Origin of the sequence: Neisseria sp. P0004.S004, assembly GCF_051963335.1 — a bacterium.
In the GTDB taxonomy this organism is placed as follows: domain Bacteria; phylum Pseudomonadota; class Gammaproteobacteria; order Burkholderiales; family Neisseriaceae; genus Neisseria.
On the sequence record NZ_JBQCUK010000008.1, the window covers coordinates 1 to 55294 of the forward strand.

General features: G+C 46.8%; 65 protein-coding genes, 4 tRNA genes and 1 pseudogene (1 of these 70 cut by a window edge). 66 read left to right on the plus strand and 4 right to left on the minus strand.

What is annotated here, in order from left to right; translation table 11 throughout:
- Positions 1-507: 507 nt before the first annotated feature.
- Positions 508-658, plus strand: a pseudogene (locus ACTHRY_RS07940) (IS5/IS1182 family transposase); the annotation flags it as partial.
- 90 nt (positions 659-748) lie between these two features.
- On the opposite strand, the gene ACTHRY_RS07945 reads toward ACTHRY_RS07940, so the two are convergent.
- Complete coding sequence (locus ACTHRY_RS07945) at positions 749-1045, minus strand: hypothetical protein (protein ID WP_049322219.1); 297 nt, start codon at positions 1043-1045, stop codon at positions 749-751.
- Here ACTHRY_RS07945 and pyrB point away from each other — a divergent pair.
- The 5 genes from pyrB to ACTHRY_RS07970 all read left to right on the plus strand — a co-directional run bounded on the left by pyrB (position 1044) and on the right by ACTHRY_RS07970 (position 4601).
- Entirely contained in the window at positions 1044-1964 is a 921-nt protein-coding gene (pyrB, locus tag ACTHRY_RS07950; protein WP_049322220.1) for an aspartate carbamoyltransferase, read from the plus strand. The two genes, ACTHRY_RS07945 and pyrB, sit on opposite strands and share 2 nt — an antisense overlap.
- Before the next feature lie 10 nt (positions 1965-1974).
- Complete coding sequence (gene pyrI / locus ACTHRY_RS07955) at positions 1975-2433, plus strand: aspartate carbamoyltransferase regulatory subunit (RefSeq protein ID WP_003749219.1); 459 nt, start codon at positions 1975-1977, stop codon at positions 2431-2433.
- A gap of 193 nt (positions 2434-2626) precedes the next feature.
- Positions 2627-3292: a hypothetical protein gene (locus ACTHRY_RS07960; RefSeq protein ID WP_049322221.1), complete on the plus strand. Its 666-nt coding sequence runs from the start codon at positions 2627-2629 to the stop codon at positions 3290-3292.
- A 276-nt stretch (positions 3293-3568) separates the two neighbouring features.
- The gene (locus ACTHRY_RS07965; RefSeq protein ID WP_049322222.1) at positions 3569-4432 is read left to right on the plus strand and encodes a GNAT family N-acetyltransferase; all 864 of its coding nucleotides are present in this window, start codon (positions 3569-3571) and stop codon (positions 4430-4432) included.
- A 40-nt stretch (positions 4433-4472) separates the two neighbouring features.
- Positions 4473-4601, plus strand: a complete 129-nt coding sequence (locus tag ACTHRY_RS07970; protein WP_269208304.1) for a hypothetical protein — start codon at positions 4473-4475, stop codon at positions 4599-4601.
- 65 nt (positions 4602-4666) lie between these two features.
- Here ACTHRY_RS07970 and ACTHRY_RS07975 read toward each other — a convergent pair whose 3' ends face one another.
- Entirely contained in the window at positions 4667-5170 is a 504-nt protein-coding gene (locus ACTHRY_RS07975; RefSeq protein ID WP_049322223.1) for a hypothetical protein, read from the minus strand.
- 221 nt (positions 5171-5391) lie between these two features.
- On the opposite strand from ACTHRY_RS07975, the gene pyk reads away from it, so the two are divergent.
- Both pyk and ACTHRY_RS07985 read left to right on the plus strand, forming a co-directional pair.
- Entirely contained in the window at positions 5392-6864 is a 1473-nt protein-coding gene (gene pyk, locus ACTHRY_RS07980) for a pyruvate kinase (protein ID WP_049322224.1), read from the plus strand.
- A 176-nt stretch (positions 6865-7040) separates the two neighbouring features.
- A complete protein-coding gene (locus ACTHRY_RS07985) occupies positions 7041-8435 on the plus strand; it encodes an OmpP1/FadL family transporter (protein ID WP_049322225.1) in 1395 nt (464 codons plus the stop codon).
- A 308-nt stretch (positions 8436-8743) separates the two neighbouring features.
- Here the strand turns inward: ACTHRY_RS07985 and ACTHRY_RS07990 are convergent, their stop codons facing one another.
- A complete protein-coding gene (locus ACTHRY_RS07990; protein WP_049322226.1) occupies positions 8744-10009 on the minus strand; it encodes a LysM peptidoglycan-binding domain-containing protein in 1266 nt (421 codons plus the stop codon).
- A 232-nt stretch (positions 10010-10241) separates the two neighbouring features.
- On the opposite strand from ACTHRY_RS07990, the gene def reads away from it, so the two are divergent.
- From def to topA, 10 genes are all read left to right on the plus strand, one after another.
- Positions 10242-10745 (plus strand): peptide deformylase, encoded by a 504-nt coding sequence (gene def, locus ACTHRY_RS07995; RefSeq protein WP_003678675.1) that lies wholly within the window; start codon positions 10242-10244, stop codon positions 10743-10745.
- Between the two features lie 135 nt (positions 10746-10880).
- Complete coding sequence (gene fmt / locus ACTHRY_RS08000) at positions 10881-11807, plus strand: methionyl-tRNA formyltransferase (RefSeq protein WP_049322227.1); 927 nt, start codon at positions 10881-10883, stop codon at positions 11805-11807.
- A 33-nt stretch (positions 11808-11840) separates the two neighbouring features.
- Positions 11841-12359 carry an O-acetyl-ADP-ribose deacetylase gene (locus ACTHRY_RS08005; protein ID WP_049322228.1) on the plus strand — a complete coding sequence of 173 codons (519 nt, stop codon included), beginning with the start codon at positions 11841-11843 and terminating at the stop codon, positions 12357-12359.
- Positions 12360-12405: 46 nt separating this feature from the next.
- Positions 12406-13665 (plus strand): 16S rRNA (cytosine(967)-C(5))-methyltransferase RsmB, encoded by a 1260-nt coding sequence (gene rsmB / locus ACTHRY_RS08010; protein ID WP_440374182.1) that lies wholly within the window; start codon positions 12406-12408, stop codon positions 13663-13665.
- Complete coding sequence (locus tag ACTHRY_RS08015; RefSeq protein ID WP_049322230.1) at positions 13631-14224, plus strand: DUF4390 domain-containing protein; 594 nt, start codon at positions 13631-13633, stop codon at positions 14222-14224. Before rsmB ends, ACTHRY_RS08015 begins: the two co-directional genes overlap by 35 nt.
- A 3-nt stretch (positions 14225-14227) precedes the next feature.
- Complete coding sequence (locus tag ACTHRY_RS08020; protein WP_440374183.1) at positions 14228-16354, plus strand: ATP-binding protein; 2127 nt, start codon at positions 14228-14230, stop codon at positions 16352-16354.
- Complete coding sequence (locus ACTHRY_RS08025) at positions 16341-17615, plus strand: sigma-54-dependent transcriptional regulator (RefSeq protein ID WP_440374184.1); 1275 nt, start codon at positions 16341-16343, stop codon at positions 17613-17615. Before ACTHRY_RS08020 ends, ACTHRY_RS08025 begins: the two co-directional genes overlap by 14 nt.
- Before the next feature lie 235 nt (positions 17616-17850).
- Positions 17851-19041 carry a DNA-processing protein DprA gene (dprA, locus tag ACTHRY_RS08030; RefSeq protein ID WP_004520183.1) on the plus strand — a complete coding sequence of 397 codons (1191 nt, stop codon included), beginning with the start codon at positions 17851-17853 and terminating at the stop codon, positions 19039-19041.
- 24 nt (positions 19042-19065) lie between these two features.
- Positions 19066-19521: a DUF494 family protein gene (locus ACTHRY_RS08035; RefSeq protein ID WP_004520184.1), complete on the plus strand. Its 456-nt coding sequence runs from the start codon at positions 19066-19068 to the stop codon at positions 19519-19521.
- Positions 19522-19594: 73 nt separating this feature from the next.
- Positions 19595-21901 carry a type I DNA topoisomerase gene (topA, locus tag ACTHRY_RS08040; protein WP_440374185.1) on the plus strand — a complete coding sequence of 769 codons (2307 nt, stop codon included), beginning with the start codon at positions 19595-19597 and terminating at the stop codon, positions 21899-21901.
- Between the two features lie 234 nt (positions 21902-22135).
- Here topA and ACTHRY_RS08045 read toward each other — a convergent pair whose 3' ends face one another.
- Positions 22136-22507 (minus strand): hypothetical protein, encoded by a 372-nt coding sequence (locus ACTHRY_RS08045; RefSeq protein WP_070711750.1) that lies wholly within the window; start codon positions 22505-22507, stop codon positions 22136-22138.
- Between the two features lie 123 nt (positions 22508-22630).
- On the opposite strand from ACTHRY_RS08045, the gene ACTHRY_RS08050 reads away from it, so the two are divergent.
- From ACTHRY_RS08050 to ACTHRY_RS08285, 48 genes are all read left to right on the plus strand, one after another.
- Positions 22631-23014 (plus strand): helix-turn-helix domain-containing protein, encoded by a 384-nt coding sequence (locus ACTHRY_RS08050; protein WP_107867953.1) that lies wholly within the window; start codon positions 22631-22633, stop codon positions 23012-23014.
- Positions 23015-23142: 128 nt separating this feature from the next.
- Positions 23143-23715 carry a 16S rRNA (guanine(966)-N(2))-methyltransferase RsmD gene (gene rsmD, locus ACTHRY_RS08055; protein ID WP_107867952.1) on the plus strand — a complete coding sequence of 191 codons (573 nt, stop codon included), beginning with the start codon at positions 23143-23145 and terminating at the stop codon, positions 23713-23715.
- A 122-nt stretch (positions 23716-23837) separates the two neighbouring features.
- Positions 23838-24089 carry a YfhL family 4Fe-4S dicluster ferredoxin gene (locus ACTHRY_RS08060; protein ID WP_003679513.1) on the plus strand — a complete coding sequence of 84 codons (252 nt, stop codon included), beginning with the start codon at positions 23838-23840 and terminating at the stop codon, positions 24087-24089.
- Positions 24090-24187: 98 nt separating this feature from the next.
- Positions 24188-24271: transfer RNA gene (locus ACTHRY_RS08065), tRNA-Tyr, on the plus strand.
- A gap of 32 nt (positions 24272-24303) precedes the next feature.
- Positions 24304-24377, plus strand: a tRNA-Gly gene (locus ACTHRY_RS08070).
- Positions 24378-24386: 9 nt separating this feature from the next.
- Positions 24387-24461, plus strand: a tRNA-Thr gene (locus ACTHRY_RS08075).
- Positions 24462-24511: 50 nt separating this feature from the next.
- Positions 24512-25696, plus strand: coding sequence for an elongation factor Tu (tuf, locus tag ACTHRY_RS08080; RefSeq protein WP_004520187.1), 1185 nt, complete (start codon positions 24512-24514; stop codon positions 25694-25696).
- A 6-nt stretch (positions 25697-25702) separates the two neighbouring features.
- A tRNA-Trp gene (locus ACTHRY_RS08085) sits at positions 25703-25778 on the plus strand.
- Between the two features lie 131 nt (positions 25779-25909).
- Positions 25910-26185, plus strand: a complete 276-nt coding sequence (secE, locus tag ACTHRY_RS08090) for a preprotein translocase subunit SecE (RefSeq protein WP_004521090.1) — start codon at positions 25910-25912, stop codon at positions 26183-26185.
- Positions 26186-26187: 2 nt separating this feature from the next.
- A complete protein-coding gene (gene nusG, locus ACTHRY_RS08095; protein WP_003680697.1) occupies positions 26188-26721 on the plus strand; it encodes a transcription termination/antitermination protein NusG in 534 nt (177 codons plus the stop codon).
- A 104-nt stretch (positions 26722-26825) separates the two neighbouring features.
- Positions 26826-27260 carry a 50S ribosomal protein L11 gene (rplK, locus tag ACTHRY_RS08100; RefSeq protein WP_002220151.1) on the plus strand — a complete coding sequence of 145 codons (435 nt, stop codon included), beginning with the start codon at positions 26826-26828 and terminating at the stop codon, positions 27258-27260.
- Positions 27260-27955 (plus strand): 50S ribosomal protein L1, encoded by a 696-nt coding sequence (rplA, locus tag ACTHRY_RS08105; RefSeq protein ID WP_003677918.1) that lies wholly within the window; start codon positions 27260-27262, stop codon positions 27953-27955. The genes rplK and rplA overlap by 1 nt, the downstream gene beginning before the upstream one ends.
- Positions 27956-28178: 223 nt before the next feature.
- The gene (rplJ, locus tag ACTHRY_RS08110) at positions 28179-28679 is read left to right on the plus strand and encodes a 50S ribosomal protein L10 (protein ID WP_003680699.1); all 501 of its coding nucleotides are present in this window, start codon (positions 28179-28181) and stop codon (positions 28677-28679) included.
- A gap of 57 nt (positions 28680-28736) precedes the next feature.
- Entirely contained in the window at positions 28737-29108 is a 372-nt protein-coding gene (gene rplL, locus ACTHRY_RS08115; RefSeq protein WP_003677916.1) for a 50S ribosomal protein L7/L12, read from the plus strand.
- Positions 29109-29297: 189 nt separating this feature from the next.
- Complete coding sequence (rpoB, locus tag ACTHRY_RS08120; protein WP_049323747.1) at positions 29298-33476, plus strand: DNA-directed RNA polymerase subunit beta; 4179 nt, start codon at positions 29298-29300, stop codon at positions 33474-33476.
- A 155-nt stretch (positions 33477-33631) separates the two neighbouring features.
- Positions 33632-37807 (plus strand): DNA-directed RNA polymerase subunit beta', encoded by a 4176-nt coding sequence (gene rpoC, locus ACTHRY_RS08125; RefSeq protein WP_049323746.1) that lies wholly within the window; start codon positions 33632-33634, stop codon positions 37805-37807.
- 252 nt (positions 37808-38059) lie between these two features.
- Complete coding sequence (gene rpsL / locus ACTHRY_RS08130; RefSeq protein WP_002218431.1) at positions 38060-38431, plus strand: 30S ribosomal protein S12; 372 nt, start codon at positions 38060-38062, stop codon at positions 38429-38431.
- A gap of 117 nt (positions 38432-38548) precedes the next feature.
- Positions 38549-39019 carry a 30S ribosomal protein S7 gene (gene rpsG, locus ACTHRY_RS08135; RefSeq protein ID WP_002240962.1) on the plus strand — a complete coding sequence of 157 codons (471 nt, stop codon included), beginning with the start codon at positions 38549-38551 and terminating at the stop codon, positions 39017-39019.
- Between the two features lie 18 nt (positions 39020-39037).
- A complete protein-coding gene (gene fusA, locus ACTHRY_RS08140) occupies positions 39038-41143 on the plus strand; it encodes an elongation factor G (protein WP_036491326.1) in 2106 nt (701 codons plus the stop codon).
- 83 nt (positions 41144-41226) lie between these two features.
- Entirely contained in the window at positions 41227-42411 is a 1185-nt protein-coding gene (tuf, locus tag ACTHRY_RS08145) for an elongation factor Tu (RefSeq protein WP_003684779.1), read from the plus strand.
- Between the two features lie 17 nt (positions 42412-42428).
- Positions 42429-42740 carry a 30S ribosomal protein S10 gene (gene rpsJ, locus ACTHRY_RS08150; RefSeq protein ID WP_002642322.1) on the plus strand — a complete coding sequence of 104 codons (312 nt, stop codon included), beginning with the start codon at positions 42429-42431 and terminating at the stop codon, positions 42738-42740.
- A 249-nt stretch (positions 42741-42989) separates the two neighbouring features.
- Complete coding sequence (gene rplC, locus ACTHRY_RS08155; protein WP_003749272.1) at positions 42990-43634, plus strand: 50S ribosomal protein L3; 645 nt, start codon at positions 42990-42992, stop codon at positions 43632-43634.
- Complete coding sequence (gene rplD, locus ACTHRY_RS08160) at positions 43634-44254, plus strand: 50S ribosomal protein L4 (protein WP_003684798.1); 621 nt, start codon at positions 43634-43636, stop codon at positions 44252-44254. Before rplC ends, rplD begins: the two co-directional genes overlap by 1 nt.
- Positions 44251-44565, plus strand: coding sequence for a 50S ribosomal protein L23 (gene rplW, locus ACTHRY_RS08165; protein ID WP_003749274.1), 315 nt, complete (start codon positions 44251-44253; stop codon positions 44563-44565). Before rplD ends, rplW begins: the two co-directional genes overlap by 4 nt.
- A 5-nt stretch (positions 44566-44570) precedes the next feature.
- Positions 44571-45404, plus strand: coding sequence for a 50S ribosomal protein L2 (gene rplB / locus ACTHRY_RS08170; RefSeq protein WP_003684813.1), 834 nt, complete (start codon positions 44571-44573; stop codon positions 45402-45404).
- A gap of 5 nt (positions 45405-45409) precedes the next feature.
- Positions 45410-45688, plus strand: coding sequence for a 30S ribosomal protein S19 (gene rpsS / locus ACTHRY_RS08175; RefSeq protein WP_002215422.1), 279 nt, complete (start codon positions 45410-45412; stop codon positions 45686-45688).
- A gap of 8 nt (positions 45689-45696) precedes the next feature.
- Positions 45697-46026, plus strand: coding sequence for a 50S ribosomal protein L22 (gene rplV, locus ACTHRY_RS08180; protein WP_003749277.1), 330 nt, complete (start codon positions 45697-45699; stop codon positions 46024-46026).
- Between the two features lie 9 nt (positions 46027-46035).
- On the plus strand, positions 46036-46728 hold the full coding sequence (gene rpsC, locus ACTHRY_RS08185) for a 30S ribosomal protein S3 (protein ID WP_003684753.1): 693 nt from the start codon (positions 46036-46038) through the stop codon (positions 46726-46728).
- Entirely contained in the window at positions 46712-47128 is a 417-nt protein-coding gene (gene rplP, locus ACTHRY_RS08190) for a 50S ribosomal protein L16 (RefSeq protein ID WP_003749279.1), read from the plus strand. Before rpsC ends, rplP begins: the two co-directional genes overlap by 17 nt.
- Positions 47128-47319 carry a 50S ribosomal protein L29 gene (gene rpmC / locus ACTHRY_RS08195; RefSeq protein WP_003684705.1) on the plus strand — a complete coding sequence of 64 codons (192 nt, stop codon included), beginning with the start codon at positions 47128-47130 and terminating at the stop codon, positions 47317-47319. The genes rplP and rpmC overlap by 1 nt, the downstream gene beginning before the upstream one ends.
- Complete coding sequence (gene rpsQ / locus ACTHRY_RS08200; protein ID WP_003749281.1) at positions 47319-47582, plus strand: 30S ribosomal protein S17; 264 nt, start codon at positions 47319-47321, stop codon at positions 47580-47582. Before rpmC ends, rpsQ begins: the two co-directional genes overlap by 1 nt.
- Positions 47583-47809: 227 nt before the next feature.
- Complete coding sequence (gene rplN / locus ACTHRY_RS08205; protein WP_002215434.1) at positions 47810-48178, plus strand: 50S ribosomal protein L14; 369 nt, start codon at positions 47810-47812, stop codon at positions 48176-48178.
- 11 nt (positions 48179-48189) lie between these two features.
- Complete coding sequence (gene rplX / locus ACTHRY_RS08210; protein WP_003684754.1) at positions 48190-48513, plus strand: 50S ribosomal protein L24; 324 nt, start codon at positions 48190-48192, stop codon at positions 48511-48513.
- Positions 48514-48522: 9 nt separating this feature from the next.
- Complete coding sequence (gene rplE, locus ACTHRY_RS08215) at positions 48523-49062, plus strand: 50S ribosomal protein L5 (protein ID WP_003684750.1); 540 nt, start codon at positions 48523-48525, stop codon at positions 49060-49062.
- 2 nt (positions 49063-49064) lie between these two features.
- Positions 49065-49370, plus strand: coding sequence for a 30S ribosomal protein S14 (gene rpsN / locus ACTHRY_RS08220; RefSeq protein WP_003684736.1), 306 nt, complete (start codon positions 49065-49067; stop codon positions 49368-49370).
- A 14-nt stretch (positions 49371-49384) separates the two neighbouring features.
- Positions 49385-49777 (plus strand): 30S ribosomal protein S8, encoded by a 393-nt coding sequence (rpsH, locus tag ACTHRY_RS08225; protein ID WP_003684738.1) that lies wholly within the window; start codon positions 49385-49387, stop codon positions 49775-49777.
- 13 nt (positions 49778-49790) lie between these two features.
- Positions 49791-50324: a 50S ribosomal protein L6 gene (gene rplF / locus ACTHRY_RS08230; RefSeq protein WP_003749285.1), complete on the plus strand. Its 534-nt coding sequence runs from the start codon at positions 49791-49793 to the stop codon at positions 50322-50324.
- A 13-nt stretch (positions 50325-50337) separates the two neighbouring features.
- The gene (gene rplR, locus ACTHRY_RS08235; protein ID WP_003749287.1) at positions 50338-50691 is read left to right on the plus strand and encodes a 50S ribosomal protein L18; all 354 of its coding nucleotides are present in this window, start codon (positions 50338-50340) and stop codon (positions 50689-50691) included.
- A 17-nt stretch (positions 50692-50708) separates the two neighbouring features.
- Positions 50709-51227: a 30S ribosomal protein S5 gene (rpsE, locus tag ACTHRY_RS08240; protein WP_003684704.1), complete on the plus strand. Its 519-nt coding sequence runs from the start codon at positions 50709-50711 to the stop codon at positions 51225-51227.
- Positions 51220-51405 (plus strand): 50S ribosomal protein L30, encoded by a 186-nt coding sequence (gene rpmD / locus ACTHRY_RS08245; protein ID WP_003684808.1) that lies wholly within the window; start codon positions 51220-51222, stop codon positions 51403-51405. The genes rpsE and rpmD overlap by 8 nt, the downstream gene beginning before the upstream one ends.
- A 1-nt stretch (position 51406) precedes the next feature.
- On the plus strand, positions 51407-51841 hold the full coding sequence (rplO, locus tag ACTHRY_RS08250; protein ID WP_003749291.1) for a 50S ribosomal protein L15: 435 nt from the start codon (positions 51407-51409) through the stop codon (positions 51839-51841).
- 13 nt (positions 51842-51854) lie between these two features.
- Positions 51855-53168, plus strand: a complete 1314-nt coding sequence (gene secY / locus ACTHRY_RS08255) for a preprotein translocase subunit SecY (RefSeq protein WP_049323404.1) — start codon at positions 51855-51857, stop codon at positions 53166-53168.
- A 4-nt stretch (positions 53169-53172) separates the two neighbouring features.
- Complete coding sequence (infA, locus tag ACTHRY_RS08260; protein ID WP_003684714.1) at positions 53173-53391, plus strand: translation initiation factor IF-1; 219 nt, start codon at positions 53173-53175, stop codon at positions 53389-53391.
- Positions 53392-53409: 18 nt separating this feature from the next.
- A complete protein-coding gene (gene rpmJ / locus ACTHRY_RS08265) occupies positions 53410-53523 on the plus strand; it encodes a 50S ribosomal protein L36 (RefSeq protein WP_003697674.1) in 114 nt (37 codons plus the stop codon).
- Between the two features lie 67 nt (positions 53524-53590).
- Positions 53591-53953 (plus strand): 30S ribosomal protein S13, encoded by a 363-nt coding sequence (rpsM, locus tag ACTHRY_RS08270; protein WP_003749295.1) that lies wholly within the window; start codon positions 53591-53593, stop codon positions 53951-53953.
- A gap of 19 nt (positions 53954-53972) precedes the next feature.
- Complete coding sequence (gene rpsK, locus ACTHRY_RS08275; protein ID WP_002216249.1) at positions 53973-54368, plus strand: 30S ribosomal protein S11; 396 nt, start codon at positions 53973-53975, stop codon at positions 54366-54368.
- Positions 54369-54387: 19 nt separating this feature from the next.
- On the plus strand, positions 54388-55008 hold the full coding sequence (gene rpsD, locus ACTHRY_RS08280) for a 30S ribosomal protein S4 (protein WP_003749296.1): 621 nt from the start codon (positions 54388-54390) through the stop codon (positions 55006-55008).
- Between the two features lie 25 nt (positions 55009-55033).
- A protein-coding gene (locus ACTHRY_RS08285; RefSeq protein WP_003749298.1) for a DNA-directed RNA polymerase subunit alpha crosses the window boundary here: on the plus strand, positions 55034-55294 show its start. The gene runs 726 nt beyond the window's last position; the window shows 261 of its 987 coding nt (coding positions 1-261); its start codon is at positions 55034-55036; its stop codon lies beyond the right edge, outside the window.

Here is a 55294-nt window from a genome sequence, read left to right on the forward strand (position 1 = left end):
TACGGGGTAGAAATCTGATCTAAAGGGGGGACGCGGATAAAGGAGAAGAAAAAGGACGTGCGCGGGCACGTCCTTTGGGTAGGCTGATCTCAACCTCGAGTACAGCATTATTGTCTTAATCCGTTTTATTATTTTGACGAACTGAATATTTCAAATCCAGTACCTTATGTTGACACTGCAACTAGCCGTCGGAAGGTAATGCCCTGGTCAGAACTATTGGGAATTAACTGTAAACTGAGCGGAAAAGTTTAAAAGTAGAGAAAGCGGTAGTTTAAGTTATTGATGCAACATTATTCAGACGACCCGAGCGGTCATGGGTAAGGACAATAAAAGATAAGGCTGCAGACAAATTACACCAAGCAAAGATAGCATTGTCTGCAGGTAAAAGCTGGTTGATACAGCAAACAGATATCTGTATCTATTTTGAAAGGCTATATCGAGAAACTGCACATCACTCCGTCTAAGGTATGGCAGAATACTCGATCAAAGGCTACGGCAGCAAAACAGATAGCACCTAGAAAAACATCAGCTACAGACCTGCATTATCGCAAAGCCCTTTGCAACAACTCATCGACGGAAACGCAAACCAAACACAACCGAATATTTATTGAAAACCCGTTATGTAGTTGAACAAAGCTTTGTTACGTTTCACTGTAAATCAGGCTGTCAGCCTAATTTGCTTTAGGCAACATGGGTGTGCAACGCTATTCGAAAGCGATATGTTTGAATCGTTGAATCGGTTAACAGCTTACTTGCGCTTGTTTGCTCCTACAAGATGCGAGTATTGGGAAGATAAAAGGAAACTGTCAAATCCCTGTGTTTGAATTTTGGCTGTTGGGGATGAAGGATTTTTTGCAAAGGTATCAGGCCGTCTGAAAACTTGATAGAAGCAGTCGTCTGTTAAATATGCGATAATGCGGGAGATTTCATGGGTGTGGTAGAAACATGGTTGAGACTGTCCGGTGGGAATCATGCCGGGCAACGATGGAATCGGTTTGCTTGGAACGCCCGCTTTGCGGGTTTTTTTATGGGAAGGAATGGTCATGCCTAATCCGCTTTATCGGCAACATATTATTTCAATTTCAGATTTGACGACGGAGCAGCTCGAATTGCTGCTTCAGACGGCCTTGAAGTTGAAAAAGCAGCCTCGTGAAGATTTGCTTGAAGGCAAGTTGATTGGTTCGTGCTTTTTTGAACCGTCCACCCGTACGCGTTTGTCTTTTGAAACGGCGGTACAGCGTTTGGGTGGGAAAGTTATCGGTTTTTCCGATGGCGCGAATACCAGTGCGAAAAAGGGTGAAACGCTTGCGGATACTGCGAGGATTATTTCCAGCTATACGGATGCGATTATTCAGCGACACCCGAAAGACGGTGCGGCCCGTGTGGCGGCCGAGTTTTCGAGCGTGCCCGTGATTAATGCCGGCGATGGTACCAACCAACATCCGAGCCAGACGCTTTTGGACTTGGTCACGATTTATGAAACACAAGGCAGTTTGAGCAATTTGAAGATTGCGATGGCTGGAGATTTGAAATATGGCCGTACGGTACATTCATTATGTCAGGCGCTGAAGCGTTGGGGTTGTGAATTTGCGTTTGTTTCCCCTCCCAGCTTGGCAATGCCGGACTATATCACTGAAGAACTGGAAGAGGCCGGTTGCCCTTATCAAATTTTGCCCGGCTTGGAAGAAGCGGTCGAATGGGCGGATATTTTGTACATGACCCGCGTTCAGCGCGAACGTTTTGATGAGCAGGAATTTGCCAAAATCCAGGGTAAGTTCAATCTTGATGCGTCAATGTTGGCAAATGCCAAACCCAATTTGCGCGTCTTGCATCCTTTACCGAGGGTAGATGAAATTCATCCGAATGTGGATAAAACACCTCATGCCTATTATTTTGAACAGGCAACCAACGGTGTGTATGCACGGATGGCGATTTTGTCTTTGGTATTGAACGAAGAAGTTTAAGGAGCGAAAGATGGAAAACTCAAAACTCAGCGTGGAAGCGATCGAACAAGGTACGGTCATTGACCATATTCCTGCCGGTAAGGGCTTGGCCATTTTAAGGCAGTTCAAACTGCTGCATTATGGCAATGCAGTAACGGTCGGCTTCAATTTGCCCAGCAAAACGCAGGGCAGCAAAGACATTATTAAAATCAGCGGCGTATGGTTGGATGCCAATGCGGCAAACCGTTTGGCTTTGTTTGCCCCTGAAGCAGTGGTCAACAAAATCGATCGGTTTAAGGTCGTTGAGAAACAGCATTTATCATTGCCGGATGAAATTTCGGAGGTATTCCGCTGTCCGAATACCAATTGCGCCAGTCATGGCGAGCCGGTCATCAGCCGTTTTTATGTCCGCTCACATCATGGTCAGACACGTTTGAAATGTCATTATTGCGAAAAAACCTTCTCGCGTGATTCGGTTGCCGAAGCCTGATAAAAATCTCAGGCCGTCTGAAGACACGGCTGCGAAATTTGAGTTGTTTGCTTGATACATTAGATGATAAAAAGCAAGATATTAAGCCAAGTTGCGTTAAAATTACGTTAAAATAATGCCTTCCGGGTTGATGACATTATTCGCCCGAAAGGCATTATTTTTTAATAACATGATACGAAATGTAGGAAAACTCATGCACTCATCCATACAAAGCCGGTTTGCCCCAATTTTATACGTCTTGATTTTCTTTGCCGGATTTTTAGCCGCACAAGTTTGGTTTAATCATCAAGCCTATTTGGCCAATCTTCCCCTTTTGGTTACAGCCATTTCTGCCGTTGCATTTGTTTGGTTGATTTGGGCCGTCGTATCTGCGCGATCCAAAGCTAAAAGCAAGATGTTGCACCGTGAGCAGCTGATTCAAAAAGAGAGTATTCATCCTGTTTTGCATGCGACGTTGCAGCGTTCTGACGGACAAACAGATTTATTGGTTTTGGTTGTCCGCAATAGCGGTAAGGGCTTGGCGAAGAATGTGCGTTTTGAGGCAGAGCCTTTGCCGGATCACTTGCCGAGCAAGCTGGTTGCCGATGCAGTGATGCGCTTGGAAATGTTTTCCGGCGGAGTGGATATGCTGGCATCGGGCGAATTGTATGGCGGCGTGTTTGCAAGCATGTTGGCGCTGGCTGCCGAATTGCCGGACCAAACATTCGGCGGAGTATTGAAACTGAAAGCCACTTATGAAAATGCCTTTGGCGATCAATGCACTTCAGAAAGCGTCTTGGATTTGAGCATACTGAATTTCAATTTGTCGGAAATTAAATCCGGCGGCGAGCAAAAGCCCCGTAAGAAATTGTTGTATTGATGTGTAGGATATGCAGGCCGTCTGAAACCGAAATACTTGGTTTCAGACGGCCTGTTGTTATTTTTCAAATGATTTTTGAAGAAAAAGAGGCGTATCGGGTATAATAATCAAAGAATTCGAAACGGATTGCCAGAATCGGCAAGGCCATCTTATCATTGTTTCAGTTCAAAACTTTACTGATATTTTTTCAATCATCTGTTGCTATGTATCGGAACTTTTTCTGATGTCGGCAGCGGCGAAATATTCCTTCAGCCATTTACTTTCAGGAAGCTGCTTATGTTAGTGTGTAATCCTTATGAAGTTGTGATCCATGGTACAACCAGCAAAGGCAAGATTTTCCGACCAAGCGACTGGGCGGAGCGCCTGTGCGGTATTTTGTCATCCTTCACTAAAGACAACCGCCTTTCCTATTCGAATTGGGTGCGCCCGATTTTGGTGGACAATGTCCGTTGTGTGGCAGTCGATAAAAAACTGGAAGAAGACAATCCGCAAATGTTCCGTTTCTTGATGGATTTTGCAGCGGATAACGATTTGCGCGTGATTGACTGCAAAGCCTTACTTAAAGAGCAGGAAAGCAAGCAGCAGGGCGAAGTGCCGGTCGAGCGCGTTTTGTTGGCGCAGGCGATTGAAGAAAAACACGCCGCCGAGCGTGCGGAAGCGGCCGATACCCAGCCCGAGCCTCAAGCTGCCGCGCCTGTGGTCGGCGTATTGCGTGAAATTCCGCCGGAAGAAACTGCGACCGCTTTTGCGGCATTAAGCATTTTGCGTTCTTCTTTGACCGATATTCACCGTTTTGTCGAACAAATCAACGAGCATCAGCGTAAAACCGGCTACCGCCTGCTGGGCATTTTTGAAGAAGGCAAACAAAATGCCGTAGCCGTATGCGGTTTCCATGCTGCGTACAATTTGGCCAGCGGTTACCACATCCATATTGACGACATCGTGACCATGCCTCAAAGCCGCCAAAAAGGCTATGCTTCGCGCTTGCTGGAAGAAGTACGCAAAATCGGTGCGGAAACCGGCGCAACCAAAATCCATCTGAATGTCCATGTGAACCATGACCGTGCAGATGCGCATCGTCTCTACTTCAAAAACGGATTTGAAATTTGCGCCTACCATTTCCGTTGCGATCCGAAATAATGGTTGTAGAAAAATAATGGTTGTAGAAAGAGGAAATCCCATGTTGAAGATTTTGACTGCGGCTGTTTTGGCACTGAGTTTGGCGGCTTGCGCATCAGGCAGCGGGCAAGGCAGCTCGCAAATGTATGGTGAGATTAAGGCCGGTGTAGAAACCAGCCATCAACGTTGAGATATATAATGACAAGGCCGTCTGAAATAGGTTTTTCTGTTTCAGACGGCCTTTTTGCAGCTTGATTAGAGGGTAGCGGAGGTGTCGTCGGTGGCAACAGTCCGATGCAGGCGATACCAATTGTACAGGCGCAAGATGCACAAGAAAGCAATAATGGGCATACAGGCTGCGGTAACCAGATAACGCGGGTTGCTGAAGTTTAAAACATTGCGGCCGGAAAGCAGCGACAAAGCGGCATGCAACCATTCCCACAAAGACGAAATGCTGAATGCCAAAACAGCCAATAGGCCGAGGGTTCGGAAAATACCGATGGGCAGGATTTGTCGGCGTAATACGGCGCGGTTGAGTTGGAACAAAACAATCAAACCGAAGCCGATGATGCAGACCATGCCGCCGTTGGCGATGATTTGCAGGCTGTTGAAGGCGATGTCGGGCGTAACGGAAAGCGTGCCGGACTGGTTGGATGCAGTTTGTTGCAAGTTTAAGCCTTGCATCACATTCAGGACGAAACCGTATATCAGGTCGGCCAAAACGATGCCGATGGGCAGAGGAGTCAAAAAACGTTTCATGGATCGGTTGGATATTTCAGTATTCTATTCGTATGAGTGAGGCCGTCTGAAAATTAAACATGACGACGTGAGGGTATATTGTATCCGATAGGAAAGTAGGTTAATGCAAAAATAAATTTAGTTTAAGTCAGAAAATGATGTAATTTTACGCCAACATTATTGCATTAAGAGTACAATCCTCTTCATTATCAAACGTGAAATCAACAGGAAAGGACGTTTACATGAGCCAATTGCAACGTGATTTAACCCGTATCAGCCACAATACCAAAATTGTCGCCACACTGGGTCCGGGCAGCAACAATGTACAATTGTTGGAAGACATGATCCGTGTCGGCGGCCTTAATGTCGTCCGTTTCAATTTCAGCCACGGTACGCCGGAGTTTCATGAAGAAAATGCCCGTATCGTACGCGAAGCCGCGAAACGTGCGGGTCAGGAAATCGCCATTCTTGCCGACTTGCAAGGGCCTAAAATCCGCGTGGGCAAAATTGCCGGCGGCAGCATCGAATTGAACAAAGGCGAAACGCTGGTTCTTGATGCCGCACTTGAAGGCGAAGGCACACGCGAAGCGGTTGGCCTGGACTACCGCGATTTGCCCAATGACGTCGCTGCCGGCGATGTTTTGTGGCTGGATGACGGCCTGTTGACTTTGACCGTCGAAGCGGTTGAAGGAAGTAAGATTATTACAAGGGTAGAAAACAGCCATGTGCTGAAAAGTAACAAAGGTATCAATAAACGCGGCGGCGGCCTGTCTGCCGGTGCGTTGACCGAAAAAGACTTCCGCGACTTGAAAACCGCGATTGCCATCGGTTGCGACTACTTGGCCATCAGTTTTGTGAAATCTGCCGAAGATTTGCACATCGCACGCGCCAAAGTCGAAGAAGAAATGAAAGGCAGTACAGCTGTACGCCCCGGTTTGGTTTCCAAAATCGAGCGCGTAGAAGCCATTGAAAATCTGGACGAAATCATCCTTGCCAGCGACGGTATTATGGTTGCCCGCGGCGACTTGGCAGTGGAAGTCGGCCATGCCGCCGTACCCGCACTGCAAAAACGCATGATCCGCCGCGCCCGTGAGTTGCGCCGCTTCAGTATTACCGCAACCCAAATGATGGAATCGATGATTACCAACCCCGTACCGACCCGCGCGGAAGTCAGCGACGTGGCCAACGCAGTATTGGACGGTACCGATGCGGTGATGTGTTCCGCCGAAACCGCCGTCGGCGCGTATCCGTTTGAAACCGTCAGCCAAATGGCGATTATTTGTGCGGCAGCGGAAAAAGAACAAGATTCGCTCAACGGTGTTGCCGAACAGGTTGAGTATCCCGAAGCCGTCAGCACCAACTTGGCGATTGCCGGCGGTGCGGTCAGTGTGGCGCGCGCAGTTCACGCCAAAGCCATCGTTGCCCTGACTGAAAGCGGTTCGACCGCCTTCGAAGTCAGCCGCCACAACATCACCCTGCCGATTTTTGCCCTGACACCGAGTGTTTCAGCGCAACGCCGCATGGCGATGTACCGCGGCGTGCGTCCGTTGATTTTGGCAACCAGTACCGACCACGATACCGCGCTGAACGAAGTGGAAGCCATGCTGGTAGAACACAAAATCCTCCAAAGCGGTGACCAATACATCATCACCAGCGGTTCGAAAATGCGCGAATCCGGTTCGACCAATACGCTGGAAGTGTTGCAGGTCAAATAATTGCAGTGATCCGATGATTGGAAAAGCAGGCTGTTTCAGCCTGCTTTTTTTGTGTAAAAAAAGAAAAGATTAGGCAAAAATAATGATGTAGTATAGAATTGAGTGCCTATACTAAATCAATAAAGGACGTTTCAGACGGCCTTTTTCTTTGTCCGCTACTTTCACGGTAAACCAAAATGATTCATTTCAATCTGAAAAAAACAGCATTTATTTTAAGCGCAGCACTGTTATCTACCGCCGTCCAGGCCTCCGGCTACCACTTCGGCACACAATCCGTTAACGCACAAGGCACGGCCAACGCCGCCGCTGCCGAAGCCGCCGATGCATCAACCATTTTCTACAATCCGGCCGGCCTGACCAAACTTGACAGCAGCCAAATTTCCGTCAACGCCAATATCGTTTTCCCAAGCATTCATTATGAAGCGGAATCTGCCATCGACTTTACCGGCATTCCCGTCCAAGGTTCGAAAAGTGGCAAAATCACCAAAACCACGATTGCACCCCACATCTACGGCGCGTACAAAGCCAGCGACGATGTCACTTTGGGTTTGGGCGTGTACGTTCCCTTCGGCTCTGCAACCGAATATGAAAAAGATTCCGTATTGCGCCACAACATCAACAAACTGGGTTTGACTACCATTGCCATCGAGCCGGTAGTCGCATGGAAACTAAACGACCGCCATTCCTTCGGCGCAGGCATCATCGCCCAACATACTTCCGCCGAACTACGCAAATATGCCGACTGGGGTATCCAGCAAAAAGCAAAGGCAAAAGCTTCCGGTAAACCGGATGCCGCCATTGCTGCCGCCATTCAGGCTGACGGTCATGCTGATGTAAAAGGCCACGATTGGGGTTTCGGCTATCAACTGGCGTGGATGTGGGACATCAACGATCGCGCACGCGTGGGTGTGAACTACCGTTCCAAAGTATCGCATACGTTGAAAGGCACTGCCGATTGGGAAGCGGACGGCGCATATGCAAAACGAGCTTGGGACTTGGGTGCAATGGCTGCACGCGGTTATGTGCCGAACGAAAAAGCCAGCGTAAAAATCGTTACGCCTGAGTCTTTATCCGTTCACGGTATGTACCGCGCCACCGACAAAACCAATTTGTTCGGCGATGTAACCTGGACGCGTCACAGCCGCTTTAACAAAGCCGAGCTGGTGTTTGAAAATACCAAAAACGTTGTCAACGGCAAATCCGACCGTACCGTCATTACGCCTAACTGGCGCAACACTTATAAAGTTGCATTCGGCGGCTCTTACCAAGTTACCGAACCATTGCAACTGCGTGCCGGTATCGCTTTCGACAAATCGCCGGTTAAAAGCGCTGAAGACCGCATGAACAGCCTGCCTGACGGCAACCGTATCTGGTTCTCCGTCGGTGCCAAATATCAACTGGGTAAAAACCATGTGATCGATGCGGCGTACAGCCATATCCACATCAATGACACGGTTTACCGCACCGGCAAAGCCAGCGGCAACGACGTGGACAGCCGCGGTGCATCCTCTGCACGCTTCAAAAACAAAGCGGACATCTTGGGCTTGCAATACACTTACAAATTCAAATAATCGGATTTGAGTGGTGAATAAAAAGGCCGTCTGAAGATTTCAGACGGCCTTTTTGATTGGCAGGAATAGATGGAACAATCAATAGGCAATAAATAGCGTATCGGGCTTTTCATATTTCTGATTGGAATGGCAGAACGGGAAAACAATAGAAAAGGGGAGAGCTGATAAATAGCTGAAGACATGAGATATTGTTTGCGCTTTAAACAACGCGTTACCAATTTTATTTAATGGGCAGCAATCAAAAGGCCGTCTGAAAAACAGGTTTTCAGACAGCCTTTATTTATCGAATTGTTGCTAAAGAAGCCCAATCAGCTGCGGACTTCCAGTTCGATTTCTCTTTCCTGTTCGTCTTCGGCCGGTTTGTCCATGGTTTTTTCATCGGCCATATTGTCCAAATCGCGGCCGGGCTCGGAGGCGGTATCGCCGATGGAAACGCTGTTCAGGCTTTCCAAAATAATGGCAGATGACAGATGGTCGGATGTGCGGTACACCATTGCCAAACCGATTTCTGCCGCCGGAATGGAAACCAATTCAACCGTATCTTTGTCTTTTGGCTTGCGAATCAGGTTGTTGGACAGATTCACACGGACTTGGCGGCCGCGTTTGTAGAGGCTGACCACCGTGCCTTTGTCCAAGCCGTCGAGTTCGCCTTTATCCAACGTAATGGTTTGGAACTGGCCGGCTTCGCCCACGCCGTCGAAGATGGAAACGACTTTGGCCTGAATCGGACGGGCAGGGGCGTGAGGCATCACGTTGAAGCTGTCGAGGCCTTCGGGCAGTTTCAGCAGATAGTCGTCTTTGCGGATTTCGGAAACGGCTTCTTCGATAACCAAAGGTTGCGCGGACTGGGTGCGCAGCTTCATGACTTTATTGACTTGGGTGTAATACTCGTTGCTTTTGAGTTTTTCGTCAGAAGCGCGGGTACGGTGTTCCAAGGCGGAGTCGGTGTAAGGCAGCGTGTTGGCGATGCCGCTGAACACGACTTCTTGGCCGAGGAATTTGCCGGTTTCCGGATCGGTGATGTTTTTATTGACGCGGTAGGTCAGGTAGCGGCCGGGTTCGGTCAGGCCGTATGCGTACACGCGGTTGCCTTGCGTGTAGAGGACGCGGTTGTCGGGGCCGGCAATCAGGCGCGGCGCGTTGGCGGTTTCTTCCGGAGCGATAATCTGCGGATGTTTCATGAACATACGGTAGAGGTTGACGTTGACAGTTGGAATACCGTAGCCGGAAGTTTCGCGTACGCGCGGATGCAGTTTGATCACGGGAATGCCGTCTGAACGGGTTTGGGCGTGTTCAAAACCCAGTCGCGGCTGGCCGTTGACGTAGCGTAAAACCAACACCTGCCCTGGATAGATCAGGTGCGGATTGCGGATGGCGCTGCGGTTGGCACCCCAAAGGCGGTTCCACTGCCATGGGTTGTACAGATATTTGCCGGAAATGCCCCACAAGGTATCGCCGTTTTTAACGACGTAGCGTTGAGGCGCATTGGGTCGGATTTTTAAAGAAGCTGCCTGAGTGTGGGCAGAAATAGCCATGCCTGCCATGCAAAGCAGGGTTATAATACGTTGTTGCATAACCGTTCCCCTTGAAATCGGTTTGGTTTGTCTTCAGATGATAAACAGAGAAGGCCGGAGTTTGTGAAACTGCCGCCCATTCATCAATACGATAACGAACGGCCTCTGCGCGCTATCTTAACATTTTCGGCGTTATTTTAGCATTGAATGTTGCTGTCATGACAAGAGATTGTGGCGGCGGAAACCAAATCTGTATGAAAATCACACATCAGCTTTATAAAACGAGAATATTATGGCTTTACTGAACATCCTCCAATACCCTGACGAGCGTTTGCACACGGTCGCCAAACCTGTTGAAAAAATCGACGAGCGCATCCAGACATTGGTTGCCGATATGTTTGAAACCATGTACGAAGCACGCGGTATCGGCTTGGCGGCCACTCAGGTCGACGTACACGAACGCATCGTCGTGATGGATTTAACCGAAGACCGCAGCGAGCCGCGCGTGTTCATCAATCCCGTCATTGTCGAAAAAGACGGCGAGACGACTTACGAAGAAGGCTGTCTGTCCGTGCCGGGCATTTACGATACCGTCACCCGTGCCGAGCGCGTCAAAGTCGAAGCCTTGAACGAAAAAGGCGAGAAATTCACGCTGGAAGCAGATGGCCTGCTGGCAATCTGCGTGCAGCACGAATTGGACCACCTGATGGGCATCGTGTTTGTCGAACACCTGTCGCAGCTGAAACAAGGCCGCATCAAAACCAAACTGAAAAAACGTCAGAAACACACCATCTGACCTACGCATCGCTTAAAGGCCGTCTGAAAAGACAAAACAGAAGGCAGACTTCGGTTTTCAATCTTTCAGACGGCCTTTTCAGCTGAAACAGTTTGCCCAACGCGCCCATTCAAACCATTTCCACAAGGACACAACATGAAAGTCATCTTTGCCGGTACGCCCGATTTTGCCGCCGCCGCCTTGAAAGCCATCGCCGCCGCAGGTTTTGAAATTCCGCTGGTGTTGACCCAGCCCGACCGCCCCAAAGGCCGCGGTATGCAGTTGACCGCATCGCCGGTCAAACAGGCTGCCTTGGAATTGGGTTTGACCGTGGCGCAGCCGGAAAAGTTGCGCAATAACGCCGAAGCCCTGCAAATGCTCAAAGATACGGGCGCGGATGTGATGGTGGTGGCCGCGTATGGCTTGATTTTGCCGCAGGAAGTGTTGGATACGCCCAAACACGGCTGCCTCAATATCCACGCCTCGCTGTTGCCCCGTTGGCGCGGCGCAGCACCGATTCAACGTGCGATTGAATCCGGTGATGCCGAAACCGGCGTGTGCATCATGCAGATGGACATCGGCTTGGACACCGGCGCTGTGGTCAGCGAACACCGCTACGCCATCCAGCCTACGGATACCGCCAACGAAGTGCATGACGCGTTGATGGGTTTGGGCGCGGAAGCGATTGTTGCCGACTTGCAGCGACTACAGGCGGAAGGCCGTCTGAATGCGGTCAAACAGCCTGAAGAAGGTGTTACTTATGCTCAAAAATTGAGTAAAGAAGAGGCGCGTATCGATTGGAATGAAAGCGCGGCTGTGATTGAGCGAAAAATCCGTGCTTTCAACCCCGTCCCTGCCGCGTGGGTCGAGTATCAAGGCAAACCGATGAAAATCTGGCGTGCCGAAGTCGTGGCCAAACAGGGTAAGGCAGGCGAAGTATTGTCCTGCACTTCAGACGGCCTGCTGGTGGCGTGCGGTGAAAACGCGCTGAACATTACCGAATTGCAGCCTTCCGGCAGCAAACGCATGAGCATACAGGCATTTGCGGCAGGCCGGACGATTGAAGTCGGAACGGTTTTGTAACAGGCTGGAAACCAACGCAGAGGAAAGAAAACAATGGCTGTTTTTGAAGTGGTCGAGGACGATATTACCCGATTAGCAGTCGATGCGATTGTTAATGCCGCCAATTCATCGCTGTTGGGCGGTGGCGGCGTGGACGGTGCGATACACCGCGCCGCAGGCAAAGAGCTGCTGGACGAGTGCCGCACTTTGGGCGGTTGCCGCACAGGCGAAGCCAAAATAACCAAAGGCTACCGTTTGCCTGCGCGTTTTGTCATTCATACGGTCGGGCCGGTATGGTTTGGCGGAAAACAAAATGAAGAGGCCAAATTGGCACAATCCTATGCCAATTCCTTGCTGCTTGCCCAGAAACACGAGCTTCACAGCATCGCCTTTCCGTGCATCAGCACCGGTGTGTACCGTTTCCCGGCCGAAGCCGCCGCGCGTATCGCTTTGGAGAGTTTGAAGCAAACCCTGCCGCAATGTCCGGCAGTGGAAAAAATCATCTTTTGCTGTTTTTCCAAAACAGATGCCGAATATTATCGGGCATTGCTGGCTGCCGAACAGGCCGTCTGAAATCCGCCGAACACTTGAAATCAAATATAAATCAGAAAGCAAAAATATGAGTATGTCCCTCGCCCAAAAACTGGCCGCCGACAGCGTTGCCGCGGTTGCCGAAGGGGGCAATCTTCAGGATGTTTTGGCGGAAATCCGCGCGGCGCATCCGCAGCTGACGGCGCAGGAAAACGGCGCGTTGCAGGATATTGCCTACGGTTGCCAACGTTATTTGGGCAGTTTGAAGCATATGCTTGGACAAATGCTGAAGAAGCCGATTGACAATCCGCAGCTAGAAAGCCTGCTTTTGGCGGCGATGTACCAACTGCATTACACGCGCAACGCGCCTCATGCCGTGGTCAATGAAGCGGTGGAAAGCATTGCCAAAATCGGCCGCGGCCAGTTCCGCTCGTTTGCCAATGCAATTTTGCGCCGCTTTTTGCGTGAACGCGACAAGCTCGCGGCTTCTTGCAAAAAAGACGATGTGGCGAAACACAATTTTCCGCTGTGGTGGGTGGCTTACTTGAAAAACCATTATCCGAAACATTGGCACAACATCACCACCGCGCTGCAATCGCATCCGCCGATGACTTTGCGCGTCAACCGCCGACACGGCAATGCCGAAAGCTATTTGGAAAAACTGGCTGCGGAAGGTATTTTGGCCAGGGCGTTGGACGAATACGCCGTGATGTTGGAAGAAGCCGTGCCGGTAAGCCGTCTGCCCGGTTTTTCAGACGGCCTAGTGTCTGTGCAGGATTTTGGTGCGCAACGTGCTGCCTATTTATTGAACCCGAAAGACGGCGAACGCATTCTTGATGCCTGTGCGGCGCCGGGCGGTAAGACAGGCCATATCTTGGAACTGGCAGATTGTCATGTTACTGCTTTGGATATAGACGAAGGCCGTCTGAACAGGGTGAAGAGCAATCTTGACCGTTTAGGCTTTCAGACGGCCTCTTTGGCTTGTGCCGATGCGCAGGACTTGGCGGCATGGTATGATGGTAAGGCCTTTGACGCTGTTTTGGCCGATGTGCCGTGTACCGCTTCGGGTGTGGCGCGGCGCAATCCCGACGTCAAATGGCTGCGCCGACCGACCGATGCCGTCAAAACCGCACGCCAACAGGAAGCATTATTAGACGCGCTGTGGCAGACCCTGACGAAAAACGGCAGGATGTTGCTGGCTACCTGCTCGGTCTTTGTCGAAGAAAACGACGGTCAATTGCAAAAATTCCTTAACCGCCATGCCGATGCCGAGTTGATCGAATCGCATGTGCTTTTACCGAACAAACATCAAGATGGCTTTTATTACGCGCTTATTAAAAAGCAGTAAAACGCTGATTGTACCGCTCTTGCTCGCCGTGTCGCTGAACGCGGCGGGCGAGGGCATCAGTGCGACCCGTGCCGAGGCAAAGCTGACCCATGCCGGACAGCTTTCCGTCAGCAGCCGTTTCCGCACCGACCTGCCCGATCAGCTCAAAGAAGCACTCAAACAGGGCGTCCCCCTGCATTTCAATTTAAGTTGGCAGCTGTCGGCGCCGTCCGTGGCGTCTTATAAATTCAAGTTTGACCAGCTGCTCAACAACGACAGCACGATTCAATACAAATTATCCTTCCATCCGCTGACCAACCGCTATCGCGTTACCGTCGGTACGTTTTCTACCGAGTACGACACGCTTGAAGCCGCCTTGCGCGCAGTAGGCGCGGTCGCGAATTGGAAGGTTTTATCCAAGGGCGCGCTGAGTGATGTGGCCGCCAAAGACACGAAGGCTGAAATCCGCCTGCTGCTGACAACCGCCAAACTGCCCAAACCGTTCCAAATCAATGCCCTGACGTCTAAAAACTGGCATTTGGATTCGGGTTGGAAATCCTTGTCGGTCGTGCAGGAGTAAACCATGCGCCGCTTTCTCCTGATTGCCGCCGTACTCGCCGTAGTTTTGTTGTACGGTTTGACTGTTGCAACGGGCAGCAGCAACGTATTGTCCGATTATTTCTGGTGGATTGTCGCCTTGTGCGGCTTGCTGTTGCTGGTGTTGGCCGCGGTGTTGGTGCGCTATGTCGTGCTTTTGATGCGCGACAACAGCAAAAGCGTGTTCGGCTCGCAGATTGCGCGTCGGCTGTCGGGGATGTTTACCTTGGTTGCCGTATTGCCGGGCGTGTTTTTGTTCGGTATTTCCGCCCAGTTTATTAACGGCACGATTAATTCTTGGTTTGGCAACGATACCCATGAGGCATTGGAGCGCAGCTTAAACTTGAGCAAATCCGCGCTGAACTTGGCGGTGGACAACGCGGTCAGCAACGCCACGCCGGTGCAAATCGACTTAATCAGCGCCGCTTCGCTGGACGGCGACTTGGGGCAGACGCTGATCCAATCCGCGCCTACTTCCGAATTTGCCCAGCTGGCGCTTTATAACGCGACCACCCATAAAGCCGAGAAAAGCATCAATCCCCTGAAACTGAATCAACCGACGCTCAACAAAGAAGGATGGGAGCAGCTGGAGCAGACCGGCTCGGTACGCAGCTTGGAAAATATCGGCGGTGTACTGTATGCTCAAGGCTGGATGCTGATCGGTACGCATAAAAATCAGGATTATGCGTTGTTTTTCCGTCAGCCGATTCCGAAAGATGTTGCCCAAGATGCGACGCTGATTGAAGCGGCCCGCGCCAAATACGCCGAGCTGAGTTATACCAAAAAAGGCCTGCAAACCTTTTTCCTGTCCACGCTGTTGGTCGCGACATTGTTGGCCATCTTTTTGGCGTTGGTGATGGCTTTGTATTTTGCCCGCCGTTTTGTGGCGCCGGTGTTGTCGTTGGCAGAGGGCGCGCGGGCGGTGGCTCAGGGCGACTTCAGTCAGACCCGGCCGGTGTTCCGTAATGACGAGTTCGGCCGTTTGACCCAGTTGTTCAACCACATGACCGAGCAATTGGCGATTGCCAAAGAGGCGGACGAGCGCAACCGTTTGCGCGAAGAAGCCGCCCGCCATTATTTGGAATGCGTGTTGGAAAGTTTGACCACAGGCGTGATTACTTTGGATGCCGACGGCCGTCTGAAAACCTTTAACAAAGCCGCCGAACAGATTTTGGGCGTTTCGTTGGTGTCTTTGTGGGGAAGCAACTGGCATCAATGGCACGGCAAGTCGCCGCAGCAAACCCTGTTGGCCGATGTGTTTGTCGCCATCAATGAAACTGCCGACAGCGACAAACCCGTCCAAGTCGAATATGCCGCGCCCGACGATGCCCGAATCTTGTTGGGCAAAGCCACCATCCTGCCGGAAGACAACGATAACGGCGTGGTGATGGTGATTGATGACATTACCGTCTTGATACGCGCGCAAAAAGAGGCCGCATGGGGCGAAGTGGCGAAACGTTTGGCGCACGAAATCCGCAATCCGCTTACGCCCATCCAACTTTCCGCCGAGAGATTGGCATGGAAATTGCATGATAAACTTGACGAGCAAGACGCCCAAATCCTCAGCCGTTCAACCGATACCATCGTCAAACAGGTTGCCGCGCTAAAAGAAATGGTCGAAGCGTTCCGCAATTATGCGCGTGCGCCGTCGCTGAATTTAGAAAAACAAGATTTAAACGGTTTGGTGTCGGAAGTATTGGTATTATATGAGGCCGGCGCGTGCAAATTTAATGCACGGCTCAACACGGATGCCCTGCCGATTGCCGCCGATACGACGGCCATGCGCCAAGTGTTGCATAACCTATTTAAGAATGCCGCAGAAGCGGCGGAGTCGGACGAAGCGCCGCAAGTAAACATCGAAACAGGACGCGAAGGCGGACAGGTTTTCCTGACCGTCTGCAACAACGGCAAAAGTTTCAGCAAAGAAATGCTGCACAATGCTTTTGAGCCGTACGTTACCGACAAACCGACAGGAACGGGGCTGGGTTTGCCCGTTGTGAAAAAAATTATCGAGGAGCATGGCGGCCGCATCAGCCTGAGCAATCAGAACAGCGGCGGCGCGTGCGTCAAAATAGCTTTACCGGAAATGGCAGAAACTTATGCGAAGCAGTGATATTTTGATTGTAGATGATGAAGTAGGAATCCGCGACCTGCTCTCCGAAATCCTTCAAGACGAAGGCTATACCGTTACTTTGGCCGAAAATGCCGAAGAAGCGCGCCAATTGCGTTACCAAACGCGTCCGGCCATGGTATTGCTGGACATTTGGATGCCCGATTGCGACGGCATCACTTTGTTGAAAGAGTGGGCGAAAAACGGCCAACTCAATATGCCCGTGGTCATGATGAGCGGCCATGCCAGCATCGACACCGCGGTTGAAGCCACCAAAATCGGCGCGCTCGATTTTCTGGAAAAACCGATTGCCCTGCAAAAACTCTTGTCCGCAGTAGAACGCGCCTTGAAACATGGCGAAGTTCAGACGGCCTCCGGCATGACTTTGGACAAACTGGGCAACAGCCCCGTCATTCAAGAAATGAACGGCAGTATTGAAGCGGCCGCCAAACACAACCGCCCGCTGTTGTTGGCCGGTGAGGCTGGCTCGCCGTTTGAGATTGTCGCCCGCTATCTGCACAAAAGCGGTACGCCTTGGGTGGCAACCGACCGTGTCGAACACATTGTTGATACGCCGATGGAGCTGTTGCAAAAGGCATCAGGCGGTATTTTGTATGTCGGCGATATTGCCCGTTACAGCAAAAACATCCAAAACGGCATTGCTTTCTTGCTGGAAAAAGCCGACCGCTACAATGTCCGTGTGATTGCTTCATGCGGTTTTAAACGAGGTGAGGGCGCCGATGACGTCGTTGCCGGCCGATTAGCAGAGCTGTTGAAAGAGCGCATCAATGTTCCTTCTTTGCGCAGCCAGCCGGACGACATCGTCTTTTTAATCAACCGCATCATGACCGATTTGGCCGAAAGTCAAAAAATCCAGCCGGTAAAATTCAGCGACAGCGCATTGGTGGTTTTGCGCCAATACGATTGGCCGGGCAATTACGACCAGCTTGCCGAAACGGTGAAAAACATCATGTTGGAATCTGACGGCAAAGAAGTGGACGAGCAGGCCGTTGCCGTGGCTTTGGGTCAGAAGGAAAACGCGACGGCGACAGAAATCATCGGCGGCTTCAATTTCAATATGCCTTTGCGCGAATTGAGGGAAGAAGTCGAGCGCCGTTACTTTGAGTACCACATCGCCCAAGAAGGCCAAAATATGAGCCGCGTGGCGCAAAAGGTCGGTTTGGAGCGTACACACCTTTACCGCAAACTCAAACAACTCGGTATCAGCGTATCGCGCCGCAGCGCCGACAAATCCGAAGAATAAGCGCAATATCGGTTCAAACACAAAAGAGGCCGTCTGAAAGCCATCAGGTTTTTCAGACGGCATCGTCATTTGACGGTTTGCTTAGACAAGCAATACTTTATAAAAATAATGGTATGGCTAGGCATTGTTATTTTGCCTTTTAAGCCGACAGAAGTTTTATATCAATAAAATTTTCAGACGGCCTTGATTTACTTCAGGCCGTCTGAAAAAAACATTACGAAAAGGGAACAGATTGATGACGGAAAACGAGCGTTTTGCTTGGTTGCAACTGGCATTTACGCCCTATATCGGCGCAGAAAGTTTTTTGGTGCTGTTGCAGCAATTCGGTAGCGCACAAGCTGCCTTGAATGCGCCGGCAGACAAAATTGCCGCGTTGGTGCGCCATAAACAGGCAGCCGAGTCGTGGCGTAATGCGGACAAACGGGCTTTGGCGCAGCAGTCTGCTGAAGCCGCTTTACAATGGGAAATGCAGGACGGTTGCCGTTTGTTGCTGCTGCAAGATGATGATTTCCCCGAAATGCTGACACAAGGCATTACCGCGCCGCCGGTCTTGTTTTTACGCGGCAATGCAGAGCTGCTGCACACACCTTCTGCCGCGATGGTCGGCAGCCGCCATGCCACGCCGCAGGCAATGCGAATTGCCAAAGATTTCGGTAGGGCGTTGAGCGAAAAAGGCATTCCCGTCGTATCGGGTATGGCTTCGGGTATCGATACCGCCGCCCATCAGGGGGCATTGCAGGCAGATGGCGGCACCATCGCCGTCTGGGGAACCGGTATAGACCGCATTTATCCGCCGTCCAATAAAAACCTTGCTTATGAAATTGCCGAAAGGGGATTGATTGTCAGCGAGTTCCCTTTAGATACGCGTCCGTTTGCAGGCAACTTTCCGCGCCGCAACCGTTTGATTGCCGCATTATCGCAGCTGACATTGGTGGTCGAGGCGGCATTGGAATCTGGCTCATTGATTACCGCCAAGCTGGCGGCAGAGATGGGGCGCGAAGTGATGGCGGTGCCCGGGTCGATAGACAATCCGCATAGCAAAGGCTGCCACAAGCTGATTAAAGACGGGGCAAAACTGGTGGAATGTCTGGACGATATTCTCCATGAGTGTCCGCAGCTATTGCAAAATACGCCTGTTCCATCATATTCTATAAATAAGACGGTAAAACTGAAAAACGATCAAACCAAACATCTGCAACCAAAAACAATAGCGGATGAACCGCAAAGGCCGTCTGAAAACCTATCTGCCGCCCCATCAACAAGCGCTTTATTGGAAGCAATGGGTTACGACCCGATACATCCCGATATTTTGGCGCAACAAACCAATACGGCGGCGGCAGACGTGTACGCACAGCTTTTGGAATACGAACTTGACGGTATCGTTGCCGCCTTGCCGGGCGGCCGTTATCAGCGTGTCAAAGCATGAATTATCTATATTTAAGGAACCAGCATGACCGAAGTCATTGCCTATTTAATCGAACACTTCCAAGATTTCGACAATTGTCCGCCTCCGGAGGATTTGGGTCGCCTCTTGGAAGATGCGGGTTTTGATGCTACGGAAATCGGCAATACATTAATGATGATGGAAGTCTTGTTCAATACGTCCGAATTCTATGCTGAGCCGTTTAACAGCGACTCCCTGCGCGTATTCTGCCGTGAAGAAGCTGACAACCTGCCGCAGGAAGTCATGGGCTTGATGCAGTATTTGGTTGCCGAACACGCAATTACTTATGAGCAACGCGAAATCGTCATTCATGCCCTGATGCACATTCCATCGGACGAAATCACCCTCGATACCGCCAAAGTGTTGGTATTGCTGGTGTTGTGGATGCACAAGAGCGAGTTACCCGTCCTGATAGGCGACGACTTGATGAGTGCGTTGACCGGACAAAACGTGATGCACTAAACCTTTTTTCAGACGGCCTCAATAATAAAGGCCGTCTGAAACATAAACCCAATACATCCAAAAGAGAACAACAATGGCGAAAAACCTATTAATCGTCGAATCCCCGTCCAAAGCCAAAACCCTGAAAAAATATCTGGGCGGTGATTTTGAAATCTTGGCGTCTTACGGCCACGTCCGCGATTTAGTTCCGAAAAGCGGAGCAGTCGATCCCGACAATGGCTTTGCCATGAAATACCAACTGATCAGCCGCAACAGCAAACACGTCGATGCCATCGTTGCCGGTGCCAAAGAAGCTGAAAACATCTACCTCGCAACCGACCCGGATAGAGAAGGCGAAGCCATTTCTTGGCATCTTTTGGAAATCCTCAAATCCAAACGCGGCCTGAAAAACATCAAGCCTCAGCGTGTCGTGTTCCACGAAATCACCAAAAACGCCGTGCTCGATGCGGTTGCCCATCCGCGCGAAATCGAAATGGATTTGGTCGATGCGCAACAAGCCCGTCGCGCTTTGGACTATTTGGTTGGTTTCAACCTTTCGCCATTGTTGTGGAAAAAAATCCGCCGCGGTTTGAGCGCAGGCCGTGTGCAAAGCCCTGCTTTGCGCCTGATTTGTGAGCGCGAAAACGAAATCCGCGCGTTTGAAGCGCAGGAATATTGGACGGTACATTTCGACAGCCACAAAGGCCGCAGTAAGTTCACCGCCAAACTGGCCCAATACAACGGCGCAAAACTCGAACAATTCGACCTGCCGAATGAAGCCGCGCAAGCCGACGTGTTGAAAGAACTCGAAGGCAAAGAAGCTGTCGTTACCGCCATTGAAAAGAAAAAGCGCAGCCGCAATCCCGCCGCGCCGTTCACCACTTCTACCATGCAGCAGGATGCCGTGCGCAAACTCGGTTTCACTACCGACCGCACCATGCGTACTGCCCAACAGCTTTATGAAGGTATAGACGTAGGGCAGGGTGCCATCGGTCTGATTACCTATATGCGTACCGACAGCGTGAATTTGGCTGATGAAGCGTTAACTGAAATTCGCCATTACATCGAAAACAAAATCGGCAAAGAATATCTGCCGAGTTCGGCCAAGCAGTACAAAACCAAATCCAAAAACGCCCAAGAAGCACACGAAGCGATCCGTCCGACTTCCGTGTACCGCACGCCCGAAAGCGTCAAACCCTTCTTGAGCGCAGATCAGTTCAAACTCTATCAAATGATTTGGCAACGTACCGTCGCCTGTCAGATGACGCCCGCCAAATTCGACCAAACCACCGTCGATATTACCGTCGGCAAAGGCGTATTCCGCGTAACCGGACAAGTGCAGACTTTCGCAGGCTTTTTGAGCGTGTATGAAGAAAGCAGCGATGACGAAGAGAGCGAAGACAGCAAAAAACTGCCCGAAATGAGTGAAGGCGACAAACTGCCTGTGGACAAACTCTACGGCGAGCAACACTTCACCACCCCGCCGCCGCGCTACAACGAAGCCACGCTGGTTAAAGCCCTTGAAGAATACGGTATCGGCCGCCCTTCAACCTACGCCAGTATTATTTCCACGCTCAAAGACCGCGAATATGTTACCCTTGAGCAAAAACGCTTCATGCCCACCGACACAGGCGACATCGTCAACAAATTCTTGACCGAACACTTCGCCCAATACGTCGACTACCACTTTACCGCCAAACTCGAAGACCAGCTTGACGAAATTGCCAACGGCAAACGCCAATGGATTCCCGTGATGGACAAATTCTGGAAGCCGTTTATCAAGCAAGTGGAAGAAAAAGAGGGCATCGAACGCGCCAAATTTACTACGCAGGAACTTGACGAAACCTGCCCGAAATGCGGCGAACACAAACTGCAAATCAAATTCGGCAAAATGGGTCGTTTCGTTGCGTGTGCCGGTTATCCCGAGTGCAGCTACACGCGCAACGTCAATGAAACTGCCGAAGAAGCTGCCGAGCGCATCGCCAAAGCGGAAGCAGAGCAAGCCGAACTCGACGGACGCGAATGCCCGAAATGCGGCGGTCGCCTAGTGTACAAATACAGCCGCACCGGCAGCAAATTCATCGGCTGCGCCAACTATCCAAAATGCAAATATGTCGAGCCGTTGGAAAAACCCAAAGACACCGGCGTCCAATGCCCGCAATGCAAAAAAGGCAACCTCGTCGAACGCAAATCCCGCTACGGCAAACTGTTTTACAGTTGCAGCACCTATCCGGATTGTAACTACGCCACATGGAACCCACCCATTGCAGAAACCTGTCCAAAATGCGCGTGGCCGGTATTGACCATCAAAACCACCAAACGCTGGGGCGTGGAAAAAGTCTGCCCGCAAAAAGAATGCGGCTGGAAAGAACAGATTGAACCGCCTGCACCGAAAGAGTGAGATTAGGTCGGTTTAAAAGAGAAAAGGTCGTCTGAAAAATTTTCAGACGACCTTTGCTTTTCTGTGATTGGTTTATTTGAATCCGCGTGTCGTTTTAAAGTCCGATAAAATACGGTTCATTTTTGGTTCAAATAAGACAGAGAGCTTTGCAAGCATATAAGTTACTAAATTTTTAGCACATTTTTATACATCAAATTTCGTGAACAGGCTATTTTGCAAAGGTATCAAAATGTATTAGAGAAAAGGATAAAGAAGATAGTATAACCATCCTGTAGGAATTTCTGGTTGTTCATGTATTTCTGTACATTCTGAAGAGTTATAAATTTTGGTTAGCTTAAGTAGTTTCCAAAAATCAGAAGATTCACCATTCGATAAGCCTATTTCCTCTCTAGTTTCTTCTGCCATCATGGCTATATCTCGGGGAGTTAATAGTTGTAAATTGTTAAAACGATCTAATTTTTGTTGGATTTTATTCAGCCCTTTGAATTGTTCTAAATGTCTTGCTGCAATGCCACATTTTAAGTAAGTTTTGGCGTCATCATAATCGCTGCTGCAACCTATTAACGCTGTAAAAGAAAAGGCGAGTAATAAGATTTTAATTTTCATATTGATATCCCTTTATTAGACAAATGGAATAAAATTATAAGAGTTGGAATCTTGCCATTCTAGAAAGTAAAAGTTTAAAATCTATCCCAATAATACAACTATCTATACAGAAACTTTAATTTTATGGAAACTCACGAAAAGATCCGCTTGATACGCGAATTAAATAAATGGTCTCAGGAAGAAATGGCGGAAAAGTTAGCCATGTCTGCCGGTGGATACGCTAAGATTGAGCGAGGTGAGACACAATTGAATATTCCAAGACTAGAGCAGTTGGCGACTATCTTTAAAGTAGATATGTGGGATTTGTTGAAATCGGGTAATAACGGGATGGTTTTACAGATTAATGAAGGAGACAGTGGAGGCGATATCGCTTTATATGCTTCAAGTGATATGGCTATGAAATTGGAGTTGTTGAATCAGGAGTTAAAACATTGCCGGGAAATGCTGGAGCAGAAGGATAAGGAAATTGAGTTGTTGAGACAGCTGGCTGCTTCTGTGCAGAAGTAAAAGCCTAGGCCGTCTGAAAAATGATTTTCAGACGGCCTTGTTGTATCTAAAAGAATATGAAATACGGCTTGATAGCAGTTTCACTATATAATTGAGGCCGTCTGAAAAATCGGCATCTTTTAAGAATTATGGCAAATAACAAACATTCCAAACACAGCAATCAAGTACGTATCATTGGCGGACAATGCAGGGGGCGAAAGTTAACATTTTTATCTGCAGACGGTCTGCGCCCGACGCCTGACAGCGTGCGTGAAAAACTGTTTAACTGGTTGGGTCAGGATTTAACTGGAAAAACAATATTAGATTTATTCAGCGGCAGCGGTGCTTTGGGAATGGAGGCTGCTTCTCGTAATGCGGCAAAAGTGGTAATGGTCGATAACCACCGCCAAACAGTTCAAACGCTTCAGAAAAATATCCGTGAATTAGGTTTGAAACAGGTGGAAATCGAGTGTTCAGACGGCATGATTTATCTGACAAGGCCGTCTGAAAAATTTGATGTCATATTTCTTGATCCGCCATTTGCATGGGAAGATTGGCAAAATCTGTTTATCCGATTGCAAAGCCACTTGAAAAATGGGGCAATGGTCTATATTGAAGCAGGGAAGCTGCCTGAAAAACCGGATTGGCTGGAAGTTTATCGGGAAGGAAAGGCGGGAATGAGTAGGTTTGAATTGTTACTCTATTCGCAAGTTGCTGAATAGTATAGAATTTGAGAATCATTCCCAAGGTGTAAAACATTCTTTCAAACGGATTGTTCCGACGTCATTTGTGCTATAATCCGCGCCCAATCGGTTTTGATAATTTAAGAAAAAAGGAAATAGAAATGTCGCTCTTTATTACAGATGAGTGCATTAACTGCGATGTGTGCGAGCCGGAATGCCCTAATGATGCCATTTCGCAAGGTGAAGAAATTTACGAAATCAATCCAAATTTGTGTACGCAATGTGTAGGCCATTACGATGAGCCTCAGTGCCAACAGGTATGTCCTGTCGACTGTATCTTGATTGATGAAGAGCATCCTGAAACGCACGAAGAGCTGATGGCTAAGTACGAAAAAATCATTCAGTTTAAATAAATAGTGTTTAAAAGCAAAAGCTTGGATATTTTTAAAGAAATAAATGAAAAAAAATCTTGACGGAAATCTGAGTTGCCAATAAACTGACGTTCTCTTTTGGAGGGATTCCCGAGCGGTCAAAGGGGGCAGACTGTAAATCTGTTGCGTGAGCTTCGAAGGTTCGAATCCTTCTCCCTCCACCAAAAATTCTTACTTGGAGCAAAAAAGTGAGTATGCGGGTGTAGCTCAATGGTAGAGCAGAAGCCTTCCAAGCTTACGGTGAGGGTTCGATTCCCTTCACCCGCTCCAAACAATTTCGCCCATGTAGCTCAGGGGTAGAGCACTCCCTTGGTAAGGGAGAGGTCGGCAGTTCAAATCTGCCCATGGGCACCATCTCATTATTACCCTTTATTTTCAAAAAGCTTAGATTATAGGATATTGCCATGGCTAAGGAAAAATTTGAACGTAGCAAACCGCACGTAAACGTTGGCACCATCGGTCACGTTGACCATGGTAAAACCACTCTGACTGCTGCTTTGACTACTATTTTGGCTAAAAAATTCGGTGGCGCTGCAAAAGCTTACGACCAAATCGACAACGCTCCTGAAGAAAAAGCTCGTGGTATTACCATTAATACCTCACACGTAGAATACGAAACTGAAACCCGTCACTACGCACACGTAGACTGCCCGGGCCACGCCGACTACGTTAAAAACATGATTACCGGTGCTGCCCAAATGGACGGCGCGATCTTGGTATGTTCCGCAGCTGATGGTCCTATGCCGCAAACTCGCGAACACATCCTGTTGGCCCGCCAAGTAGGTGTACCTTACATCATCGTATTCATGAACAAATGCGACATGGTTGACGATGCCGAGTTGTTGGAACTGGTTGAAATGGAAATCCGTGACTTGTTGTCAAGCTACGACTTCCCAGGTGATGACTGCCCAATCGTACAAGGTTCTGCACTGAAAGCCTTGGAAGGTGACGCTGGTTACGAAGAAAAAATCTTCGAATTGGCTGCTGCTCTGGACAGCTACATCCCAACACCTGAGCGTGCTGTGGACAAACCTTTCTTGTTGCCTATCGAAGACGTATTCTCTATCTCCGGTCGTGGTACAGTAGTAACCGGTCGTGTAGAGCGCGGTATCATCCACGTTGGTGACGAGATCGAAATCGTAGGTCTGAAAGAAACTCAAAAAACCACTTGTACCGGTGTTGAAATGTTCCGCAAACTGCTGGACGAAGGTCAAGCAGGTGACAACGTAGGCGTATTGCTGCGTGGTACTAAACGTGAAGATGTAGAGCGTGGTCAAGTATTGGCTAAACCAGGTACTATCACTCCTCACACCAAATTCAAAGCAGAAGTATACGTACTGAGCAAAGAAGAGGGTGGTCGTCACACTCCATTCTTCGCTAACTACCGTCCACAATTCTACTTCCGTACTACTGACGTAACTGGTGCAGTTACTTTGGAAGAAGGTGTAGAAATGGTAATGCCAGGTGAGAACGTAACCATTACTGTAGAACTGATTGCGCCTATCGCTATGGAAGAAGGTCTGCGCTTTGCGATTCGCGAAGGTGGTCGTACCGTAGGTGCGGGTGTGGTTTCTTCTGTAATCGCTTAAGTTTACAGGCCAATAGCTCAATTGGTAGAGTATCGGTCTCCAAAACCGAGGGTTGGGGGTTCGAGACCCTCTTGGCCTGCCAAATAAAAAATTAACCGGCCTTGTGCCGGTTAATTTTTTTGTACTTAAGTTTTAAGATTATTTGGAATTAATTAATGGATCAATGCCACTATCTAAAATAAAGGCGGGTGGGGTATTGATAAGTGAGTAAAGATGACAGAACATCCGTCTGGACGCAAAGAAGACCATCAGAAAAAGGAAGTTGTGGTAAGTAATAAGCCAGCTCCTGAAAAGAAAGAAGGTCTGTTTGCATATTTTAAGAGCTCTTGGACTGAGTTTAAGAAGGTAGTTTGGCCGAGTCGTGATGAAGCGGTCAAAATGACTGTATTCGTGATTATCTTCGTTGCAGTTTTAGCAGCCTTCATTTATACGGCAGATACAATTATTTCATGGTTGTTTTTTGATGTTTTATTAAATAGGAAAGGGTAAAGATGTCAAAGCGTTGGTATGTGGTACAGGCCTATTCCGGTTTCGAGAAAAATGTTCAAAAAACATTGAAAGAGCGTATTGCTCGTGAAAACATGGAAGAATATTTCGGCCAGATTCTCGTTCCTGTGGAGGAAGTAGTAGATATCAAGAATGGCCGAAAAACCATCAGTGAGCGTAAATTCTATCCAGGCTATGTATTGGTTGAAATGGAAATGACTGATGATTCATGGCACTTGGTTAAGAGTACCCCTCGAGTAAATGGTTTTGTAGGCGGTAGTGGAAATCGCCCGATCCCAATTTCTCAAAAAGATGCAGATGCTATTTTGCAACAAGCTAAAACAGGTGTTGAGAAGCCAAAACCAAAAGTTGAGTTTGAAGTTGGTCAGCAAGTTCGAGTAAACGAAGGCCCATTTGCTGATTTTAACGGTATTGTTGATGAAGTTAACTACGAACGTAATAGACTGCGTGTTTCAGTTCAGATTTTTGGTCGTGAAACACCGGTTGAATTAGAGTTCGGTCAGGTTGAAAAGATTTAAGTGGTTTAATTCGCTTGAAAATTTTTTTTTAAGCGGATATAATCGCAAATTCTGTTTGGGAAGCGGAATGGTTCCGCGTTATACCCGTTTTTAGGAGTTCTTAAGTGGCAAAGAAAATTATCGGCTACATCAAACTGCAAATTCCTGCAGGTAAAGCCAATCCATCTCCCCCAGTTGGTCCTGCTTTGGGTCAACGTGGTTTGAATATCATGGAATTCTGTAAAGCATTTAATGCTGCAACCCAAGGTATGGAACCTGGTTTGCCAATTCCAGTCGTTATTACTGCATTTGCGGATAAATCATTCACTTTTGTGATGAAAACCCCTCCAGCTTCTATCTTGTTGAAAAAAGCTGCTGGTCTGCAAAAAGGTAGTTCTAATCCTCTGACTAATAAAGTGGGTAAATTGACCCGCGCCCAGTTGGAAGAAATTGCTAAAACTAAAGAGCCTGATTTGACTGCTGCTGACTTGGATGCGGCTGTTCGCACTATTGCCGGCTCTGCTCGCTCAATGGGCTTGGATGTGGAGGGTGTTGTATAATGGCTAAAGTATCTAAACGCTTGAAAGCTCTGCGCTCTTCTGTTGAAGCTAACAAACTGTACGCAATCGACGAAGCAATTGCTTTGGTTAAAAAAGCTGCTACTGCTAAATTTGACGAGTCTGTTGACGTATCTTTCAACTTGGGCGTTGATCCTCGTAAATCTGACCAAGTTATCCGTGGTTCAGTCGTTCTGCCTAAAGGTACCGGTAAAACAACTCGCGTAGCTGTATTTACACAAGGTGCAAATGCAGATGCTGCTAAAGAAGCGGGTGCAGATATCGTCGGTTTTGAAGATCTGGCTGCTGAAATCAAAGCTGGTAACCTGAACTTTGACGTTGTTATTGCTTCTCCTGATGCAATGCGTATCGTTGGTCAATTGGGTACCATCTTGGGTCCTCGTGGTCTGATGCCAAACCCTAAAGTAGGTACTGTTACTCCTAACGTTGCTGAAGCAGTTAAAAATGCAAAAGCAGGTCAAGTACAATACCGTACAGATAAAGCCGGTATCGTTCATGCAACTATCGGTCGTGCTTCTTTCGCTGAAGCTGACTTGAAAGAAAACTTCAATGCGTTGCTGGATGCTATCGTTAAAGCCAAACCTGCTGCTGCTAAAGGTCAGTACCTGAAAAAAGTTGCTGTATCCAGCACCATGGGTTTGGGTGTTCGCGTTGATACTGCAAGCGTGAATAACTAAGAAATTTTCAGGTGATCCGGCTTTCTGGGTTGCCTGAATTTGGGCTACTTAAAATTAAGTAGATGTCCAAGACCGTAGGGATCGTAAGATTTAATCGTAACTGCCCTACGCAGACGGTAGTCCTGAAACACATTGCAAGATTGCTTGTAAGATGTCTTTTTAGGTTACCGCGCTGGTGGGATATCATTTCGGTATCCTGTTTATAAACAGTGGGAGGTAGACCTTGAGTCTCAATATTGAAACCAAGAAAGTGGCCGTAGAGGAAATTAGCGCAGCAATTGCTAACGCTCAAACTCTCGTAGTCGCTGAATATCGCGGTATCAGTGTTTCCAGCATGACTGAGCTTCGTGCGAATGCACGTAAAGAAGGCGTTTACTTGCGCGTTCTGAAAAATACTCTGGCTCGTCGCGCAGTAGAGGGTACTTCATTCGCAGGTTTGGCCGATCAAATGGTTGGTCCATTGGTTTACGCTGCTTCTGAAGATGCTGTTGCTGCTGCTAAAGTGCTGCACCAATTCGCGAAAAAAGATGACAAAATCATCGTTAAAGCCGGTTCTTACAATGGCGAAGTGATGAATCCTGCTCAGGTTGCTGAGTTGGCTTCTATTCCAAGCCGCGAAGAGCTGTTGTCCAAACTGTTGTTCGTTATGCAAGCTCCTGTATCAGGCTTTGCACGTGGTTTGGCTGCTTTGGCAGAGAAAAAAGCCGGTGAAGAAGCCGCTTAATCGATTTTGTTTCATTTAATCAATTATTTTTTAATACAATACTTGGAGTAAAATAGCATGGCTATTACTAAAGAAGACATTTTGGAAGCCGTTGGTTCTTTGACCGTAATGGAATTGAACGACCTGGTTAAAGCTTTTGAAGAGAAATTTGGCGTTTCTGCTGCTGCTGTTGCAGTTGCAGGTCCTGCAGGTGCTGGTGCAGCTGCTGCTGAAGAAAAAACTGAATTTGACGTAGTATTGGCTTCTGCTGGTGATCAAAAAGTTGGCGTGATTAAAGTTGTCCGCGCTATCACTGGCTTGGGTCTGAAAGAAGCTAAAGACATCGTTGACGGTGCACCTAAAACTCTGAAAGAAGGTGTTTCTAAAGCTGAAGCTGAAGACATCCAAAAACAACTGGAGGAAGCCGGCGCTAAAGTCGAAATCAAATAATTTGATGCTTCCTGTAAAGGCTGGCAGTTTTCTGCCAGCCTTATTTTGCTTCTTAAAATAAGCATTAGGCATTGTTTACATTCATTTGCATAGTTTTTATAAAATCATTGCAAATAAATGTAAATATTAAGTTGATGCATGTCGTTGTTTCAGACGGCCTATTATTTAAAATTGCTTTTCGGAGTGTATATGAGCTATTCGTTTACCGAGAAAAAACGTATCCGTAAGAGTTTTGCAAAGCGAGAGAATGTCTTGGATGTTCCTTTCCTGCTGGCAACCCAAATTGATTCTTATGCGAAATTTTTGCAGCTGGAAAACGCTTTTGACCAACGTACTGATGATGGTCTGCAAGCAGCATTCAATTCTATTTTCCCGATTGTGAGCCATAATGGTTATGCGCGATTGGAGTTTGTGCATTACACATTGGGCGAACCTTTGTTCGATATTCCTGAATGTCAATTGCGCGGTATTACTTATGCGGCTCCATTGCGTGCACGTATCCGTTTGGTGATTTTGGATAAAGAAGCGTCTAAACCGACTGTAAAAGAAGTTCGCGAAAACGAAGTATATATGGGCGAAATCCCATTGATGACGCCAAGTGGCTCTTTTGTCATCAATGGTACAGAGCGTGTAATTGTTTCCCAGTTGCACCGTTCTCCAGGTGTGTTCTTTGAGCATGACCGTGGTAAAACTCATTCCTCCGGTAAGCTGTTGTTCTCTGCTCGTATTATTCCTTACCGTGGTTCATGGTTGGATTTCGAATTTGATCCAAAAGATTTGTTGTATTTCCGTATCGACCGTCGCCGTAAAATGCCGGTTACGATTTTGTTGAAAGCCTTGGGCTACAACAATGAACAAATCTTGGATATTTTCTATGACAAAGAAACTTTCTATTTGTCTCCAAACGGTGTTCAAACAGATCTGGTTGTAAGCCGTCTGAAAGGCGAAACTGCCAAAGTTGATATCTTGGATAAAGAAGGCAATGTATTGGTTGCCAAAGGTAAACGTATTACTGCGAAAAATATCCGTGATATTACCAATGCGGGCTTGACTCGACTGGATGTGGAACCAGAAAGCCTGTTGGGTAAAGCATTGGCTACTGATCTGATTGATCCGGAAACCGGCGAAGTATTGGCTTCTGCTAATGATGAAATCACAGAAGAGCTGTTGGCCAAACTTGATATTAACGGCGTAAAAGAAATTACTACCCTGTATATTAATGAATTGGATCAGGGCGGTTATATTTCCAGCACTCTGCGTACAGATGAAACAGCCGACCAACAAGCTGCGCGTGTAGCAATTTACCGCATGATGCGTCCTGGCGAACCACCTACCGAAGAAGCTGTCGAGCAGCTCTTCAACCGTTTGTTCTTCAGTGAAGACAGCTATGACTTGTCTCGTGTAGGCCGTATGAAATTCAATACGCGCACATATGAGCAAAAATTGTCCGAAGCACAACAAAACTCTTGGTATGGCCGTCTGTTAAATGAGACTTTGGCTGGCGCAGCTGAAAAAGGCGGTTACGTTCTGAGCGTAGAAGACATTGTAGTTTCCATTGCTACATTGGTTGAATTGCGTAATGGTCATGGCGAAGTAGATGATATTGACCACTTGGGCAACCGTCGCGTTCGTTCCGTAGGCGAGTTGACAGAAAACCAATTCCGTAGTGGTTTGGCTCGTGTAGAACGTGCCGTTAAAGAACGTTTGAATCAAGCAGAATCTGAGAACTTGATGCCGCATGACTTGATTAATGCGAAACCTGTTTCTGCTGCGATTAAAGAATTCTTCGGTTCTAGCCAATTGAGCCAGTTTATGGATCAGACCAACCCATTGTCTGAAGTAACCCATAAACGCCGTGTATCTGCATTGGGCCCGGGTGGTTTGACCCGTGAACGTGCAGGCTTTGAGGTGCGAGACGTACATCCGACCCACTATGGCCGTGTATGTCCTATTGAAACACCTGAAGGTCCGAACATTGGTTTGATCAACTCATTGTCCGTTTATGCGCGCACCAATGATTATGGTTTCTTGGAAACACCTTACCGTCGCGTTGTTAATGGTAAGGTAACTGAAGAAATCGATTACTTGTCTGCCATCGAAGAAGGCCGCTATGTGATTGCACAGGCGAATGCAGATTTGGACAAAGACGGTAATTTGATTGGCGATTTAGTTACTTGTCGTGAAAAAGGCGAAACCATTATGGCAACGCCTGACCGTGTCCAATATATGGACGTGGCAACTGGTCAAGTGGTATCTGTAGCGGCATCTCTGATTCCATTCTTGGAGCATGATGACGCGAACCGTGCATTGATGGGTGCCAACATGCAACGTCAGGCAGTACCGTGCCTGCGTCCTGAAAAACCGATGGTTGGTACCGGTATTGAGCGTTCCGTTGCCGTTGACTCTGCTACTGCAATCGTTGCCCGCCGCGGCGGTGTGGTTGAGTATGTAGATGCTAACCGTGTGGTGATTCGTGTCCATGACGATGAGGCGACTGCCGGTGAAGTGGGTGTCGATATTTACAACTTGGTTAAATTTACCCGTTCCAACCAATCTACCAACATCAACCAACGTCCGGCTGTCAAGGCAGGCGATGTTTTGCAACGCGGTGATTTGATTGCCGACGGTGCATCCACCGATTTGGGCGAATTGGCTTTGGGTCAAAATATGACCATCGCCTTTATGCCGTGGAACGGTTACAACTACGAAGACTCGATTCTGATTTCCGAAAAAGTGGCTGCGGATGACCGCTATACTTCGATTCACATTGAGGAATTGAACGTTGTTGCCCGTGATACCAAGCTGGGTGCGGAAGACATTACCCGTGATATTCCGAACTTGTCCGAACGTATGCAAAACCGTTTGGATGAATCCGGTATTGTTTACATCGGTGCGGAAGTAGAAGCCGGTGACGTCTTGGTAGGTAAAGTAACGCCTAAAGGCGAAACTCAACTGACTCCTGAAGAAAAACTGTTGCGTGCCATCTTCGGTGAAAAAGCGTCTGATGTAAAAGATACTTCATTGCGTATGCCTACCGGCATGAGCGGTACCGTTATCGACGTTCAAGTCTTTACCCGTGAAGGTATCCAACGCGACAAACGTGCCCAATCCATTATTGATTCTGAGCTGAAACGTTACCGTCAAGACTTGAGCGACCAGTTGCGTATTTTTGATAACGATGCATTTGACCGTATTGAGCGCATGATTGTCGGCCAAAAAGCCAACGGTGGCCCGATGAAGCTGGCTAAAGGCAGCGAGATTACTACTGAATATCTGGCAAGCCTGTCCAGCAAACATGATTGGTTCGATATCCGCCTGGCTGACGAAGATTTGGCCAAACAGTTGGAACTGATTAAATTGAGCCTGCAACAAAAACGCGAAGAAGCGGACGAGTTGTATGAGATTAAGAAGAAAAAACTGACTCAAGGCGACGAGCTGCAACCGGGCGTACAAAAAATGGTGAAAGTATTTATCGCCATCAAACGCCGTCTGCAAGCCGGTGACAAAATGGCGGGTCGCCACGGTAACAAAGGTGTGGTATCACGCATTCTGCCGGTGGAAGACATGCCTTACATGGCTGACGGACGTCCGGTGGATATCGTACTGAACCCGTTGGGCGTACCTTCCCGTATGAACATCGGTCAGATTTTAGAAGTTCACTTGGGTTGGGCGGCAAAAGGTATCGGCGAGCGCATCGACCGTATGCTGAAAGAGCAACGCAACGCCAGCGAGCTGCGTGAATTCTTGAATAAACTCTACAACAGCAGCGGTAAGAAAGAAGATTTAGACAGCCTGACAGATGAAGAAATCATTGAATTGGCTTCTAACTTGCGTAAAGGCGCATCTTTCGCGTCCCCAGTGTTTGACGGTGCGAAAGAGTCTGAAATCCGCGAAATGTTGAACTTGGCTTATCCAAGCGATGATCCTGAAGTCGAAAAATTGGGCTTTAACGACAGCAAAACCCAAATCACGCTGTATGACGGACGCTCTGGCGAACCGTTTGACCGCAAGGTAACAGTCGGTGTGATGCACTATCTGAAACTGCACCACTTGGTTGATGAAAAAATGCACGCCCGCTCAACCGGTCCGTACAGTCTGGTTACCCAACAACCTCTGGGCGGTAAAGCCCAGTTCGGTGGCCAACGTTTCGGTGAGATGGAGGTTTGGGCGCTGGAAGCATACGGTGCAGCATACACGTTGCAAGAGATGCTGACAGTGAAGTCCGACGACGTGAACGGTCGTACCAAAATGTACGAAAACATCGTCAAAGGCGAACACAAAATCGATGCCGGTATGCCTGAATCCTTCAACGTATTGGTTAAAGAGATTCGCTCACTGGGCTTGGATATCGATTTGGAACGCTACTAAACAGAAGTTTTCAGACGGCCTTTTAAGGTCGTCTGAAAAAGCGGTTTCAGAATAAGAATAAAGCAATCGGCATTTAGGCCGTCTGAAATCAAAAGTACCGTTTCCAATATCGAAAATCCGCCACGCGGTAAAAATACTTCCTTCAAGGAGCAAAAATGAATTTGTTGAACTTATTTAATCCGTTGCAAACCGCCGGCATGGAAGAAGAGTTTGATGCCATCAAAATCGGTATTGCCTCTCCCGAAACCATCCGCTCATGGTCTTATGGCGAAGTTAAAAAACCTGAAACCATTAACTACCGTACGTTCAAACCTGAGCGCGACGGTTTGTTCTGCGCCAAAATCTTTGGTCCGGTCAAAGACTATGAATGTTTGTGCGGTAAGTACAAACGCTTGAAATTTAAAGGCGTAACCTGTGAAAAATGTGGTGTAGAAGTTACCCTGTCTAAAGTGCGCCGCGAACGCATGGGCCATATCGAATTGGCTGCGCCTGTTGCCCACATCTGGTTCTTGAAATCCCTGCCTTCCCGCCTGGGTATGGTATTGGACATGACGTTGCGTGATATCGAACGTGTATTGTACTTTGAAGCATTTGTGGTAACCGATCCCGGCATGACTCCGTTGCAACGCCGTCAATTGCTGACTGAAGACGATTACTACAACAAGCTGGACGAATACGGCGACGACTTTGATGCCAAAATGGGTGCGGAAGGTATCCGCGAATTGCTGCGTACCTTGGATATTGCCGGCGAGATCGAGATCCTGCGTCAAGAGCTGGAATCTACCGGTTCTGACACCAAAATCAAAAAAATTGCCAAACGCTTGAAAGTGTTGGAAGCCTTCCATCGTTCCGGTATGAAACTGGAGTGGATGATTATGGATGTGCTGCCGGTATTGCCACCTGATTTGCGTCCTTTGGTTCCATTGGATGGCGGTCGTTTTGCCACTTCCGATTTGAACGATTTGTACCGTCGCGTTATCAACCGTAACAACCGTCTGAAACGTCTGTTGGAACTGCATGCGCCTGACATCATCGTCCGCAACGAAAAACGTATGTTGCAAGAAGCGGTTGACTCTCTGTTGGATAACGGCCGTCGCGGTAAAGCCATGACCGGTGCCAACAAACGTCCGCTGAAATCATTGGCAGACATGATTAAAGGTAAAGGCGGTCGTTTCCGTCAAAACCTGCTGGGTAAACGTGTGGACTACTCCGGTCGTTCCGTGATTACCGTAGGCCCATACCTGCGTCTGCACCAATGCGGTCTGCCGAAGAAAATGGCTTTGGAATTGTTCAAACCGTTCATTTTCCATAAATTGGAAAAACAAGGTTTGGCCTCTACCGTTAAAGCTGCGAAAAAATTGGTAGAGCAAGAAGTACCTGAAGTATGGGACATCTTGGAAGAAGTTATCCGCGAACATCCGATTATGCTGAACCGTGCGCCAACTCTGCACCGTTTGGGTATTCAAGCGTTCGAACCTATCCTGATCGAGGGTAAAGCGATTCAGTTGCACCCATTGGTATGTGCCGCATTTAACGCCGACTTTGACGGTGACCAAATGGCCGTGCACGTTCCATTGAGCTTGGAAGCACAAATGGAAGCGCGCACTTTGATGCTGGCTTCAAACAACGTATTGTCTCCAGCTAACGGCGAACCGATTATCGTACCTTCCCAAGACATCGTATTGGGTCTGTACTACATGACCCGCGACCGTATCAATGCCAAAGGCGAAGGCAGCCTGTTTGCCGATGTGAAAGAAGTACATCGTGCATACCATACCAAACAGGTTGAGTTGGGTACGAAAATTACCGTACGCCTGCGCGAATGGGTGAAAAACGAAGCAGGTGAGTTTGAACCTGTTGTTAACCGTTACGAAACAACAGTCGGCCGTGCATTGTTGAGCGAAATCTTGCCTAAAGGCCTGCCATTCGAGTACATCAACAAAGCGCTGAAGAAAAAAGAAATTTCTAAACTGATTAACGCATCATTCCGTTTGTGCGGCCTGCGTGAAACAGTTATTTTCGCCGACCACTTGATGTATACCGGTTTCGGTTTTGCGGCTAAAGGCGGTATTTCCATTGCTGTTGACGATATGGAAATTCCGAAAGAGAAAGCAGCCTTGTTGGCTGAAGCCAATGCCGAGGTTAAAGAAATCGAAGACCAATACCGTCAAGGTTTGGTCACCAACGGCGAACGCTACAACAAAGTAGTCGATATTTGGGGTCGTGCCGGCGATAAAATTGCTAAAGCGATGATGGATAACTTGTCTAAACAAAAAGTTATCGACCGTGACGGTAACGAAGTTGATCAAGAATCCTTCAACTCTATTTACATGATGGCCGACTCTGGTGCCCGTGGTTCTGCGGCTCAGATTAAACAGTTGTCCGGTATGCGTGGTTTGATGGCCAAACCTGACGGCTCCATTATTGAAACGCCGATTACCTCCAACTTCCGCGAAGGTTTGACCGTATTGCAATACTTTATTGCGACCCACGGTGCGCGTAAGGGTTTGGCGGATACCGCGTTGAAAACCGCGAACTCCGGTTACCTGACCCGTCGTCTGGTAGACGTAACTCAAGACTTGGTCGTTGTTGAAGATGATTGCGGTACTTCAGACGGCTTTGTCATGAAAGCAGTAGTACAAGGCGGTGACGTAATTGAAGCATTGCGCGATCGTATTTTGGGTCGTGTTACTGCATCAGATGTTGTTGATCCTTCAACAGGAGAAACATTGGTTGAGGCAGGTACACTGCTGACTGAGAAATTAGTCGATATCATTGACCAATCTGGTGTTGACGAGGTTAAAGTCCGTACGCCAATTACTTGTAAGACCCGTCATGGTTTGTGTGCACACTGTTATGGCCGCGACTTGGCGCGCGGTAAACTGGTTAATGCCGGTGAGGCTGTAGGTGTCATTGCTGCACAATCTATTGGTGAGCCAGGTACTCAGCTGACCATGCGTACGTTCCACATCGGTGGTGCGGCATCCCGTGCGGCCGCTGCCAGCCAAGTGGAAGCCAAATCCAACGGTACAGCTCGTTTCAGCAGCCAAATGCGTTACGTTGCCAACAACAAAGGCGAATTGGTTGTCATCGGCCGCTCTTGTGAAGTTGTGATTCACGATGAAATCGGCCGTGAACGTGAACGCCACAAAGTACCTTACGGTGCAATCCTGTTGGTACAAGACGGCGAGGCCATTAAAGCCGGTCAAACTTTGGCAACTTGGGATCCGCATACCCGTCCGATGATTACCGAACATGCAGGTTTGGTGAAATTCGAAAACGTAGAAGAGGGTGTAACCGTTGCGAAACAGACCGATGATGTAACCGGTTTGTCCACTTTGGTGGTCATCGACGGCAAACGTCGCTCCTCCGGTGCTTCTAAATTGTTGCGTCCGACTGTCAAACTGTTGGATGAAAATGGTTTGGAAATCTGTATCCCAGGCACGACTACGCCGGTTTCTATGGCGTTCCCGGTCGGTGCAGTGATTACTGTCCGTGAAGGTCAGGAAGTCGGTAAGGGTGATGTGCTGGCGCGTATTCCTCAAGCGTCTTCTAAAACCCGCGATATTACCGGTGGTTTGCCGCGCGTTGCTGAGTTGTTTGAAGCACGCGTGCCGAAAGATGCCGGCATGTTGGCTGAAATTACCGGTACCGTTTCCTTCGGTAAAGAAACCAAAGGTAAACAGCGTCTGATTATTACCGACGTAGACGGTGTAGCATACGAAACGCTGATTTCTAAAGAGAAACAGATTTTGGTACACGACGGTCAAGTGGTAAACCGCGGTGAAACCATTGTGGACGGTGCCGTAGATCCGCACGACATTCTGCGCCTTCAAGGTATCGAAGCATTGGCTCGCTACATTGTTCAAGAGGTACAAGAGGTTTACCGCCTGCAAGGTGTGAAGATTTCCGATAAACACATCGAAGTCATCATCCGCCAAATGCTGCGCCGTGTGAACATTGTGGATGCTGGTGATACAGAGTTTATTACTGGTGAACAAGTCGAGCGTAGCGATGTGATGCTTGCCAATGAGAAAGCCATCGCTGAAGGCAAAGAGCCGGCACGTTATGAAAATGTGTTGTTGGGTATTACCAAAGCTTCCTTGTCTACCGACAGCTTCATTTCTGCTGCATCGTTCCAAGAAACAACCCGCGTCTTGACCGAGGCCGCTATCATGGGCAAACAAGACGAGCTGCGCGGTTTGAAAGAGAACGTGATTGTTGGTCGATTGATTCCTGCCGGTACAGGTTTGACCTACCACCGCAGCCGTCACCAACAATGGCAGCAAGCCGATCAAGAGGCTTCTGAAATCGAAGCTTCAGACGAATAATCCGGAAGGGTTTTCGTGAAAATAAAACCGCAAGCTAGTCTTGCGGTTTTATTTTAAGAGGGCTTAGGATAGAGTAGAGAGTGAGGCCGTCTGAATCTTTCAGACGGCCATTGCTTCCAAAATTTTAAAGATAAATAGAAAAACACTAAACTTTATCAGTCATTTGCTTGACTAAACCCTTGCAATAAAAATATAATTCCAATCTTGTCGACATGGTGTCGGCAAGTATTTAACTCAACAGGACGAGAAAATATGCCAACTATTAACCAATTGGTACGCAAAGGCCGTCAAAAGCCCGTGTACGTAAACAAAGTGCCTGCACTGGAAGCTTGCCCGCAAAAACGCGGCGTATGCACCCGTGTATACACAACTACCCCTAAAAAACCTAACTCTGCATTGCGTAAAGTATGTAAAGTTCGCCTGACCAACGGTTTTGAAGTCATTTCATACATCGGTGGTGAAGGCCACAACCTGCAAGAGCACAGCGTCGTATTGATCCGCGGCGGTCGTGTAAAAGACTTGCCAGGTGTACGTTACCACACTGTACGCGGTTCTTTGGATACTGCAGGTGTTAAAGACCGTAAACAAGCCCGTTCTAAATACGGTGCTAAGCGTCCTAAATAATTATCGGGACTCAAATAGGCACGTCGGCCGCCTAAGCTGAACAACGGCCGAGTAAGTGAATACTTAATTGGGTATTCATGGGAATAGACCCAACTGAATAGACTAAAGGAAATTAAAATGCCAAGACGTAGAGAAGTCCCTAAGCGCGACGTACTGCCAGATCCAAAATTCGGCAGCGTTGAGCTGACTAAATTCATGAACGTATTGATGATTGACGGTAAAAAATCTGTTGCAGAGCGTATCGTTTACGGTGCGCTGGAGCAAATTGAGAAAAAAACCGGCAAAGTAGCAATCGAAGTATTTAACGAAGCCATTGCAAACGCCAAACCTATCGTGGAAGTGAAAAGCCGCCGTGTAGGTGGTGCAAACTACCAAGTTCCTGTTGAAGTTCGTCCTTCACGTCGTCTGGCCTTGGCAATGCGCTGGGTTCGCGATGCGGCCCGTAAACGTGGTGAGAAATCTATGGACCTGCGTTTGGCAGGTGAATTGATTGATGCGGCTGAAGGTCGTGGTGGTGCGTTGAAAAAACGTGAAGAAGTACACCGCATGGCTGAAGCTAACAAAGCATTCTCTCACTTCCGTTTCTAATATCGAAAGGCTAACAAAATGGCTCGTAAGACCCCTATCAGCCTGTATCGCAATATCGGTATTTCTGCCCATATTGACGCGGGTAAAACAACCACAACAGAACGTATTTTGTTCTATACAGGTTTGACTCATAAATTGGGCGAAGTGCATGACGGCGCGGCTACTACCGACTACATGGAACAAGAGCAAGAGCGTGGTATTACCATTACTTCTGCTGCTGTGACTTCTTATTGGTCCGGTATGGCGAAACAGTTCCCTGAGCACCGTTTCAACATCATCGACACCCCGGGACACGTTGACTTTACCGTAGAGGTAGAGCGTTCTATGCGTGTATTGGACGGCGCAGTAATGGTTTACTGTGCAGTAGGCGGTGTTCAACCTCAATCTGAAACCGTATGGCGTCAAGCTAACAAATACCAAGTACCTCGCTTGGCATTTGTAAACAAAATGGACCGTCAAGGTGCCAACTTCTTCCGCGTTGTTGAGCAAATGAAAACCCGTTTGCGCGCAAACCCTGTACCTATCGTGATTCCGGTTGGTGCGGAAGACAGCTTCAGCGGTGTTGTTGACCTGTTGAAAATGAAATCCATTATTTGGAATGAAGCCGATAAAGGTACAACCTTTACCTATGGCGATATTCCTGCTGAATTGGTTGAGACTGCTGAAGAATGGCGTCAAAACATGATTGAAGCCGCAGCAGAAGCCAGCGAAGAATTGATGGACAAATACTTGGGCGGTGATGAGCTGACTGAAGAAGAAATCGTAGGCGCATTGCGTCAACGTACTTTGGCCGGCGAAATTCAACCAATGTTGTGCGGTTCAGCATTCAAAAACAAAGGTGTTCAACGTATGTTGGACGCAGTTGTAGAATTGCTGCCTGCTCCTACCGACATTCCTCCAGTTCAAGGTGTTAACCCTAACACTGAAGAAGCTGACAGCCGTCAAGCCAGCGATGAAGAGAAATTCTCTGCATTGGCGTTCAAAATGTTGAACGACAAATACGTTGGTCAGTTGACTTTCATCCGCGTTTACTCTGGTGTGGTGAAATCCGGTGATACCGTATTGAACTCTGTAAAAGGTACTCGCGAACGTATCGGTCGCTTGGTACAAATGACTGCTGCAGACCGTACTGAAATTGAAGAAGTGCGTGCTGGCGACATCGCAGCCGCTATCGGTCTGAAAGACGTTACCACTGGTGAAACCTTGTGTGCAGAAAGCGCACCGATCATCTTGGAACGCATGGAATTCCCTGAGCCGGTAATTCATATTGCCGTTGAGCCGAAAACCAAAGCCGACCAAGAGAAAATGGGTATTGCCCTGAACCGTCTGGCAAAAGAAGACCCATCTTTCCGTGTTCGTACAGACGAAGAATCCGGTCAAACCATTATTTCCGGTATGGGTGAGCTGCACTTGGAAATTATTGTTGACCGTATGAAACGCGAATTCGGCGTGGAAGCAAATATCGGTGCGCCTCAAGTGGCTTACCGCGAAACCATCCGCAAAGAAGTTGAAGCTGAATACAAACACGCCAAACAATCTGGTGGTAAAGGTCAATACGGTCACGTTGTGATCAAAATGGAACCTATGGAACCAGGTGGTGCGGGTTACGAATTTATCGACGAAATTAAAGGTGGTGTGATTCCTCGCGAATTTATTCCGTCTGTCGATAAAGGTATTCGCGATACTTTGCCTAACGGTATCGTTGCCGGTTACCCGGTAGTTGACGTACGTGTGCGTTTGATCTTCGGTTCTTCACATGACGTTGACTCCTCTCAACTGGCCTTCGAATTGGCTGCGTCTCAAGCCTTCAAAGAAGGTATGCGTAAAGCCAACCCAGCTCTGTTGGAACCAATCATGGCAGTTGAGGTGGAAACACCTGAAGAATACATGGGTGACGTAATGGGTGACTTGAATCGTCGCCGTGGTGTCGTATTGGGTATGGATGATGACGGTATCGGCGGTAAAAAAGTCCGTGCCGAAGTACCTCTGGCAGAAATGTTCGGTTACTCAACCGACCTGCGTTCTGCAACCCAAGGCCGTGCTACTTACTCCATGGAGTTCAAAAAATACGCTGAAGCTCCTGCTCACGTAGCTGCTGCTGTAACTGAAGCCCGTAAAGGCTAATCAAAAGGCCGTCTGAAACTGAAAATAAATTTTCAGACGGCCATTGTTCTTTAATCGATCTTTATATGTAAAGGAATTAGCTCATGGCTAAGGAAAAATTTGAACGTAGCAAACCGCACGTAAACGTTGGTACTATCGGTCACGTTGACCATGGTAAAACCACTCTGACTGCTGCATTGACTACTATTTTGGCTAAAAAATTCGGTGGCGCTGCAAAAGCTTACGACCAAATCGATAACGCTCCTGAAGAAAAAGCCCGCGGTATTACCATTAATACTTCACACGTAGAATACGAAACTGAAACCCGTCACTACGCACACGTAGACTGCCCGGGCCACGCCGACTACGTTAAAAACATGATTACCGGTGCTGCCCAAATGGACGGCGCTATCTTGGTATGTTCCGCAGCTGACGGTCCTATGCCGCAAACTCGCGAACATATTCTGTTGGCTCGCCAAGTAGGTGTACCTTACATCATCGTGTTCATGAACAAATGCGACATGGTTGACGATGCCGAGTTGTTGGAACTGGTTGAAATGGAAATTCGTGACCTGCTGTCAAGCTACGACTTCCCAGGTGACGACTGCCCGATCGTACAAGGTTCTGCACTGAAAGCTTTGGAAGGTGATGCTGCTTACGAAGAAAAAATCTTCGAACTGGCTGCCGCTTTGGACAGCTACATCCCAACACCTGAGCGTGCCGTAGACAAACCTTTCTTGTTGCCTATCGAAGACGTATTCTCTATCTCTGGCCGTGGTACAGTAGTAACCGGTCGTGTAGAGCGCGGCATCATCCACGTTGGTGACGAGATCGAAATCGTAGGTCTGAAAGAAACCCAAAAAACCACTTGTACCGGCGTTGAAATGTTCCGCAAACTGCTGGACGAAGGTCAAGCAGGTGACAACGTAGGCGTATTGCTGCGTGGTACTAAACGTGAAGACGTAGAGCGTGGTCAAGTATTGGCTAAACCAGGTACCATCACTCCTCACACCAAGTTCAAGGCAGAAGTATACGTACTGAGCAAAGAAGAGGGTGGTCGTCACACTCCATTCTTCGCTAACTACCGTCCACAATTCTACTTCCGTACTACCGACGTAACTGGTGCAGTTACTTTGGAAGAAGGCGTAGAAATGGTAATGCCGGGTGAGAACGTAACCATTACTGTAGAACTGATTGCGCCTATCGCTATGGAAGAAGGTCTGCGCTTTGCGATTCGCGAAGGTGGCCGTACCGTAGGTGCAGGTGTGGTTTCTTCTATTATCGCTTAATTGAGGGATATTGATAAATGGCAAACCAAAAAATCCGTATCCGCCTAAAAGCTTATGACTACAGTCTGATTGACCGTTCTGCGCAAGAAATCGTTGAAACTGCTAAACGCACTGGTGCTGTTGTTAAAGGTCCGATTCCTTTGCCAACTAAAATCGAACGTTTCAACATTTTGCGTTCTCCTCACGTGAACAAAACTTCTCGTGAACAATTGGAAATCCGCACCCACTTGCGTCTGATGGACATTGTGGACTGGACTGATAAAACTACTGATGCATTGATGAAACTGGATCTTCCAGCAGGTGTAGATGTAGAAATTAAAGTTCAATAAGAACTGGAAAACCGAACAGCTTAGCTGTTCGGTTTTTTATAAAATTCTTAGGCCGTCTGAAAATTTCTGATATTTTGTAGTATTCTCCAGAAAAAAAGAGGGGCTTAAGAAGTTAAATTGAAATTTTTGTTGATATTTCTTTGAGTTGTCAATTATAATGGCGGACTTGGTACATCCGTATCAAGTTTAACTTTGTCTGAAAGGCAGGCCAATCGTAGCCCGCCCCTTTACTTAAAAAGGAAAATAATCATGACTTTAGGTCTGGTTGGACGCAAAGTTGGTATGACTCGCGTGTTCGACGAACAGGGTGTTTCTGTTCCGGTAACTGTTTTGGATATGTCTGCCAACCGCGTTACACAAGTAAAATCCAAAGATACTGACGGCTACACTGCTGTACAAGTTACCTTTGGTCAGAAAAAAGCTAATCGTGTCAACAAAGCTGAGGCTGGTCACTTTGCGAAAGCAGGTGTTGAAGCCGGCCGTGGTTTGGTTGAATTTGCTTTGACTGAAGAGAAATTGGCTGAATTGAAAGCCGGTGATGAAATTACCGTTTCCATGTTTGAAGTTGGTCAATTAGTGGATGTAACCGGCACCTCTAAAGGTAAAGGTTTCTCTGGTACGATCAAACGTCATAACTTCGGTGCTCAACGTACTTCCCACGGTAACTCCCGTTCACACCGTGTTCCTGGTTCTATCGGTATGGCACAAGACCCTGGTCGAGTGTTCCCTGGTAAACGTATGGCAGGTCAATACGGTAACACTAAAGCAACTGTTCAAAAATTGGAAGTTGTACGTGTTGATGCTGAACGCCAACTCTTGTTGGTTAAAGGTGCTGTTCCGGGTTCGGTTAACAGCGACGTCGTGGTTCGTCCTAGCGTGAAAGTAGGTGCGTAATGGAATTGAAAGTAATTGACGCTAAAGGACAAGTATCTGGCAGCTTGGCTGTTTCTGATGCTTTGTTTGCTCGTGAATACAATGAAGCTCTGGTTCACCAACTGGTTACTGCTTATTTGGCAAATGCCCGTTCTGGTAACCGTGCTCAAAAAACTCGTGCCGAAGTAAACCACTCTACTAAAAAACCATGGCGCCAAAAAGGTACCGGCCGTGCTCGTTCCGGTATGACTTCTTCTCCGCTGTGGCGTAAAGGTGGTCGTGCATTCCCAAACAAACCTGACGAAAACTTTACTCAAAAAGTGAACCGTAAAATGTACCGTGCCGGTATGGCGACTATTTTGTCCCAATTAGCTCGTGACGAACGTTTGTTTGCAATCGAAGCATTGACTGCTGAAACTCCTAAAACTAAAGTTTTTGCCGAACAAGTGAAAAACTTGGGTTTGGAGCAAGTTCTGTTTGTAACTAAACAGCTCGACGAGAATGTTTACTTGGCTTCACGCAACTTGCCTAACGTATTGGTTTTGGAAGCCCAACAAGTTGATCCTTACAGCTTGCTGCGTTACAAAAAAGTCGTTATCACTAAAGATGCAGTTGCACAATTAGAGGAGCAATGGGTATGAATCAACAACGTTTGACTCAAGTAATCTTGGCACCTATCGTTTCTGAAAAAAGCAACGTATTGGCTGAAAAACGTAACCAAATGACGTTTAAAGTTTTGGCAAATGCAACCAAACCTGAAATTAAAGCAGCAGTTGAGTTGCTGTTCGGTGTTCAAGTTGCAGACGTTACTACTGTTACCATTAAAGGTAAAATTAAACGTTTTGGTCGCACTTTAGGTCGTCGCAGCGATGTTAAAAAGGCTTACGTAAGCCTGGCTGCCGGTCAAGAGTTGGATTTGGAAGCCGCTGCTGCAGCTGCAGATAAGGAATAAACAAAATGGCAATCGTTAAAATGAAGCCGACCTCTGCAGGCCGTCGCGGCATGGTTCGCGTGGTAACAGAAGGTTTGCACAAAGGTGCACCTTATGCACCTCTGCTGGAAAAGAAAAATTCTACTGCCGGTCGTAACAACAATGGTCATATCACTACCCGCCATAAAGGTGGTGGTCATAAACACCATTACCGTGTTGTAGATTTTAAACGTAACAAAGACGGTATCCCTGCAAAAGTGGAGCGTATCGAGTATGACCCTAACCGTACTGCATTTATCGCATTGTTGTGCTATGCAGATGGTGAACGTCGCTACATCATTGCTCCTCGTGGTATTCAAGCCGGCGCAGTATTAGTTTCCGGTGCTGAAGCTGCTATCAAAGTAGGTAACACTCTGCCGATTCGCAATATTCCAGTTGGTACAACTATTCACTGTATCGAAATGAAACCAGGTAAAGGTGCACAAATTGCTCGTTCAGCTGGTGCTTCTGCGGTATTGCTTGCAAAAGAAGGTGCTTACGCTCAAGTTCGTTTGCGTTCTGGTGAAGTGCGCAAAATTAGCGTGAATTGCCGTGCAACTATTGGTGAGGTTGGTAACGAAGAACAAAGCCTGAAAAAAATCGGCAAAGCTGGTGCTAACCGCTGGCGTGGTATTCGTCCGACCGTTCGTGGTGTTGTCATGAACCCTGTCGATCACCCACATGGTGGTGGTGAAGGCCGTACTGGTGAAGCTCGCGAACCGGTTAGCCCATGGGGTACTCCTGCTAAGGGCTACCGCACTCGTAATAACAAACGCACGGATAACATGATTGTTCGTCGTCGTTACTCAAATAAAGGTTAATTAGTATGGCTCGTTCATTAAAAAAAGGCCCATATGTAGACCTGCATTTGCTGAAAAAAGTAGATGCTGCTCGTGCAAGCAACGACAAACGCCCAATTAAAACTTGGTCACGTCGTTCTACCATTTTGCCTGATTTCATTGGTCTGACTATCGCTGTACATAACGGTCGCACTCACGTGCCTGTGTTTATCAGTGACAACATGGTTGGTCATAAATTAGGTGAGTTCTCATTGACCCGTACCTTTAAAGGCCACTTGGCCGATAAAAAGGCTAAAAAGAAATAAGGTGAATCATGAGAGTAAGTGCACAACATAAAAATGCCCGTATTTCAGCTCAAAAGGCTCGCTTGGTAGCTGATTTGATTCGTGGTAAAGACGTTGCCCAAGCTTTGAATATCTTGGCATTCAGCCCTAAAAAAGGTGCTGAGCTAATTAAAAAAGTATTGGAATCAGCAATCGCTAATGCCGAGCACAACAATGGTGCTGACATTGACGAACTGAAAGTGGTAACTATCTTTGTTGACAAAGGCCCAAGCTTGAAACGTTTCCAAGCTCGTGCCAAAGGTCGCGGTAACCGCATCGAGAAACAAACTTGTCATATTAATGTGACAGTGGGCAACTAAGGAAAAGCTATGGGACAAAAGATTAACCCTACAGGCTTTCGCCTGGCGGTAACTAAAGACTGGGCTTCAAAATGGTTTGCTAAAAGCACCGACTTTTCAACTGTTTTGAAACAAGATATTGATGTTCGTAATTACTTGCGCAAAAAATTGGCAAATGCTTCAGTTGGTCGCGTAGTAATCGAACGTCCTGCTAAATCTGCACGTATCACTATCCACTCTGCTCGTCCAGGTGTGGTTATTGGTAAAAAAGGTGAGGATATCGAAATCTTGAAACGTGACTTGCAAGCTCTGATGGGTGTGCCAGTTCATGTAAATATTGAAGAGATTCGCCGTCCTGAGTTGGATGCGCAAATTATTGCTGATGGTATTGCTCAGCAACTTGAAAAACGCGTCCAATTCCGTCGTGCAATGAAACGTGCAATGCAAAATGCAATGCGTTCTGGTGCCAAAGGCATCAAGATCATGACTTCAGGCCGTCTGAATGGTGCTGATATCGCTCGTAGCGAATGGTACCGTGAAGGTCGCGTACCTTTGCATACTTTGCGTGCAAATGTAGATTATGCAACTAGCGAAGCGCACACTACTTATGGTGTACTGGGTCTGAAAGTTTGGGTTTATACAGAAGGTAATATTAAATCTTCTAAACCTGAGCATGAGAAGAAACAAAGAAAGGCAGGTGGACGTAATGCTGCAGCCAACTAGACTGAAATATCGCAAGCAACAAAAAGGTCGTAACACTGGTATTGCTACTCGCGGTAACAAAGTAAGTTTCGGTGAGTTCGGTTTGAAAGCCGTAGGCCGTGGTCGTTTGACTGCCCGCCAAATCGAAGCTGCTCGTCGTACTATGACTCGTCATATTAAACGTGGCGGTCGCATTTGGATTCGTGTATTCCCTGATAAACCAATTACTGAGAAACCTATCCAGGTTCGTATGGGTGGCGGTAAAGGTAATGTGGAATATTACATTGCTGAAATTAAACCAGGCAAAGTATTGTACGAAATGGACGGTGTTCCTGAGTCTTTGGCTCGTGAAGCATTTGAATTGGCCGCTGCCAAATTGCCTATTCCTACAACCTTTGTGGTAAGACAGGTGGGTCAATAATGAAAGCAAATGAATTGAAAGACAAATCTATTGAGCAATTAAACTCTGATTTGTTGGACTTGTTGAAAGCTCAGTTTGGCTTGCGCATGCAAAATGCAACCGGTCAGTTGGGTAAATCTAGCGAGTTGAAACGTGTACGTCGCGATATTGCTCGTATTAAAACCATTTTAACTGAAAAAGGTGCTAAGTAATGAGCGAAGCTAAAAATGTTCGTACTTTGCAAGGCAAAGTGGTAAGCGACAAAATGGACAAAACTGTTACAGTATTGGTTGAGCGTAAAGTTAAACACCCTCTGTACGGTAAAATCATTCGTTTATCAACTAAAATCCATGCACATGATGAAAGCAATCAATATGGCATCGGTGACGTAGTGGTAATCGAGGAGTCTCGTCCTTTGTCAAAAACCAAGTCTTGGGTTGTCAAAGAATTGGTTGAGAAAGCACGTACTGTTTGATTTAAAATACAGTAATGCAGCTTAATAAGAAACGAAGTCTTGCAGCAAAATTAATTTGCGTGTAAACTTCGTTTCTTATCTTCCAGCTTCTTATGGAAGTTTCTCTCCCTTCGGGATCCAAGACTGGTTTACTAGAACCGTGATGGTTTCATTTAATAAGCAGCTTAAAGTAAGGTGCGAGTTATATGAAAGTGGTAAATTAAGTTGGTTAATTTAAAGGTACTAATATGATTCAAATGCAGACCATCTTAGATGTGGCTGATAACTCTGGTGCGCGTCGCGTGATGTGTATCAAGGTATTAGGCGGATCTAAGCGTCGCTACGCTTCTGTTGGCGATATTATTAAAGTTGCAGTTAAAGATGCAGCCCCACGTGGTCGTGTCAAAAAAGGTGATGTATACAATGCGGTAGTTGTTCGTACTGCTAAGGGTGTGCGTCGTCCTGATGGTGCGCTAATTAAATTTGATAACAACGCCGCTGTGTTATTAAATAATAAACTTGAACCTCTGGGTACTCGTATTTTTGGCCCGGTAACCCGTGAATTGCGTACTGAGCGATTTATGAAAATCGTTTCATTGGCGCCTGAAGTATTATAAGGAATAGCGCGATGAATAAAATCATTAAAGGCGATCAGGTTGTAGTGATTACCGGTAAAGATAAAGGTAAGCAAGGTCAAGTAGTTCGAGTGTTGGGTGATAAAGTTGTTGTTGAAGGTGTGAATGTTGTGAAACGCCATCAAAAACCTAATCCAATGCGTGGTATTGAGGGTGGCATTATTACTAAAGAAATGCCTTTGGATATTTCTAATATTGCAATCCTGAATCCGGAAACTAATAAAGCAGACCGTGTTGGTATTAAGCTGATTGAAAATGAAGGCAAAGTTAAACGCGTTCGTTTCTTCAAATCAAATGGCTCTATCATTGGAGCATAAGGAGATAACATGGCTCGTTTGAGAGAGTTTTATAAAGATACAGTTGTTCCTGAGTTGGTTAAACAATTTGGTTACAAATCAGTAATGGAAGTTCCACGTATTGAGAAAATCACCTTGAATATGGGTGTGGGTGAAGCTGTTGCTGATAAAAAAGTTATGGAGCACGCTGTTTCTGATTTAGAGAAAATTGCTGGTCAAAAGCCAGTTGTTACTGTTGCTCGTAAATCTATCGCGGGTTTTAAAATCCGTGATAACTATCCAGTTGGTTGCAAAGTAACATTGCGTCGTGATCAAATGTTTGAATTCTTGGATCGTTTGATTACTATTGCGTTGCCTCGCGTACGTGACTTCCGTGGTGTAAGCGGTAAATCATTTGATGGTCGTGGCAATTACAATATGGGCGTTCGTGAGCAAATTATTTTCCCGGAAATTGAATACGATAAAATCGATGCTTTGCGTGGTTTGAATATTACTATTACAACTACTGCAAAAACTGATGAAGAAGCGAAAGCTTTGTTGTCACTATTCAAGTTTCCGTTTAAAGGATAATCATGGCTAAGAAAGCACTTATTAATCGTGAGCTGAAACGTCAAGCATTGGCGAAAAAGTTTGCAGCTAAACGTGAGGCAATTTTCGCTGTTATTAATGATGCTAATGCGACTGAAGAAGAACGCTTTGAAGCACGTTTGAAATTTCAATCCATTCCTCGTAATGCAGCACCTGTACGTCAACGTCGTCGTTGTGCTTTAACAGGTCGTCCTCGTGGCACTTTCCGTAAATTTGGTTTGGGCCGTATTAAGATCCGTGAAATCGCTATGCGTGGCGAGATCCCTGGTGTTGTTAAAGCTAGCTGGTAATAGGAGTATAAATAATGAGTATGCATGATCCTATTTCCGATATGTTGACTCGTATTCGCAATGCGCAACGTGCTAATAAAGCAGCAGTTGCCATGCCTTCCTCTAAACTGAAATGTGCAATTGCAAAAGTTCTGAAAGAAGAAGGTTATATCGAGGATTTTGCGGTTTCTGCTGATGCAAAACCGGTATTGGAAATTCAATTGAAATACTATGCAGGTCGTCCTGTGATTGAGCAAATTAAACGTGTTTCACGTCCAGGTTTGCGTATTTACAAAGCATCAAGTGAGATCCCTAGCGTAATGAATGGCCTGGGTGTCGCTATTGTTAGTACTTCTAAAGGTGTAATGACTGATCGCAAAGCCCGTTCTGAGGGTGTTGGTGGTGAGTTGTTGTGCATCGTAGCCTAGTGGAGAAATGTAAATGTCACGCGTCGCAAAAAACCCAGTGACTGTTCCTGCTGGTGTAGAAGTAAAATTCGGAACAGATGCATTGGTAATCAAAGGTAAACATGGCGAATTGTCCTTTCCTTTGCATTCCGATGTTGCTATTGAACTAAACGATGGTAAATTGACTTTTGCTGCAAAAAATGACAGTAAACAGGCTAATGCTATGTCTGGTACTGCTCGTGCATTGGTTAATAACATGGTTAAGGGTGTTTCTGAAGGTTTTGAGAAAAAACTTCAATTGATTGGTGTGGGTTATCGTGCCCAAGCGCAAGGCAAAGTTTTGAACTTGTCTTTGGGTTTCTCTCATCCAATCGTATACGAAATGCCTGAAGGTGTTTCCGTTCAAACTCCTAGCCAAACAGAAATCGTTTTGACTGGTGCAGATAAACAAGTGGTTGGCCAAGTCGCTGCTGAAATTCGTGCATTCCGTTCTCCTGAACCTTATAAAGGCAAAGGTGTTCGTTATGTAGGTGAAGTAGTAGTGATGAAAGAAGCCAAGAAAAAATAATTGAGGTTCACTAATGGATAAACATACAACCCGACTCCGTCGTGCACGCAAAACCCGTGCGCGTATTGCGGACTTGAAAATGGTAAGATTATGTGTGTTCCGCAGCAATAATCATATTTATGCTCAAGTAATTAGTGCTGAAGGTGATAAAGTATTGGCTCAAGCCTCTACATTGGAAGCTGAAGTACGTAGTAGCCTGAAATCAGGTAGCAACGTTGAAGCAGCAGCTGTAGTTGGTAAGCGTATTGCTGAAAAAGCTAAAGCAGTAGGTGTTGAAAAAGTTGCTTTTGACCGTTCAGGTTTCCAATATCACGGTCGTGTGAAAGCTTTGGCTGAAGCTGCACGTGAAAATGGTTTAAGCTTCTAATATTTGGAGACTTTCAGATGGCAAAACATGAAATTGAAGAACGCGGTGACGGCCTGATTGAAAAGATGGTCGCAGTTAATCGCGTGACTAAAGTAGTTAAAGGTGGCCGTATCATGGCTTTCTCTGCACTGACTGTTGTTGGTGATGGTGATGGTCGCATCGGTATGGGTAAGGGTAAATCAAAAGAAGTGCCAGTTGCTGTTCAAAAAGCAATGGATCAAGCACGCCGCTCTATGATTAAAGTACCTTTGAAAAATGGTACTATTCATCATGAAGTTATTGGTCGTCATGGCGCTACTAAAGTATTTATGCAACCTGCTAAAGAAGGTAGCGGTGTAAAAGCTGGTGGTCCAATGCGTTTAGTATTTGATGCTATGGGTATCCATAACATCTCAGCTAAAGTGCATGGTTCTACTAACCCTTACAATATTGTACGTGCTACATTAGACGGTTTGTCTAAACTGTATACCCCTGCTGATATTGCCGCTAAACGTGGCTTGACAGTAGAAGATATTTTGGGAGCTAACCATGACTGAGCAAAAAAAGATTAAAGTTACATTGGTTAAGAGCCTGATCGGTACAATTGAATCTCATCGTGCTTGTGCTCGTGGCTTAGGTTTGCGTCGTCGTGAGCATACAGTAGAGGTTTTGGATACCCCTGAAAACCGTGGTATGATTAATAAAATCAGCTACTTGTTGAAAGTGGAGTCTTAATATGTTTTTGAATACTATTCAACCTGCTGAGGGTGCTACTCACGCTAGTCGTCGTGTAGGCCGTGGTATTGGTAGTGGCCTGGGTAAGACAGGTGGTCGTGGCCATAAAGGTCAAAAAAGCCGTGCTGGCGGTTTCCACAAGGTAGGTTTTGAAGGTGGTCAAATGCCTTTGCAACGTCGCCTGCCTAAGCGTGGTTTCAAATCTTTGACTGCTGCCGCTAATGCTGAAGTTCGTTTGAGTGAGTTGAATCTGATTGCTGTAAACGAAATTGATGTTTTGGTTCTTAAACAAGCTGGTCTGATTCCTGCGACTGCTTCTAATGTAAAAGTTATTGCTTCTGGTGAAATTTCAAAAGCGGTTACCTTGAAAGGTGTAAAAGCTACTAAAGGTGCTAAAGCTGCAATTGAAGCTGCTGGTGGCAAAGTAGAAGAATAAGGCTTGCACTATAGTGGCTAATCAACAATCTTTATCAGGATTATCCAAATTTGGAGATCTGAAAAAACGTCTAGTGTTTCTATTAGGAGCTTTAGTCGTTTTCCGTATTGGTGCTCATATACCGGTACCGGGCGTAGATGCTGTTGCATTAGCTAAGTTATACGAAGGCGCTGCAAACGGCATATTCGGAATGTTAAATATGTTCTCGGGTGGTTCGTTGGAGCGCTTTAGTATATTTGCAATTGGTATCATGCCTTATATTTCATCGTCGATTATTGTTCAGCTTGCTTCAGAGATCATTCCTTCTTTAAAAGCTTTAAAAAAGGAAGGTGAAGCTGGTCGGAAAATAATTACGAAATATACTAGGTATGGGACGGTATTATTGGCTGTATTACAAAGCTTTGGTGTTGCAACATTTGTTTATCAACAAGGAGTTGTTGTAACAAGTTCGCTTGAGTTTCATATTTCTACAGTAGTCTGTTTGGTTACAGGTACGATGTTTTTGATGTGGTTGGGGGAGCAAATTACCGAGCGTGGTATCGGTAATGGTATTTCCTTAATTATTACAGCAGGTATTGTATCGGGTATTCCATCTGGTATTGTTCGGTTGTTGACTTTGACTGAACAAGGCTCTATGAGTATGTTAATGGCAGTATCTATTGTTATTGGTATTTTGCTGTTGATCTATGCTGTAGTATATTTTGAAAGTGCTCAGCGTAAGGTTCCTGTGCATTATGCTAAAAGGCAATTTGGCTCTGGAATGATGCCAGGACAAAGCATTCATATGCCGTTCAAGCTAAATATGGCCGGTGTTATTCCTCCTATTTTTGCTTCCAGTATTATTCTCTTTCCATCTACTCTTTTAGGTTGGTTTGGTTCAAATAGTACGAATTCTATTCTTCACAAGGTTGCTGCAATGCTGCAACATGGGCAGCCTTTGTATATTGTATTATTTGCAACAACTATTATCTTCTTCTGCTATTTCTATACTGCTTTAGTATTTAGTCCTAAAGAAATGGCTGAGAATTTGAAGAAAAGTGGTGCATTTGTACCTGGTATTCGCCCAGGTGAGCAAACTTCTAGATATTTGGAAAAAGTTGTACTGAGACTGACATTATTTGGTGCTTTGTATATCACTACAATCTGTCTGATACCTGAATTTTTAACGACAGCATTGAATGTGCCTTTCTATTTAGGCGGAACGTCTTTGCTTATCTTGGTTGTCGTTACAATGGATTTTAGGACGCAAATCAATTCCTACGTAATGAGTAGTCAGTATGAAGATTTGATGAGTCGTCCAGATATGAAATCTTTATCACGTAAGTAGGCTTATGGCTAAAGAAGATACCATACAGATGCAGGGTGAAATCCTTGAGACTTTGCCCAATGCAACGTTTAAAGTAAAACTGGAAAATGATCATGTAGTACTTGGTCATATATCTGGCAAAATGCGGATGCACTATATCCGTATTTCTCCAGGTGATAAGGTAACAGTTGAATTAACTCCTTATGATTTAACCCGTGCTCGGATTGTTTTCCGAGCAAGATAAACGATAAAAGGAAATAAAATGCGTGTACAACCTTCTGTAAAGAAAATTTGTCGCAATTGCAAGATTATTCGTCGTAATCGTGTAGTTCGCGTAATTTGTACTGACCCACGTCACAAACAACGTCAAGGCTAAGAAGTTAGTTTTCTTAACTCTTGATTTTGTGGTATAGTGACATACTTTGCCCTAAAAAGGAAAAAATATGGCTCGTATTGCAGGGGTAAATATCCCTAATAATGCCCATATCGTAATTGGTCTTCAGGCTATTTATGGTATTGGTGCGACTCGTGCTAAATTGATTTGTGAGGCAGCAAATATTGCTCCTACTACTAAAGCAAAAGATTTGGACGAGGCTCAATTAGACGCTTTGCGTGAGCAAGTTGCTAAATATGAAGTTGAAGGTGATTTGCGTCGTGAGGTAACGATGAGCATTAAACGACTGATGGATATGGGTTGCTATCGTGGCTTCCGTCATCGTCGTGGCTTGCCTTGTCGTGGTCAACGCACTCGCACAAATGCCCGTACCCGTAAAGGTCCGCGCAAAGCGATTGCCGGTAAGAAATAAATTTTAAGGAATTTGATTAATGGCTAAAGCAAACACAGCTTCGCGTGTACGTAAAAAAGTACGTAAAACCGTAAGCGAAGGTATTGTGCACGTTCATGCATCTTTCAACAATACCATCATTACAATCACTGACCGTCAAGGCAATGCATTGTCTTGGGCTACCTCTGGCGGCGCTGGTTTTAAAGGTTCTCGTAAAAGTACACCATTTGCAGCACAAGTTGCAGCAGAAGCAGCTGGTAAAGTTGCCCAAGAGTATGGCGTTAAAAATTTAGAAGTCCGCATTAAAGGCCCTGGCCCTGGTCGCGAATCTTCTGTACGTGCTTTAAACGCTCTTGGTTTCAAGATTACCAGCATTACTGACGTTACCCCGTTGCCTCATAACGGTTGCCGTCCGCCTAAAAAACGTCGTATTTAATATTGGAGTGATTTAAAACATGGCACGTTATATTGGCCCTAAATGTAAATTAGCACGTCGCGAAGGTACGGATCTGTTTTTGAAGAGTGCACGTCGCTCTTTGGATTCAAAATGTAAAATGGATTCTGCACCTGGTCAGCACGGTGCGAAAAAACCACGTTTGTCAGACTACGGTTTGCAATTGCGTGAAAAACAAAAAATCCGTCGTATTTATGGCGTGTTAGAACGCCAATTCCGTCGTTACTTTGCGGAAGCTGATCGTCGTAAAGGTTCTACCGGTGAATTGCTGTTGCAATTGCTGGAGTCCCGTTTGGACAATGTCGTTTATCGTATGGGTTTTGGCTCTACCCGCGCTGAAGCACGTCAATTGGTTTCTCATAAAGCTATCGTTGTAAACGGTCAGGTTGTTAATATCCCTTCTTTCCAAGTTAAAGCAGGCGATGTTGTAGCTGTTCGTGAAAAAGCTAAGAAACAAGTACGTATCCAAGAGGCATTGAGCTTGGCTACTCAAATTGGCTTGCCAAGCTGGGTATCTGTTGATGCCGACAAATTGGAAGGTGTATTCAAAAATATGCCGGATCGCTCAGAATTGTCTGGCGATATTAATGAACAGCTGGTGGTAGAGTTCTACTCTAAATAATGCTAGCTCAATGAGGGACAGTTAAATGCAAAATAGCACAACCGAATTTTTGAAACCTCGTCAAATCGATGTAGATACCTTGTCTTCTACTCGAGCTAAGGTGTCTATGCAGCCATTTGAGCGTGGTTTTGGTCATACTTTAGGTAATGCTTTGCGTCGTATCTTACTGTCATCCATGAATGGCTTTGCCCCAACTGAAGTAGTTATTTCTGGCGTATTGCACGAATACTCTACTATTGATGGTGTTCAAGAGGATGTTGTTGACGTTCTCTTGAATATCAAAGGT

Excerpts from the sequence above, each read along its gene's own strand:
- pyrB (WP_049322220.1), top strand. The coding sequence starts at position 1,044 with ATGCCTAATCCGCTTTATCGGCAACATATTATTTCAATTTCAGATTTG.
- ACTHRY_RS07945 (WP_049322219.1), bottom strand. The coding sequence starts at position 1,045 with ATGACCATTCCTTCCCATAAAAAAACCCGCAAAGCGGGCGTTCCAAGC.
- pyrI (WP_003749219.1), top strand. The coding sequence starts at position 1,975 with ATGGAAAACTCAAAACTCAGCGTGGAAGCGATCGAACAAGGTACGGTC.
- ACTHRY_RS07960 (WP_049322221.1), top strand. The coding sequence starts at position 2,627 with ATGCACTCATCCATACAAAGCCGGTTTGCCCCAATTTTATACGTCTTG.
- ACTHRY_RS07965 (WP_049322222.1), top strand. The coding sequence starts at position 3,569 with ATGTTAGTGTGTAATCCTTATGAAGTTGTGATCCATGGTACAACCAGC.
- ACTHRY_RS07970 (WP_269208304.1), top strand. The coding sequence starts at position 4,473 with ATGTTGAAGATTTTGACTGCGGCTGTTTTGGCACTGAGTTTGGCGGCT.
- ACTHRY_RS07975 (WP_049322223.1), bottom strand. The coding sequence starts at position 5,170 with ATGAAACGTTTTTTGACTCCTCTGCCCATCGGCATCGTTTTGGCCGAC.
- pyk (WP_049322224.1), top strand. The coding sequence starts at position 5,392 with ATGAGCCAATTGCAACGTGATTTAACCCGTATCAGCCACAATACCAAA.
- ACTHRY_RS07985 (WP_049322225.1), top strand. The coding sequence starts at position 7,041 with ATGATTCATTTCAATCTGAAAAAAACAGCATTTATTTTAAGCGCAGCA.
- ACTHRY_RS07990 (WP_049322226.1), bottom strand. The coding sequence starts at position 10,009 with ATGCAACAACGTATTATAACCCTGCTTTGCATGGCAGGCATGGCTATT.
- def (WP_003678675.1), top strand. The coding sequence starts at position 10,242 with ATGGCTTTACTGAACATCCTCCAATACCCTGACGAGCGTTTGCACACG.
- fmt (WP_049322227.1), top strand. The coding sequence starts at position 10,881 with ATGAAAGTCATCTTTGCCGGTACGCCCGATTTTGCCGCCGCCGCCTTG.
- ACTHRY_RS08005 (WP_049322228.1), top strand. The coding sequence starts at position 11,841 with ATGGCTGTTTTTGAAGTGGTCGAGGACGATATTACCCGATTAGCAGTC.
- rsmB (WP_440374182.1), top strand. The coding sequence starts at position 12,406 with ATGAGTATGTCCCTCGCCCAAAAACTGGCCGCCGACAGCGTTGCCGCG.
- ACTHRY_RS08015 (WP_049322230.1), top strand. The coding sequence starts at position 13,631 with ATGGCTTTTATTACGCGCTTATTAAAAAGCAGTAAAACGCTGATTGTA.
- ACTHRY_RS08020 (WP_440374183.1), top strand. The coding sequence starts at position 14,228 with ATGCGCCGCTTTCTCCTGATTGCCGCCGTACTCGCCGTAGTTTTGTTG.
- ACTHRY_RS08025 (WP_440374184.1), top strand. The coding sequence starts at position 16,341 with ATGCGAAGCAGTGATATTTTGATTGTAGATGATGAAGTAGGAATCCGC.
- dprA (WP_004520183.1), top strand. The coding sequence starts at position 17,851 with ATGACGGAAAACGAGCGTTTTGCTTGGTTGCAACTGGCATTTACGCCC.
- ACTHRY_RS08035 (WP_004520184.1), top strand. The coding sequence starts at position 19,066 with ATGACCGAAGTCATTGCCTATTTAATCGAACACTTCCAAGATTTCGAC.
- topA (WP_440374185.1), top strand. The coding sequence starts at position 19,595 with ATGGCGAAAAACCTATTAATCGTCGAATCCCCGTCCAAAGCCAAAACC.
- ACTHRY_RS08045 (WP_070711750.1), bottom strand. The coding sequence starts at position 22,507 with ATGAAAATTAAAATCTTATTACTCGCCTTTTCTTTTACAGCGTTAATA.
- ACTHRY_RS08050 (WP_107867953.1), top strand. The coding sequence starts at position 22,631 with ATGGAAACTCACGAAAAGATCCGCTTGATACGCGAATTAAATAAATGG.
- rsmD (WP_107867952.1), top strand. The coding sequence starts at position 23,143 with ATGGCAAATAACAAACATTCCAAACACAGCAATCAAGTACGTATCATT.
- ACTHRY_RS08060 (WP_003679513.1), top strand. The coding sequence starts at position 23,838 with ATGTCGCTCTTTATTACAGATGAGTGCATTAACTGCGATGTGTGCGAG.
- tuf (WP_004520187.1), top strand. The coding sequence starts at position 24,512 with ATGGCTAAGGAAAAATTTGAACGTAGCAAACCGCACGTAAACGTTGGC.
- secE (WP_004521090.1), top strand. The coding sequence starts at position 25,910 with ATGACAGAACATCCGTCTGGACGCAAAGAAGACCATCAGAAAAAGGAA.
- nusG (WP_003680697.1), top strand. The coding sequence starts at position 26,188 with ATGTCAAAGCGTTGGTATGTGGTACAGGCCTATTCCGGTTTCGAGAAA.
- rplA (WP_003677918.1), top strand. The coding sequence starts at position 27,260 with ATGGCTAAAGTATCTAAACGCTTGAAAGCTCTGCGCTCTTCTGTTGAA.
- rplL (WP_003677916.1), top strand. The coding sequence starts at position 28,737 with ATGGCTATTACTAAAGAAGACATTTTGGAAGCCGTTGGTTCTTTGACC.
- rpoB (WP_049323747.1), top strand. The coding sequence starts at position 29,298 with ATGAGCTATTCGTTTACCGAGAAAAAACGTATCCGTAAGAGTTTTGCA.
- rpoC (WP_049323746.1), top strand. The coding sequence starts at position 33,632 with ATGAATTTGTTGAACTTATTTAATCCGTTGCAAACCGCCGGCATGGAA.
- rpsL (WP_002218431.1), top strand. The coding sequence starts at position 38,060 with ATGCCAACTATTAACCAATTGGTACGCAAAGGCCGTCAAAAGCCCGTG.
- rpsG (WP_002240962.1), top strand. The coding sequence starts at position 38,549 with ATGCCAAGACGTAGAGAAGTCCCTAAGCGCGACGTACTGCCAGATCCA.
- fusA (WP_036491326.1), top strand. The coding sequence starts at position 39,038 with ATGGCTCGTAAGACCCCTATCAGCCTGTATCGCAATATCGGTATTTCT.
- tuf (WP_003684779.1), top strand. The coding sequence starts at position 41,227 with ATGGCTAAGGAAAAATTTGAACGTAGCAAACCGCACGTAAACGTTGGT.
- rpsJ (WP_002642322.1), top strand. The coding sequence starts at position 42,429 with ATGGCAAACCAAAAAATCCGTATCCGCCTAAAAGCTTATGACTACAGT.
- rplC (WP_003749272.1), top strand. The coding sequence starts at position 42,990 with ATGACTTTAGGTCTGGTTGGACGCAAAGTTGGTATGACTCGCGTGTTC.
- rplD (WP_003684798.1), top strand. The coding sequence starts at position 43,634 with ATGGAATTGAAAGTAATTGACGCTAAAGGACAAGTATCTGGCAGCTTG.
- rplW (WP_003749274.1), top strand. The coding sequence starts at position 44,251 with ATGAATCAACAACGTTTGACTCAAGTAATCTTGGCACCTATCGTTTCT.
- rplB (WP_003684813.1), top strand. The coding sequence starts at position 44,571 with ATGGCAATCGTTAAAATGAAGCCGACCTCTGCAGGCCGTCGCGGCATG.
- rpsS (WP_002215422.1), top strand. The coding sequence starts at position 45,410 with ATGGCTCGTTCATTAAAAAAAGGCCCATATGTAGACCTGCATTTGCTG.
- rplV (WP_003749277.1), top strand. The coding sequence starts at position 45,697 with ATGAGAGTAAGTGCACAACATAAAAATGCCCGTATTTCAGCTCAAAAG.
- rpsC (WP_003684753.1), top strand. The coding sequence starts at position 46,036 with ATGGGACAAAAGATTAACCCTACAGGCTTTCGCCTGGCGGTAACTAAA.
- rplP (WP_003749279.1), top strand. The coding sequence starts at position 46,712 with ATGCTGCAGCCAACTAGACTGAAATATCGCAAGCAACAAAAAGGTCGT.
- rpmC (WP_003684705.1), top strand. The coding sequence starts at position 47,128 with ATGAAAGCAAATGAATTGAAAGACAAATCTATTGAGCAATTAAACTCT.
- rpsQ (WP_003749281.1), top strand. The coding sequence starts at position 47,319 with ATGAGCGAAGCTAAAAATGTTCGTACTTTGCAAGGCAAAGTGGTAAGC.
- rplN (WP_002215434.1), top strand. The coding sequence starts at position 47,810 with ATGATTCAAATGCAGACCATCTTAGATGTGGCTGATAACTCTGGTGCG.
- rplX (WP_003684754.1), top strand. The coding sequence starts at position 48,190 with ATGAATAAAATCATTAAAGGCGATCAGGTTGTAGTGATTACCGGTAAA.
- rplE (WP_003684750.1), top strand. The coding sequence starts at position 48,523 with ATGGCTCGTTTGAGAGAGTTTTATAAAGATACAGTTGTTCCTGAGTTG.
- rpsN (WP_003684736.1), top strand. The coding sequence starts at position 49,065 with ATGGCTAAGAAAGCACTTATTAATCGTGAGCTGAAACGTCAAGCATTG.
- rpsH (WP_003684738.1), top strand. The coding sequence starts at position 49,385 with ATGAGTATGCATGATCCTATTTCCGATATGTTGACTCGTATTCGCAAT.
- rplF (WP_003749285.1), top strand. The coding sequence starts at position 49,791 with ATGTCACGCGTCGCAAAAAACCCAGTGACTGTTCCTGCTGGTGTAGAA.
- rplR (WP_003749287.1), top strand. The coding sequence starts at position 50,338 with ATGGATAAACATACAACCCGACTCCGTCGTGCACGCAAAACCCGTGCG.
- rpsE (WP_003684704.1), top strand. The coding sequence starts at position 50,709 with ATGGCAAAACATGAAATTGAAGAACGCGGTGACGGCCTGATTGAAAAG.
- rpmD (WP_003684808.1), top strand. The coding sequence starts at position 51,220 with ATGACTGAGCAAAAAAAGATTAAAGTTACATTGGTTAAGAGCCTGATC.
- rplO (WP_003749291.1), top strand. The coding sequence starts at position 51,407 with ATGTTTTTGAATACTATTCAACCTGCTGAGGGTGCTACTCACGCTAGT.
- infA (WP_003684714.1), top strand. The coding sequence starts at position 53,173 with ATGGCTAAAGAAGATACCATACAGATGCAGGGTGAAATCCTTGAGACT.
- rpmJ (WP_003697674.1), top strand. The coding sequence starts at position 53,410 with ATGCGTGTACAACCTTCTGTAAAGAAAATTTGTCGCAATTGCAAGATT.
- rpsM (WP_003749295.1), top strand. The coding sequence starts at position 53,591 with ATGGCTCGTATTGCAGGGGTAAATATCCCTAATAATGCCCATATCGTA.
- rpsK (WP_002216249.1), top strand. The coding sequence starts at position 53,973 with ATGGCTAAAGCAAACACAGCTTCGCGTGTACGTAAAAAAGTACGTAAA.
- rpsD (WP_003749296.1), top strand. The coding sequence starts at position 54,388 with ATGGCACGTTATATTGGCCCTAAATGTAAATTAGCACGTCGCGAAGGT.